32 protein-coding genes and 2 pseudogenes (2 of these 34 cut by a window edge) are annotated in these 57,671 nt (G+C 72.6%); 23 read left to right on the top strand and 11 right to left on the bottom strand.

From position 1 onward, the window contains the following. The 4 genes and pseudogenes from AB0H12_RS32715 to AB0H12_RS32700 form a co-directional block, all read right to left on the bottom strand. Positions 1-2,194: pseudogene (locus AB0H12_RS32715) on the bottom strand (type I polyketide synthase); its annotated part reaches 2,423 nt to the left of the window's first position; the annotation flags it as partial. Positions 2,195-2,316: 122 nt separating this feature from the next. Then, positions 2,317-10,524, bottom strand: a pseudogene (locus AB0H12_RS32710) (SDR family NAD(P)-dependent oxidoreductase); the annotation flags it as partial. 184 nt (positions 10,525-10,708) lie between these two features. Beyond that, positions 10,709-12,127: an NAD(P)/FAD-dependent oxidoreductase gene (locus tag AB0H12_RS32705; RefSeq protein ID WP_499628250.1), complete on the bottom strand. Its 1,419-nt coding sequence runs from the start codon at positions 12,125-12,127 to the stop codon at positions 10,709-10,711. A gap of 38 nt (positions 12,128-12,165) precedes the next feature. Further along, complete coding sequence (locus AB0H12_RS32700; protein WP_499628257.1) at positions 12,166-12,600, bottom strand: SRPBCC family protein; 435 nt, start codon at positions 12,598-12,600, stop codon at positions 12,166-12,168. Positions 12,601-12,849: 249 nt separating this feature from the next. Here AB0H12_RS32700 and AB0H12_RS32695 point away from each other — a divergent pair, with 249 nt between their 5' ends. Genes AB0H12_RS32695 through AB0H12_RS32685 form a run of 3 tightly spaced genes read left to right on the top strand, consistent with a single transcriptional unit; the run spans position 12,850 to position 15,369 of the window. Beyond that, positions 12,850-14,394 (top strand): acyl-CoA carboxylase subunit beta, encoded by a 1,545-nt coding sequence (locus AB0H12_RS32695; protein WP_499628255.1) that lies wholly within the window; start codon positions 12,850-12,852, stop codon positions 14,392-14,394. A 4-nt stretch (positions 14,395-14,398) separates the two neighbouring features. Further along, on the top strand, positions 14,399-14,581 hold the full coding sequence (locus tag AB0H12_RS32690; RefSeq protein WP_499628249.1) for an acyl-CoA carboxylase epsilon subunit: 183 nt from the start codon (positions 14,399-14,401) through the stop codon (positions 14,579-14,581). A 23-nt stretch (positions 14,582-14,604) separates the two neighbouring features. Next, positions 14,605-15,369 carry a thioesterase II family protein gene (locus AB0H12_RS32685; RefSeq protein WP_499628248.1) on the top strand — a complete coding sequence of 255 codons (765 nt, stop codon included), beginning with the start codon at positions 14,605-14,607 and terminating at the stop codon, positions 15,367-15,369. A gap of 130 nt (positions 15,370-15,499) precedes the next feature. Here AB0H12_RS32685 and AB0H12_RS32680 read toward each other — a convergent pair whose 3' ends face one another. After that, the gene (locus AB0H12_RS32680; RefSeq protein ID WP_499628247.1) at positions 15,500-18,280 is read right to left on the bottom strand and encodes a helix-turn-helix transcriptional regulator; all 2,781 of its coding nucleotides are present in this window, start codon (positions 18,278-18,280) and stop codon (positions 15,500-15,502) included. A gap of 380 nt (positions 18,281-18,660) precedes the next feature. On the opposite strand from AB0H12_RS32680, the gene AB0H12_RS32675 reads away from it, so the two are divergent. Next, positions 18,661-19,221 (top strand): flavin reductase family protein, encoded by a 561-nt coding sequence (locus AB0H12_RS32675; protein WP_499628246.1) that lies wholly within the window; start codon positions 18,661-18,663, stop codon positions 19,219-19,221. Positions 19,222-19,621: 400 nt separating this feature from the next. After that, entirely contained in the window at positions 19,622-19,813 is a 192-nt protein-coding gene (locus AB0H12_RS32670; protein ID WP_499628245.1) for a hypothetical protein, read from the top strand. Between the two features lie 46 nt (positions 19,814-19,859). On the opposite strand, the gene AB0H12_RS32665 is transcribed toward AB0H12_RS32670, so the two are convergent. Beyond that, the gene (locus AB0H12_RS32665; protein WP_499628244.1) at positions 19,860-22,790 is read right to left on the bottom strand and encodes an AfsR/SARP family transcriptional regulator; all 2,931 of its coding nucleotides are present in this window, start codon (positions 22,788-22,790) and stop codon (positions 19,860-19,862) included. A 118-nt stretch (positions 22,791-22,908) separates the two neighbouring features. Between AB0H12_RS32665 and AB0H12_RS32660 the strand changes: the two genes are divergently transcribed. The 12 genes from AB0H12_RS32660 to AB0H12_RS32605 all read left to right on the top strand — a co-directional run bounded on the left by AB0H12_RS32660 (position 22,909) and on the right by AB0H12_RS32605 (position 44,730). Then, positions 22,909-23,550, top strand: a complete 642-nt coding sequence (locus tag AB0H12_RS32660; protein WP_499628243.1) for a response regulator transcription factor — start codon at positions 22,909-22,911, stop codon at positions 23,548-23,550. Between the two features lie 210 nt (positions 23,551-23,760). After that, the gene (locus tag AB0H12_RS32655; protein WP_499628242.1) at positions 23,761-25,470 is read left to right on the top strand and encodes an IlvD/Edd family dehydratase; all 1,710 of its coding nucleotides are present in this window, start codon (positions 23,761-23,763) and stop codon (positions 25,468-25,470) included. 126 nt (positions 25,471-25,596) lie between these two features. Next, positions 25,597-28,341: a PKD domain-containing protein gene (locus tag AB0H12_RS32650; RefSeq protein WP_499628241.1), complete on the top strand. Its 2,745-nt coding sequence runs from the start codon at positions 25,597-25,599 to the stop codon at positions 28,339-28,341. 569 nt (positions 28,342-28,910) lie between these two features. Continuing rightward, positions 28,911-32,546, top strand: coding sequence for a tetratricopeptide repeat protein (locus AB0H12_RS32645; protein WP_499628240.1), 3,636 nt, complete (start codon positions 28,911-28,913; stop codon positions 32,544-32,546). A 78-nt stretch (positions 32,547-32,624) separates the two neighbouring features. Beyond that, on the top strand, positions 32,625-34,157 hold the full coding sequence (locus tag AB0H12_RS32640; RefSeq protein ID WP_499628239.1) for a hypothetical protein: 1,533 nt from the start codon (positions 32,625-32,627) through the stop codon (positions 34,155-34,157). Positions 34,158-34,187: 30 nt separating this feature from the next. After that, positions 34,188-34,754, top strand: a complete 567-nt coding sequence (locus AB0H12_RS32635; RefSeq protein WP_499628238.1) for a hypothetical protein — start codon at positions 34,188-34,190, stop codon at positions 34,752-34,754. A 55-nt stretch (positions 34,755-34,809) separates the two neighbouring features. After that, entirely contained in the window at positions 34,810-35,232 is a 423-nt protein-coding gene (locus AB0H12_RS32630) for a hypothetical protein (protein WP_499628237.1), read from the top strand. Continuing rightward, positions 35,229-35,831 carry a nucleotide exchange factor GrpE gene (gene grpE / locus AB0H12_RS32625; RefSeq protein ID WP_499628236.1) on the top strand — a complete coding sequence of 201 codons (603 nt, stop codon included), beginning with the start codon at positions 35,229-35,231 and terminating at the stop codon, positions 35,829-35,831. Before AB0H12_RS32630 ends, grpE begins: the two co-directional genes overlap by 4 nt. After that, positions 35,828-37,477 (top strand): Hsp70 family protein, encoded by a 1,650-nt coding sequence (locus tag AB0H12_RS32620; protein ID WP_499628235.1) that lies wholly within the window; start codon positions 35,828-35,830, stop codon positions 37,475-37,477. The genes grpE and AB0H12_RS32620 overlap by 4 nt, the downstream gene beginning before the upstream one ends. 55 nt (positions 37,478-37,532) lie before the next feature. Further along, positions 37,533-39,617 carry an Hsp70 family protein gene (locus AB0H12_RS32615; RefSeq protein WP_499628234.1) on the top strand — a complete coding sequence of 695 codons (2,085 nt, stop codon included), beginning with the start codon at positions 37,533-37,535 and terminating at the stop codon, positions 39,615-39,617. Between the two features lie 6 nt (positions 39,618-39,623). Continuing rightward, positions 39,624-42,641, top strand: a complete 3,018-nt coding sequence (locus AB0H12_RS32610) for a hypothetical protein (protein WP_499628233.1) — start codon at positions 39,624-39,626, stop codon at positions 42,639-42,641. Positions 42,642-43,080: 439 nt separating this feature from the next. Then, complete coding sequence (locus tag AB0H12_RS32605) at positions 43,081-44,730, top strand: pectate lyase family protein (protein ID WP_499628254.1); 1,650 nt, start codon at positions 43,081-43,083, stop codon at positions 44,728-44,730. Positions 44,731-44,806: 76 nt separating this feature from the next. Here AB0H12_RS32605 and AB0H12_RS32600 read toward each other — a convergent pair whose 3' ends face one another. The 4 genes from AB0H12_RS32600 to AB0H12_RS32585 all read right to left on the bottom strand — a co-directional run bounded on the left by AB0H12_RS32600 (position 44,807) and on the right by AB0H12_RS32585 (position 51,611). Beyond that, on the bottom strand, positions 44,807-46,621 hold the full coding sequence (locus AB0H12_RS32600) for a tol-pal system YbgF family protein (protein ID WP_499628232.1): 1,815 nt from the start codon (positions 46,619-46,621) through the stop codon (positions 44,807-44,809). A gap of 284 nt (positions 46,622-46,905) precedes the next feature. Then, positions 46,906-49,863, bottom strand: a complete 2,958-nt coding sequence (locus AB0H12_RS32595) for an NACHT domain-containing protein (RefSeq protein ID WP_499628231.1) — start codon at positions 49,861-49,863, stop codon at positions 46,906-46,908. Between the two features lie 46 nt (positions 49,864-49,909). Next, complete coding sequence (locus AB0H12_RS32590) at positions 49,910-50,740, bottom strand: SAM-dependent methyltransferase (protein WP_499628230.1); 831 nt, start codon at positions 50,738-50,740, stop codon at positions 49,910-49,912. Between the two features lie 46 nt (positions 50,741-50,786). Next, on the bottom strand, positions 50,787-51,611 hold the full coding sequence (locus AB0H12_RS32585) for a methyltransferase domain-containing protein (RefSeq protein ID WP_499628229.1): 825 nt from the start codon (positions 51,609-51,611) through the stop codon (positions 50,787-50,789). 235 nt (positions 51,612-51,846) lie between these two features. Between AB0H12_RS32585 and AB0H12_RS32580 the strand changes: the two genes are divergently transcribed. From AB0H12_RS32580 to AB0H12_RS32555, 6 genes are all read left to right on the top strand, one after another. Continuing rightward, the gene (locus AB0H12_RS32580; protein ID WP_499628228.1) at positions 51,847-52,704 is read left to right on the top strand and encodes an SAM-dependent methyltransferase; all 858 of its coding nucleotides are present in this window, start codon (positions 51,847-51,849) and stop codon (positions 52,702-52,704) included. Further along, a complete protein-coding gene (locus tag AB0H12_RS32575; protein ID WP_499628227.1) occupies positions 52,701-53,171 on the top strand; it encodes a PPOX class F420-dependent oxidoreductase in 471 nt (156 codons plus the stop codon). Before AB0H12_RS32580 ends, AB0H12_RS32575 begins: the two co-directional genes overlap by 4 nt. A 61-nt stretch (positions 53,172-53,232) precedes the next feature. Then, positions 53,233-53,736 (top strand): SRPBCC family protein, encoded by a 504-nt coding sequence (locus AB0H12_RS32570; protein ID WP_499628226.1) that lies wholly within the window; start codon positions 53,233-53,235, stop codon positions 53,734-53,736. 70 nt (positions 53,737-53,806) lie between these two features. Beyond that, the gene (locus tag AB0H12_RS32565) at positions 53,807-54,340 is read left to right on the top strand and encodes an EF-hand domain-containing protein (RefSeq protein WP_499628225.1); all 534 of its coding nucleotides are present in this window, start codon (positions 53,807-53,809) and stop codon (positions 54,338-54,340) included. A 154-nt stretch (positions 54,341-54,494) separates the two neighbouring features. Further along, entirely contained in the window at positions 54,495-55,961 is a 1,467-nt protein-coding gene (locus AB0H12_RS32560) for a TldD/PmbA family protein (RefSeq protein ID WP_499628224.1), read from the top strand. Further along, positions 55,955-57,322 (top strand): metallopeptidase TldD-related protein, encoded by a 1,368-nt coding sequence (locus AB0H12_RS32555; protein WP_499628223.1) that lies wholly within the window; start codon positions 55,955-55,957, stop codon positions 57,320-57,322. The genes AB0H12_RS32560 and AB0H12_RS32555 overlap by 7 nt, the downstream gene beginning before the upstream one ends. On the opposite strand, the gene AB0H12_RS32550 is transcribed toward AB0H12_RS32555, so the two are convergent. Continuing rightward, a protein-coding gene (locus AB0H12_RS32550; protein ID WP_499628222.1) for a homocysteine S-methyltransferase family protein crosses the window boundary here: on the bottom strand, positions 57,227-57,671 show its final stretch. The gene runs 530 nt beyond the window's last position; the window shows 445 of its 975 coding nt (coding positions 531-975); its start codon lies beyond the right edge, outside the window; its stop codon occupies positions 57,227-57,229. The genes AB0H12_RS32555 and AB0H12_RS32550 overlap by 96 nt on opposite strands.

Here is a 57,671-nt window from a genome sequence, read left to right as displayed (position 1 = left end):
GCCTGGTCCGGCGGCCGAGGGCGGTGAAGTGGGCGTCGACGGCGTCGACCGCCTCCTCCTCGCCGGAGACGACCACCGACGTCGGCCCGTTGACCGCGGCCACGTCCACGCGGCCGTCCAGCAGCGGGACGACCTCGTCCTCGCTCGCCTCCACCGCGAGCATCGCGCCGGTGCTCGGCAACGCCTGCATGAGCCGGCCGCGGGCGGCGACGAGCACCGCCGCGTCACGCAGCGACAGCACACCGCTCACGTGGGCGGCGGCCAACTCTCCGACCGAGTGGCCCGCGAGCAGGTCCGGCCGCACGCCCCACGACTCGACCAGCCGGAACAACGCCACCTGGAACGCGAACAGCGCCGGCTGGGCGAACTCGGTGCGGTCGAGCCGCCCCGCGTCCTCGCCCCACACCACGTCCCGCAGCACCGGGTCGAACTCGGCCAGCGCCTCGTCCAGGGCGGCGGCGAACACCGGGAACGCGGCGTGCAGCCCGCGTCCCATGCCCAGCCGCTGCGCGCCCTGACCGGTGAACAGGAACGCCGTGCGGCCACCGGGCTTGGCGTGGGCCGTGGACACCCCGGCGGGCGTCGCTGCGCCGTCGGCCAACGCGGTCAGGCCGCGCAGGAGCCCCGGCACGTCCTCGGCCACCACCGCCGCGCGGTGGTCCAGCGCGGCCCGCGTGGTCGCCAGGGAGAACGCCAGGTCGGCCACGTCCACCGCGGGGTCGCGCAGCACGTGGTCGCGCAGCGCCGCGGCCTGCGCGGGCAGCGCCGCCGCCGTGCGGGCCGACAGCAGCAGCGGCACCGCGCCCGGCGCCCGGTCGGCCCGGTCCGGGACCTGTTCCTCGGCGGGCGGCTCCTCGATGATCACGTGGGCGTTCGTGCCGCTGAGCCCGAACGCGGACACGCCCGCGCGGCGCGGGTAGCCGTTGTCCGGCCACGGCGCCTGGTCGGTGAGCAGCCGCACCGCGCCGCGCGACCAGTCCACGTTGGACGACGGCGCGTCCACGTGCAGCGTGCGCGGCAGCACGCCGCGCCGGATCGCCTCCACGACCTTGATCACGCCGCCGACGCCGGCGGCGGCCTGGGTGTGCCCGACGTTCGACTTGATCGACCCCAGCCACAGCGGCCGGTCCGCGGGCCGGCCCCGGCCGTAGGTCTCCAGCAGCGCCACGGCCTCGATCGGGTCGCCCAACGTGGTGCCGGTGCCGTGCGCCTCGACGAGGTCCACCTGGTCGGCCGGCACCTGCGCGTCGGCGAGCGCGGCGCGGATGAGGCGTTGCTGCGCCGGGCCGTTGGGCGCGGTGAGCCCGTTGCTCGCGCCATCGGAGTTGATCGCGGTGCCGCGCACGACGGCGAGCACCGGGTGCCCCTCGCGACGGGCCTGCGACAGCCGCTCCAGCAGCAGCACGCCGACGCCCTCGCCCCACGCCGTGCCGTCGGCGGCGTCGGCGAACGACTTGCACCGGCCGTCCGGCGCCAGCCCGTTGTCCTGGCTGAAGCCGACGAACGACTCCGGGCCGGGCATCACGGTCGCACCGCCCACCAGCGCCGTCGAGCACTCGCCGGAGCGCAGCGCCTGGACCGCCCAGTGCAGGGCGACCAGCGACGACGAGCACGCCGTGTCGACCGTGACCGCCGGGCCGACCAGGTCAAGGAAGTAGGCCAACCGGCCCGAGGCGACGCTGGCCAGTCCGCCGGGACCGGCGCCGATGGCGTAGTCGTGGTAGACGACGCCGGTGAACACGCCGGTCGGCGTGCCGCGCAACGCGGTGGCGTCGATGCCGGCCCGCTCGATCGCCTCCCACGCGGTCTCCAGCAGCAGCCGCTGCTGCGGGTCGGTGTCCCGCGCGTCCCGGGGGCTGATGCGGAAGAAGTCGGCGTCGAACTCCGCCGCGTCGTGCAGGAACCCGCCCCGCGTCACGTAGGTGCGGCCCGGTGTCGCGGGCTCCGGGTGGTACAGCGCGTCGGCGTCCCAACCGCGGTCGGTCGGGAACGGCGAGATCGCGTCGACCCCGCCCTCCACCAGCTCCCACAGCTGCTCCGGCGTGCTCACCCCGCCCGGGAAGCGGCAGCTCGCGGCGACGATCGCGATCGGCTCGTGCCGTCGCTCGTCCGCCTCGCGCAGCTGCCGCTTCGCCTGCCGCAGCTCGGTCGTCGCGCGCTGGAGGTAGTCGCGGAGCTTGTCGTCGTCGCCCATCGCCTCATTCACCCAATCTCACACCGGCCGCGCTCACGTCGTGCGGGCTACGCACCGAACTCACGGTCCAGGGCCGCGAACAACTCCTCGTCGGTGGCCGCCCCGTAGTCGGCGTCGTCGGTCCCGACGCCACCCTGGAGGTCCCGCCACCGGCGCAACACCGCTTCCAGCCGGGTGGTGACGAGCTCCGCGTCACCGTCGAGCGGCCCGGCCGCGGCCAGCGCCGCCTCCAACCGCTCGACCTCGCCGAGCACCGCGCCCGCCGCGCCGCCGTCCTTCGGCTGGACCTCGATCGCGAGGTAGCGGGCGAGGGCCTCGCACGTCGGGTGGTCGAACGCCAGCGTCACCGGCAGCTCCAGCCCCGTCGCCGCGCCGAGCTGACGGCGCAGCGCCACCGCCGCCATGGAGTCGAAACCCAACTCCTGCAACGGCCGGCCCGGCTCCACCGGCGCCACGGTGGCGTGCCCGAGCACGGCGGCCACGTGGGCGCGGACGAGGTCGAGCAGCACCCGGTGCCGGTCCACTTCGGACAGCGGCGCCAGCCTCGCGGCGAGGCCTTCGGTGTCCTCGCCCGCGCCCGCGAGCAACGGGTGCTCCGCCGCGAGCCGCGCCACGGCCGAGGTGTCGGCCCCGACGAGCCAGTACTCGTCACGTTGGAAGGCGTAGGTGGGCAGGTCCACGACCGCGGCGCCGGTGTGCGCGAAGAACGCCCGCCAGTCGACCGCCGTGCCGCGCGCGTGGGCCGTGGCGAGCGCGGTGACGAGCCGGTGCTCCTCGCCGTGGCCACGCCGCAGCGTCGGCACGAACACGTCCGGGCCCGTGCTGGACAGGACGGCGTCCGGCCCCAGTTCGAGCGCGGTGGTCACGCCTTCGCCGACGAAGCGCCGCACCGAGTCGTGGAACCGCACGGCGTCGCGGACGTGCCGCACCCAGTACTCCGGGTCCGTCACGTCACCGCCGGTCGCGATCGGGATGGTCGGCTCGCCGTAGGTCAGCCCCGTCGCGACCGCGCGGAAGTCGTCCAGCATCGGGTCCATCAGCACCGAGTGGAACGCGTGCGACACCGAGAGCCGCTTCACCCGCTCGAACTTCGACGCGACCAGCACCACGTCGGCCTCGACACCCGAGATCACCACCGAGTCCGGCCCGTTGACCGCGGCGATGCCCACGCCCTCGGACAGCAACGGCAGCACGTCGGCCTCGGCGGCCTGGATCGCCACCATGGCCCCGCCCTCGGGCAGCGCCTGCATCAGGCTCGCCCGCGCCGAGACCAACCGGCACGCGTCCGGCAACGACAGCACACCGGCCACGTGAGCCGCCGCGATCTCGCCGATCGAGTGCCCGGCCAGGACATCCGGCCGCACACCCCAGGACTCCAGCAAGCGGTAGAGCGCGACCTCGAACGCGAAGAGAGCGGGCTGCGTGAACTCCGTGCGGTCCAACCGCTCCGCGTCCTCGCCCCACATCACGTCCCGCAACACCGGGTCGAACCCGGCCAGCACCTCGTCCAGCGCGGCGGCGAACACCGGGTACACCCCGTACAGCTCGCGTCCCATGCCCGGCCGCTGCGAGCCCTGGCCCGTGAACACGAACGCGGTGCGCGCGTCCCGACGTGCCCGCTCCACCAGCGGCGGCACCCCGGGCCCGCCGGCCAGCACCGACACCGCGGCCTCCGCCTCGGCGCGGTCCGCCGCGACGATCACCGCCCGGTGCTCCAGCGCGGTGCGGGTGGTCGCGAGCGACAACCCGACGTCCGCCGCACCGCCGCGCGGGTTCGCCGCCAGCAACGCCCCGGCCTGCGCGGTCAGCGCCTCGGCGGTCCGGCCCGACAGCAACCACGGCACCACCCGCGGCTCGACCTCGGGTCGTTCGACGTCCGTCGCCGGCACCGCTTCGAGGATCACGTGCGCGTTGGTGCCGCTGATCCCGAACGACGACACGGCGGCACGGCGCGGGCGCGCCACCGCGGGCCACGCGACCGCCTCGGTGACCGGCCGCACCGCGCCCGACGACCAGTCCACCTGCGTCGACGGCTCGTCCGCGTGCAGGGTCGGCGGCACCACACCGCGCCGCATCGCCTCCACGGCCTTGATCACCCCGGAGACACCGGCCGCGGCCTGGGTGTGACCGAGGTTCGACTTGACCGACCCCAGCCACAGCGGGTCGCCGGTGCGGCCCTGGCCGTAGGTGGCGAGCAACGCCTGCGCCTCGATCGGGTCACCCAGCGAGGTGCCCGTGCCGTGGCCCTCGACCACGTCGACGTCCGAAGTGGACAGACCGGCGCCCGCCAGCGCCCGTCGGATCACCCGCTCCTGCGACGGGCCGCTCGGCGCGGTCAACCCGTTGGACGCGCCGTCCTGGTTGACCGCCGACCCGCGCACCACCGCCAGCACCGGGTGGCCGTTGCGCCGCGCGTCCGACAACCGCTCCACCAGCAGCAGCCCGACGCCCTCGGAGAACCCGGTGCCGTCCGCGCCCGCGCCGTAGGAGCGGCACCGGCCGTCGGCGGACAGGCCGCCCTGCATGCTGAAGTCGACCAACGTCTCCGTCGTCGCCATCACGGTCGCACCGCCCGCCAGCGCCAACGAGCACTCGCCGGCCCGCAGCGCCTGCACGGCCAGGTGCAGCGCCACCAGCGACGACGAGCACGCCGTGTCGATGGTGACGGCGGGGCCCTCGAAGCCGTAGGTGTAGGCGATCCGGCCGGACGCGATCGCGCCCGACGCGCTGTTGAGCGGGTAGTCGTGGTACATGACGCCCGCGAACACGGCGGTGTCGCTGCCCCGCAACGACAACGGGTCGATGCCCGCGCGTTCGAACGCCTCCCACGAGACCTCCAGCAGCAGCCGCTCCTGCGGGTCCATGGTCAGCGCCTCCGCCGGGCTGATGCCGAAGAACCCGGCGTCGAACAGCCCCGCCTCGTGCAGGTACCCGCCGGCGCGGGCGTAGTGCTTGCCGGGCACGCCCGGTTCGGCGTCGAACCCGCCGTCGAGGTCCCACCCGCGGTTGGCGGGCAGGTCGGAGATCACGTCGACCCCGTCCGCCACCACCCGCCACAGGTCCTCCGGCGACCTCACGCCACCGGGCAGCCGGCAGGCCATCGCGACGATCGCGATCGGGTCGTCGTCCACCCGCCGCTCCACGACCTCCGCGCGGGCCGCCACCCGCGCCCCGAGCAGCTCGTCCAGGTAGGCGGCCACGGCCCGGCACGTCGGGTGGTCGAACACCAGCGTGGCGGGCAGCCGGAGCCCGGTCACCGCGTTGAGCCGGTTGCGCAGGTTCAGCGACGAGAGGGAGTCGAACCCGAGGTCGCGGAACACCCGGTCCGGGTCGACCGACCCCGCGCCGTCGTGACCGAGCACCTCGGCCGCGGCGGCACGCACCTCGCCGAGCAGCACGCGGGCACGTTCCTCGTCGCCGAGCGCGGCCAGCCGTTCGGCCGCGGAGGTTTCGCCGACGCTCTGCCGGACGGGCACCCGGGCCAGGTCGCGCAGCATCGGCGGCGCCTCGTTCCGGACGGCCCGCGCCCGCAGTGCGGCCCGGTCCACCCGCGTCAGCGCGACGTGCGCCTCGTCGGTCCGCAGCGCCGTGTCGAACAAGGCCAGTCCCGCGTCCACGTCCAGCGGCGGCAGCCCGAGCGCCGCCATCCGCCGCACGTCCGCGTCGGCGAGCGACTCGCCCATGCCCGTCCCGGTCCACAGACCCCAGGCGAACGACGAGGCGGCCAGCCCGGCGGCGTGCCGGTGCGCCGCCAGGGCGTCCAGGAACGCGTTGGCCGCGGCGTAGTTGGCCTGGCCGGGTCCGCCGAGCGTCGCGGCGAGCGAGGAGAACAGGACGAACGCCGCCAGGTCGAGACCCGAAGTCAGCTCGTGCAGGTGCCACGCGGCGTCGACCTTGGGCCGCAGCACGCGGTCCACCCGGTCCGGCGTCTGGGCCGCGAGCACGCCGTCGTCGAGCACACCGGCCGCGTGGACGACCGCGATCAGCGGGTGCGCCTCGGGCACCGACCCCACCAGCGCCGCGACGGCGTCACGGTCGGCGAAGTCGCACCGGGCAACGGAGACTTCCGCGCCCGCCTCCGTCAACTCGGCCACCAACGCGTCGACACCGGGAGTGTCGGGCCCGCGGCGGCCGGCCAGCAGCAGGTGGCGCACGCCGTGGCCGGCCACCAGCCGTCGGGCGACCTGCGCGCCGAGCCCCGTCGTGCCACCCGTGATCAGCACCGTGCCCTCGGGGGCGAACTCCGGCGCGTCCCCGCCGGCCTCGACCGCCACCAGCCGCGGCGTGGCCAGGACACCGTCCCGCACCGCGACCTCGGACTCGCCACTGGCCACCGCCGCCGCGAGCACCGCTTCCGACTCCGGGCGCCCATCGGTCTCCACGAGCACGAACGCCCCGGGGTTCTCCGCCTGCGCCGCCCGCACCGCGCCCCACACAGGGGCCACGCCCAACCCGTTCGCGTCACCGGTGACGACGACGAGGCGGGAGGACGCCAGCCGAGGCTCGCCCACCCACTCCCGCAACACCCGAACCGTGCGCTGCACGACCGCGTGCACGGCAGCAGGCACCCCAGCCACCGCGCCACCGGTCAGCGCCTCGCCGACCGGCTCGGGCACCCGCCACAGGACGACCTCGGGCACCTCATCACCCGCGAGACCACCCGCGGAGGCGGCGACACCGTCCTCCCACCAGCCGCCGACCTCCAGCCACGCACCGTCCACGCCACCGGCGACCGCGGCGAGCGGCGTCCACTCCACCCGGTAGGGCGTGTCCCGCCGGCCCGACCGCGCGTTCACCTGCTCGGCCGACACCTCCCGGATCACCAGCTCGTCCACCGACAGCACGGGCCGCCCGGTCGCGTCCGCCACCTCCACCCCGGACCCCGCCAACCGCACCCGCAGCGCCGTGGCCCCGGTCGCGTGCAACGTCACCCCGGTCCACGCGAACGGCAGCGCCGTCGGACCACCCTCGTCCGCCGTCACCAGCGCCGCGTGCAGGGCCGCGTCCAACACCGCCGGGTGCAGACCGAACCGGTCCGCGTCACCCCGCGCCTGCTCCGGCAGCACCGCCTCGGCGAACACCTCCTCGCCCCGCACCCACACGGCGCGCAACCCCTGGAACACCGGCCCGTAGGCGTACCCACGAGCCAGCAAGGCCTCGTAAGCCCCGGTCACGTCCACCTCGGTCGCACCGGCCGGCGGCCACGCGCTCAAGTCCATCGAAGGCGCGCGGGCCGCGGACTCCGCGAGCGCGCCGACCGCGTTGCACACCCAGGCGTCGTCGCCCTCCCGCCGCGAGTGCACGGCGACCGACCGCGCCCCGTACTCGTCGGCCACCCCGACGACCAGCTGCACCCGCACGTCCCCGTCGGGCGGCAGCACCAACGGCTCCTGCAACGTCAGCTCGGCCAGCAGGTCGCACCCGACGTGGTCGCCCGCCCGGATCGCCATCTCCAAGAGCGCCGTGCCCGGCAGCAGCACCGCGCCCAACGCGTCGTGATCGGCCAGCCACGGGTGCGTCCGCACCGACAACCGGCCGGTGAACACGTGCCCGCCGCCGTCCGGCAGCTCGACCGCCGCGCCGAGCAGCGGGTGGTCCACCCGGTCCTGGCCGACGGCGGGCAGGTCGGCGGCCGTCGCGACCGGCTCCAGCCAGAACCGGTCGCGGTGGAACGCGTACGTCGGCAGGTCCACCGTCCCCGCGCCGGGGAAGAAGCCGGTCCAGTCGACGGGCGCGCCGTGCACGTACGCCGTGGCCAACGACAGCGCGAACCGGTCCAAGCCCCCGTGGTCACGGCGCAGCGAACCGACCGTCGCCGCCGCCTCGCCGGAGTCCTCCACGGTCTCCTGCAGACCGACCTGGAGCACCGGGTGCGGGCTGCACTCCACGAACAGGCCGTAGCCGTCGTCCAGCAGCGCGCGGGTCGCCTGCTCGAAACGGACCGTCCGACGCAGGTTCGTGTACCAGTAGCGGGCGTCCAACACCGCGGTGTCGTCGAGCTTCCCGCCCGTCACGGTCGAGTAGAAGGCCACTGTGGACGATCGCGGCCGGACCGGTGCGAGCACGTCCAGCAACCGGTCCTCGACCGCCTCGACGTAGTGCGAGTGCGAGGCGTAGTCCACCGGGATGCGCCGGCCCTCGATCCCCGCCTCGGCCAGCCCGGCGAACATCTCGTCCAACGCGGCGGACTCGCCGCACACCACGACCGAACCCGGTCCGTTGACCGCGGCGAGCGACAACCGCCCGTCCCAGCGGTCCACCCACTCCTGCGCACGCGCGCGCGGCAGCGGCACGGACATCATGCCGCCCCTGCCCGCCAGCTCGCCGGCGATTACGGCGCTGCGCAACGCGACGACCCGCGCACCGTCCTCAAGGGACAGAGCGCCGGCCACGCACGCCGCCGCGATCTCGCCCTGCGAGTGACCGACCACCGCGGCCGGCTCCACGCCGTGCGAGCGCCACAACGCCGCGAGCGACACCATCACCGCCCACAACGCGGGCTGCACGACGTCCACGGCCTCCAGCGACGGCGCGCCGGGCTCGCCGCGCAGCACGTCGGTCAACCGCCAGTCCACGAACGGTTCGAGCGCTTCGGCGCACCGGGCCAGGCTGTCGGCGAACACCGGCGCGGTGTCCAGCAGCTCCACCGCCATGCCCGCCCACTGCGAACCCTGCCCGGGGAAGACGAAGACGACACCGGGCTCTTCATGCGCCACACCGCTCACCACAACCGGGCCACCACCCGCGGGACGACCGGCGGCCAGCGCGTCCAACCCGGCCACCAGCTCGGCCCGGTCCGCGCCCAGCACCACGGCCCGGTGCTCCAACGCGGCACGGGTGGTCACCAGCGAACGCCCCACCGCACCCGCCGGCAGGTCGCGCACGGCCGCCGACAACCGCGCCGCCTGGCCGGGCAACGCGTCCGCGGTGCGCGCGGACAGCGGCCACGGCGTCACACCGACGCCCGCGCTGTCCTCGACCGGCGGCGCGGCCTCCGGTTCCGCCTCCTCCAGGATCACGTGCGCGTTGGTGCCGCTCACCCCGAACGACGAGACGCCGGCCCGGCGCGGCCGGTCGCACGCGGGCCACTCGCGGGACTCGGTGAGCAGCCGGACGTCACCCGCGGTCCAGTCCACGTTCGGCGTCGGCTCGTCCACGTGCAGCGTCTTCGGCAGCACGCCGTGCCGCAGCGCCATGACCATCTTGATGATCCCGCCGACCGCGGCGGCCGACTGGGTGTGCCCGATGTTCGACTTGAGCGAGCCGAGCCACAACGGCCGGTCGTCGGGCCGGTCCTGCCCGTAGGTGGCCAGCAGCGCCTGCGCCTCGATCGGGTCGCCGAGCCGGGTGCCGGTGCCGTGCGCCTCGACCGCGTCCACGTCGGCGGGACCCAGTCCCGCGTCCTTGAGGGCGCGGCGGATCAACCGCTGCTGCGACGGGCCGTTCGGCGCGGTGAGGCCGCTGCTCGCACCGTCCTGGTTGGTGGCGCTGCCGCGGATCACCGCGAGCACCCGGTGGCCGTTGCGCCGCGCGTCGGACAGGCGCTCCAGCAGCACCACGCCCGCGCCCTCGCCCCACCCGGTGCCGTCGGCCGCGGCGGCGAACGACCGGCACCGGCCGTCCGGCGACAACGCGCGCTGCTTGCTGAACTCCACGAACGTGTCGGTCGTGGCCATCACGGCGACGCCGCCCGCCAGCGCGAGCGAGCTCTCGCCCGCCCGCAGCGACTGCACGGCCAGGTGCACGGCCACCAGGGACGACGAGCAGGCCGTGTCCACGGTGACGCACGGCCCCTCGAAGCCGAACGCGTACGACACCCGGCCGGAGGCGACCGAGCCGTTGCTGTGCGCCTCCGGGTAGTCGTGGTACATCATCCCGGTGAACACGCCGGTCGGGCTGCCCTTGAGGGACCTCGGGTCGATGCCCGCCCGCTCGAACGCCTCCCACGAGACCTCCAGCAGCAGCCGCTGCTGGGGGTCCATGTAGAGCGCCTCGTTGGGGCTGATCCCGAAGAACGCCGGGTCGAACCCGGCGACGTCGTGCAGGAAGCCGCCCGTGCGGGCGTAGGACTTCCCCGGTCGGCCCGGCTCGGGGTCGTAGATCCCGTCCACGTCCCAGCCCCGGTCACCGGGGAACTCCGTGATCGCGTCCGCGCCTTCGTCGACCAACCGCCACAGGTCCTCGGGCGAGGCCACCCCGCCCGGATAGCGGCACGCCATCGCCACCACGGCAATGGGCTCGGTCGAAGTCGAACCGGAATTCTCCAGTTCGGTTATGCGCCGACGCGCCTCGCGCAAGTCCTGGGTGGCCCTTCTGAGATAGCCGAGAAGCTTTTCGTCGTCGCCCACCGCAGGCACTCCCCTGGTCAGCTTTCTCCCCAACGTCAACCGACGCTACGTTTTCCCCACCCCCTGACCACAACCCTTAGTCGGCCCGCGCGGCTCTTATTCGCGCGGCGCGGTCCGCACCGGCGGATCGGGGTCGGCGCGGACCGCGAGGGCGGGTCGGGCGTGGTCAGCCCGGCGGGATGACGGATCCGATCCGGGACAGGGGCTCCCGGAACGCCGGGAACCGCTCGATCGCGTCCGCGAGCGCCATCTCGGGGTGCCGCGGCCCGCGCAGCACCGTGAACAGCAGCGGCAACGTCATCATCGAACGCCGCGGCGCCAGGAACGACGCCACCTCGAACGTGGCCCGCGCCACCGCCGGGTTCTCCGCGGACACCCGGTTCCAGCGGGCGATGAACCGCTGCTGCCCCTTGCCGCCGCGCACCTTCATGGTCGACTCGGCGCCGGGGAACAGGCTGTCGTTGAACGTCGCGGCCTGCCACGACCCGACCACCGACTTCGCCACCGCGGTCTGCACCCGGCGGGTGAACCCGTTGGCGAGACCACGCTTGAGCAGCTCGGCACGCAGCGCGAGCGCCTGGAACGCGGCCATCGACATGCCGGTGGCGTAGTTCGGGTTGAGGATCGTGGCCGCGTCGCCGACCACCAGGAACCCGTCCGGCACGGGCAGCTTCTCGAAGTGCCGCTGCCGGTTGACCAGGCCGCGGTAGGCGCGGATCTCGGTGAGCGGGCGCGCCGCCGCCATGAGCTCGGCCACCAGCGGGTCCTGCAGGCTCCGCGCGAACGCGAGGTAGCCCTCCTCGTCGGTGGGCGGCTGCGCGCCCTTCGTGCCGATCATCGAGACGATCCACTTGCCGTCCTCGTTCGGCAGCAGGCCCGCGCCGCGACCGGGGCGGCCGGTGCCCGAGTCGGCCTGCACGAGGATCGCCGGGAAGCCGTCGGCCAGCGCCGCCGGCGCCTCGTAGGTCCGCCCGGCGTAGGCGAACCCGGCGTCCTGGAGGTCCTCGGCGACCTTGGGCAGGCCCAAGGCCTCCAGCCACACCGGCGCGCGCGACCCGCGGCCGGTCGCGTCCACGACGACGTCCGCGGCCAGCGTGCGCTCGGCCCGGTCGGCGTCCTGGTCCGCGCGGCTCTCCAGCCTCACGCCGGTGACCCGCGCCGCGTCACCGACCAGGCCGATCGCCTTGGTCCCCTCGACCACGTCGATCGCCGGGTGGCTCAGCACGCGCCCGCGCACCACGTGGTCGAGCAGGTGGCGGCTGGCCGCGAGCACGTAGGCGCGCCCGTCGTACGGCCGCGACCAGCCGTGCATCGAGACGCCGAGGAACTCGTCGCCCATGCGCCTGCGGTGCGCGCCCGCCGCGTAGAGCAGGTCGCTGGTGCCGGGCAGCAGCTCGTCGAGCGCGTCGACCCCGCCGCCCATGAACATGTGGAAGTGGTGCCCCTGCGGCAACCCCTTGCGGGGTAGCGGCCCGTCGGGGAACCGGTCGCTCTCCACGACCGTCACCCGGTCCACGTGCTCGGCGAGCGCGGCGGCGGCGAGCATGCCGGCCATGCCGCCACCGAGCACGACTGCGTGCGTCATCACGGTCCTCCCGCGTCTGCCCGGCAGTTGGGCGCGGCTCAGGCCTGGGCGGCGGCGCGGCGCTGCGCTTCCGCCTCCAGCGCGGCGAACGTCTCGTGCATGTCGGCGCGCATGCCCTTGAGGAACAGCTTCTTGAACACCGGGACGAACGCGCCGCTGAGCTCCACCTCGCGGGTGACCTTGACCTTGCCCTCGCCCACCGGCTCGAAGATCGTGTTGATCAGCATCTTCCCCATCGGCATGGGCGACTCGGTCGAGTAGCTGCGGCCGTCCTCGATCGAGGTGATGGTGAAGTTGCCGCGGGGGCCGCCGCGGGGCTTGGTCCAGCCGGAGGCGCCGACCTCGAACCGGCCCTCGAAGCCCAGCTTCTCCACGTGCGGGTCCCAGTCCTGCCACGCCTTCAGGTCCGAGGCGACCTGCCAGAGGTACTCCGGCTCGGCCTCGATCGTCGCGGACTCGCTGAATGACAGCATCACACACCTCACCTTTGCGCGGTCGATTTCCGCATCAGTCAAACCGCGCCCGCGGGCACTGCACCAGAGGACACACCCCCTAACAGTCGTCGGGCCCCTTAACGACTAGGGGGCACCACCGACACTTAGGGGACCGCCGGCATGGCCCAATTCGACGCCGGACACTTCAATGAAATCGTCCCGGCCCGAGCCGACCCCCGTGGAGTGCGACCCATGACGACAGCGCCAGAGCGCCCGCGACTCGTCGACATGCGGGCGCGGGCGGAGGAGTTGGCGGCCGTGCGGGAAACCGCCGGGAGGGGCCCCTCGCCGCGCGCCTCGGAACAACAGCACGCGCGCGGGAAGCTCACCGTCCGGGAAAGGCTCGACCTGCTCCTCGACCCCGGCACGTTCCGCGAGGTCGAGCAGTTCCGCCGGCACCGCGCGACCGGTTTCGGCCTGGAGGACCGCCGTCCGCACACCGACGGCGTGGTCACCGGCTGGGGCGAGGTCGACGGGCGCACGGTGTTCGTCTACGCCCACGACTTCCGCATCTTCGGCGGCTCGCTGGGCGAGGCGCACGCGGAGAAGATCCACAAGGTGATGGACCTCGCCGAGGCCGCCGGCGCGCCGCTGGTGTGCCTGAGCGACGGGGCGGGCGCCCGCATCCAGGAAGGCGTCACCGCGCTGGCGGGCTACGGCGGCATCTTCAGCCGCAACGTGCGGGCGTCCGGGGTGATCCCCCAGATCAGCGTCATGCTCGGGCCGTGCGCGGGCGGTGCGACGTACTCGCCCGCCTTGACCGACTTCGTCTTCATGGTGCGCGGGATCTCGCAGATGTACATCACCGGGCCGGACGTGGTGGAGGCCGTCACCGGCGAGCGCATCACCCACGACGACCTGGGCGGCGCGGACGTGCACGGCACCACGTCCGGCGCCGCCGCGTTCACCTACGACGACGAGGCCGAGTGCCTGGCCGACGTCCGCCACCTGCTGTCGCTGCTGCCCTCCAACAACCGGGAGCTGCCGCCCGCGGCGCACACCGACGACCCGTCGGACCGGCGCAACGACGTGCTGCTCGACCTGGTGCCCGCGAGCCCCAACCTCGGCTACGACATGCGCGCGGTGATCGAGGAGATCGTCGACGACGGCGACTTCTTCGAGGTGCACGAGCGCTGGGCCCGCAACATCCTGTGCGGCCTGGCCCGGATGGGCGGCCAGGTCGTCGGCATCGTCGCCAACCAGCCCTCGGTGCTCGCCGGCGCGCTCGACATCAACGCCTCGGAGAAGGCGGCGCGGTTCGTGCAGACCTGCGACGCGTTCAGCATCCCGCTGGTGACGCTGGTCGACGTGCCGGGCTTCCTGCCGGGCCGCGAGCAGGAGCACGGCGGCATCATCCGGCACGGCGCCAAGCTGCTCTACGCCTACTGCAACGCCACCGTGCCGCGGGTGCAGGTGATCCTGCGCAAGGCCTACGGCGGCGCGTACATCGTGATGGACTCCCGGTCGATCGGTTGCGACCTGTCGTTCGCCTGGCCCACGAACGAGATCGCCGTGATGGGCGCGGAAGGCGCGGCGAACGTCGTGTTCCGCCGCGAGATCGCCGCCGCGCCGGACCCGGCGGCGGCGCGGGCCCAGCGGATCAAGCAGTACCAGGCCGAGCTGGTGCACCCCTACTACGCCGCCGAACGCGGACTGGTGGACGACGTGATCGACCCCGCGGCGACCCGGTCGACCATCATCGACGCGCTCACCGTGCTGCGGGCCAAACAGGCCAAGCTGCCGTCGCGCAAGCACGGCAACCAGCCGGTGTGAGCGGATGAGCGCACCCCTGCTGCGTGTCCTCAAGGGACAGCCGAGCGACGACGAGCTGGTCGCGGTCGTGCTGGCGCTGGTCGCCGCCACCTCCGACGACGCCGGACCGTCCCGTCCCCCGACCACGAGCCCCGGCTGGACCAGCGCGCCGGGCCACCGCGTGCCGGGCGCGTGGACGTCGCGCTGACCGCCGAACCCCCGACCGACGAAATGGACCGACCGTTGAGCGCACCGCCCGTTGCCGGCGCCTGGATCAGGCGTTTCCACCCCGCGCCGGACGCGCCCGTCCGCCTCGTGTGCTTCCCGCACGCCGGCGGCTCGGCGTCGTACTACTTCTCCACGTCACGCGCCCTCTCGCCCGACGTGGAAGTGCTCGCCGTGCAGTACCCCGGACGCCAGGACCGGCGGACCGAGGCGTGCGTCGACGACGTGCACCGCCTCGCCGACCTGGTCACCGAGGAGCTGGGCGCGTGGACCGACCGGCCGCTGCTGCTGTTCGGCCACAGCCTCGGCGCGTCCCTGGCCTTCGAGGTCGGCCGCCGGCTCGAGGAGTCCGGTGTGCGGCTGCTCGGCCTGTTCGCGTCGGGCAGGCGTGCGCCCAGCCGGTGGCGCGACGAGCACGTGCACCTGTTGGACGACGACCAGCTCGCGGTCAACCTGGCCCGGATGAGCGGCACCGACTCGACGGTGCTCGGCGACCCCGAGATGCTGCGCGCCGTGCTCCCCGCCGTGCGGGCGGACTACCGCGCCGCCGAGACCTACCGCGGCCGGCCGGGTGATCGGCTGGCCTGCCCGGTGCGCGCCCTGACCGGCGACGAGGACCCCGAGGTGACCCTCGACGAGGCCCGCGCGTGGGCCGAGCACACCATCGGGGGCTTCGACCTGGAGGTGTTCGCGGGCGGCCACTTCTACCTCAACGACCACGCGCCCGCCGTGCTGGCCTCGATCCGCCGGCACCTCGCGCGGCAGACCTGACGGGGTGCCCGCGACCACGCCGGGGCAGGCCGACACCACCGCGGCCCGCCCCGGCCCGACCACCGACACCACACCCGACCGGACAACCCACCGGCCCGGTACCTCGCACCGACCCGGACCCGGGGCGGCCCTACCCCGGCGGGATGTCGTGCCGCATCAGCACCGCGGGCAGCTCGCTCCGGCTGGTCACACCGAGCTTCCGGTAGACGCGGGTCAGGTGCTGCTCGACCGTGCTCACCGTGATGTAGAGCCGTCTCCCGATCTCGCGGTTGGTGTGCCCGAGCCCGGCCAGCTGCGCCACCCTGATCTCGGCGTCGCTGAGCACCGCGGCGGAGGACGCCGTCGCACCCCTGCCCGCGCGGCCACCGGCCTCGCCCTGCGGCCCGCTCGACTCGCCGCCGACGAGCGCCTGCGACTCCGCCGGCGCGGGCAGACCCGCCCGGCACTCCTTGGCCTCGTGCGCGGCACGGCGGGCGAACACCCGCGCCCGGTCCACGTCACCCAGCTCGTGGTGCGCCCGGCTCAGGTCCTGCAACGCGCGGGACAGCTCGAACCGGTCCCCCGCCTGCTCCAACGCGTCCACGGCCTGCGCGAGCAGCGCGGGCCGCTTCGCCACCTCACCGCACCCGGCGAGCACGCGCAGCGACAGCCCCGTCGTGCGGCGATCGGTGCTGCTCACCCGTTCGAGCTGGTGCCGGACCAGGTCGCGCGCGGTCAGCGGGTCGCCGAGCCGCAGGTGCGCCTCGGCCAGGTCCGTGCGCCACGGCAGCAGGGCCGGCACGTCGGCGCCCCGTTCCCGCGCCATCGCACCGCACTCCTGGAGGTCGCCGACGGCCGCCAGCACCCGGTCGTTGGCGAGGTGGTGCAGCCCTCGGGCGCGCAGGAACCACAGCCCGTGCGAGGTGCCCGCCATCGCGTCGGGCGTCGGCCGGCGCAACGTCGCCTCGGCCTCGTCGAGCCGCCCGGACGCCACCTGCGCGAGCGCGAGCGTCCCCAACGGCGAACCGACGCACACGCCCCAGTCGGCGGGCGGCATCAGCTCCAGCGCCGACTCCGCCGACGCCACCGCGTCCGCGAGGTCGCCCATCAGCAACGCGAGACGCGCCCGGACGTCGCTGAGGTACGCCTGCCACGCCGTGGCGCCGCGCCGCGCGGCCTCCTCCACGAGCCGATCGCACCACGCCGCGGCCTTCTCCGCCCGGTTGCCGTGCCCGAGCGCGATCAGCGCCGTGCCCATCGTCTCCAACGTCGCGTCGCCGAGCCGACTGCTGTGCAGGATGTGCTCGGCGGTCACCGTCAACGTCTCGGAGACGCCCTGCGTCCACACGTTGCCGAGCAGGCTCGCCGCCCTCGTCCACGGGTTGTCCGCGGCGCGCTGGTGCGCGGGCCCCAGGTCGCGCACCCGCTCCCGGTGCGCGCCGTGCACCCACAGGTAGACCAGCCGCGCCTCCACGACCAGCTGCGTGTCGACCTCGCGGTCCGCGCCCACCAACGAGTCCATTATCCCCAGCGCGAGCGTCGTGTCGCCGTGCCACAACGCCTCGCGGAGCGTGGCCAGGCCGTCCCGGTCGGTCAGCTCGCCCTCGGCCGCGGCGGTGCGCACCAGTTGGCGCGCCACCCCCGCTCGCGACGGGCGGACCCGCCACGACGCCCGCACCACGGCGACGGCCAGCGACACGCGCTGCCCCGGGTCCGTGCAGGTGTCGAGCGCCAGTTCGAGGTAGCGCACCGCGGTCTCCACGCGGTCGCCCGCCAACGCCACGTCCGCCGCCTCGCGCAGCACGTCCACCACCCAGTCCGCGTGCGGACCGGCCGCCTCCAGCAGGTGGTCGGCCACCTCGACCGCGGGCGCGCCGACCTGGCGCAGCAGTTCCGCGGCGTCGGCGTGCAACCGGGTGCGCCGCGCCCGGGGCAGGCTGTCGAGCAACGCCTTGGCCACCGAGGGGTGCCGCAGCGCGCAGCCCTCCACCAGACCGGCGGACACCAGCAGCTCCAACGCCCGCCGCACCTCCGGCAGCGGCAGCCCGACCAGCCGCGCGACGTCGTTGGCGCCGGCCTTGGCGCAGAGCACGGCGAGCCCGCAGGCCGTCTCCAGCAGCGGGGTGCCCCAGCGGTGCAGGGCCGCGACGACCTCCGGGCCGAGCAGGTCGGCCGCGTCGTCGCGCGACGCGGCGAGGTGCTCCTGGACCAGCACGGCGACCAGCAACGGGTTGCCCGCGCTCGACCGGTGCAGGTCCGGCGCGACGCGCTTGGCCTCGTCCTCCGGCAGGAACTGCGACGCGTGCCGCACGACGCCGCGCACGTCCAGCGGGCCGAGCCGCAGCCGGCGGTGGGGCTGCCGGAACAGCTCCGCGTGGAACCTCGGCAACGTCGACTCCGGCGACGCCCACTCGCTGACGACCAGCATGACGCGCGCCGAGCTCAGCCGGCGCCACAGGTACAGCAGGAGTTGCAGGGAGGTGCTGTCGACGAACTGCACGTCGTCGATGCCGATGACGACGGGTCGGTCGCGGGACAGCTCCAGCAGCGCGCCGCAGACCTCGCGCGCGGCCCGGACCAGGCCGGGCTCGGCGTACCGGCCGGCGCCGATGTCGTGGTCGCCGTCGTCCACCGTGGCCGCGACCGCGGTGAGCGGCCCGAGCAGGCGTTCGGCGACGTCACCCGGCAGTTCCGCCACGCGGAAGAGCTGTTCCATGACGGCGAGCTGGAGCTTGCTCTCCGCGGCCGAACCGACCGCCATCAGCGACACCGCGCCCGACTCCGACGCCTGGCGGGTGAACTCGTGCAGCAGGGACGTCTTGCCCGTGGCCAGACCTCCGCTGATCAGCGCGAGCTGCCCCCCGCCGACCGCGGTATTGGCGAGCAATGCGTTCAAGGTGCCCAGTGCGTCGTTGTGGTCGACGAATACCACCCAAGCGTTCCTTCCCCCAGTGGTGAAACCCCTAGCACCGTCGTCAGTGGACTCTCAGACCGCGATGCCGTGCCCGGCTACCCCTAGTGGCCAGGACTGGGGTTCAAGCGCCCGATCGGCCGATCGCACCAGGAAGGGATGTGCGACCGATCGCGCGGCCGACCCGCCACCACCGGCGACACAACCGGCCCGTACATGGTCAATCACCGTCCGTAGACGTCGACAGACCCAAGTGGACAGTAAGTGGACACATTATTGCGGAATCCGCCGCGGTGAACGGGGAGACGCACGAACCACCCCCTAATCCCCGCTGTGGCACTGACTCGGCCACCGTCGGCCAAATAGGATCGAGAATTGTCCCCAGGCGAATGGAGGGCGCGGTGGCGGACAGTCTCGCGGATGCGACGCCGGCCGACGCGGCGCGGTTCCGACACGCGCTGGCGGCGTTCCCCAGCGGGGTGACGATCGTGACGACCGGTGATCGTGACGGCCGGTGGTGGGGCTTCACGGCGACCTCTTTCTGCTCGTTGTCGATCGACCCGCCGCTCGTGCTCGTGTGCCTGGCCAAGACCGCGTCGTGCCACGAGGCGTTCCTGACCGCCCGGTCGTGGGTGGTCCACGTCGTCCCGGCGCACCGCAGCGACCTGGCCCGCCGGTTCGGCACCAGCGGCGTCGACAAGTTCGAGGGCGGCGACTTCGAACCCGACCCGCGCGGCAACCCCGTGTTCTCCGACGCGGCGGCGATCCTGCACTGCGACACGTTCGCCCGGCACGACGGCGGCGACCACACCATCCTCGTGGGCCGCGTCACGGGGACCCGGGCGAACGGCCACGCGCCGACCGTCTACTTCCACCGCGCGTTCCACGCCCTCGACCGGGAGGCTCCCACCGCGGCGGGCGGGGCCCGCGAGGAGCCGGTGGCCGCGAACGGACGGGGATGACCGAGGACGACGCCGCCGCCCGGGCCTGCACCCACTTCGAACACAGCCGGCCCCCGGCACACTCGTTGAGATCACTTCATGTGCGTTGCGCTACTCCGGCGAACGTTCACATGGCGCGATGCGACCGATCGTCATGTTAAGGGCCCACCGGGCCTCGGACTGTCGGGCGAACGACCGACAGTCCGCCTGTGGAGGTGCCGCGCGTGATCCCAGGCCGCGGGGTGGACGACCCGCCGTTCGGCGTGCGCGTCCCGCACGCCCGCGCAAGCGTCGCACGCCGTGGTGACGGCAGGTGTCAGGTGTTCGCCTGACAGCGGATCGGGCCCGGCGTTCGTAGTCTGCGAGCCGAGGTCGAGGGTCTCGTCTTCACCGGCGGGCGCGGACTGGGAGGAGTGTTCGGATGAGGGTGCGGAACCGATCAGTGGTGGTGGCCGTCATGGCCGCCGCGATGGCGTTCGGGGCGGTGACGCCGGCGCTCGCGCTGGGCCAGGTGTCGGGTGGTCACGGCGTGGTGTCGGAGGCCGGCGCCGACCTGGCGGAGAGCGACGACATGACGACCCAGGGCCGGAAGTGGGGCTTCCCGTGGTGGTGACGGCCACGACGGCCTGAGCCCTTGGGCGGCGTCCGGCGGTGGCGCCTCACTCGGTCGCCCGGGCGCTGCGCGCGTGGGCGTTCTCGCGCAGGCGGTCGAGGATGTCCGCCTCCGCGGACCGGTTGCCGATCTGCCGCACGAGGTCCAAGGCTTCGCCGTAGTACCGGTCGGCCTGCTCGTGCCGCCCCGCCCGCGCGTGCAGGGTGCCGATCTCCCGCAGCGTCTCGCTCTGCCAGCGCCGGTCGCCGTTCCGCTGGAAGAACGCCAGCGCCTGGTCGAGGTACCGCGCGGCTCGTCGCTCGTCGCCGAGCCGCGTGTGGACGCTGCCGAGGTTGGCCAGCGCCGCCGCCTCGCCCTCGCGGTTGCCGATCTCCCGGTACAGCTCCAACGCGTGTTCGAGGTACGTCCTCGCCGTGTCGGGGAAGCCGGTGCCGGCGTACATGTCACCGATGTTCAGCCGGGCGCGGGCCTCGATGTTCCGGTTGCCGACGGCGTGGGCCAGCCGCAGCGCCTGGTGGAGGTACCGGCTCGACGCCTCGTCGTCCCCCCGCAGTGATTCGCCGTTGCCGAGGGTCATGAGCACTTGCATCTCGCCGGTGGGGTCGTGGGCGCCCGCGCAGATGGCCAGCGCGCGTTCGCAGTGGTCGATCGCCTCGTCGTGCCGTCCCAGCTGGAACACGGTGGTCGCCAGGTCGTTGAGCACGGTCACGGTGAGCAGCGGGTTCGCGGAGTGGTCGAACAGCTCGAGAGCGCGTTCGAAGAGCCGCGCCGCGCGCGCGAGGTCGCCCAGGTACCACTGGGTGCGGCCGAGGTTGCGGGTGGCGCCTGCCTCGGCGAGGGGGTCGGCCGCGGCACGTGCGGAGGCGACGGCGTGGGTGTGCAGTGCCTCGGCTTCCCGGTGCCGTGCTTGTTGTTCGAGGTGGCGCCAGAGGATCGAGGACAGGTCGCAGGTGTGGGAATGACGGCCGTCCTGGGCGGCGGCGGACAGCAGGTTCGGGGTCTCCCGGTCGAGCCAGGCGCGGGCCGCCGCGACGTCGTGCCCGAACGGCAGGGGACCGCCGGGGTCCTCGGTGCGCGGTCTGCGATCCCGGTCGTGCGGGTCGAGCAGGTTCACCGCCTCCGCGGCGGCGTGGCGGTAGTGGTCGAAGAGCCGGGTGAGCGCCTCGTGCCGCGCCGTCGCGGGTTCCTCGTCCTCGGCGCACGCGCGGGCGTGTGCCCGGAGCAGGTCGTGGAACGTGTAGCGACCGGGGCCGGACTGCTGGAGCAGGTACTCGTCGGCGAGCTGGTCGAGCACGGCCTCGGCGACCTCGACGTCGAGACCCGCCAGCGCGGCGGTCGCGTGCGGGTCGATGTCGACACCCGGGTACAGCCCGAGCAGCCGGAACACGCGTCGCTGGTCCGGGGCCAGCGCCCGGTACGACAGCGCGAACGCGGTCGTCACCCCGTGGTCGGCGGCTGCCGCGAGCGCGGTGAGCCTGCGCTTCTCGCCGGCCATCCGCTCGGTGAGGGACCGGACCGTCCACCGCGGGCGACGCTGGAGGTGGGCCGAGACGATGCGGATCGCGAGCGGCAGGTGCCCGCACAGCCCGACCAGCTCCGCGACGGCCTCCGGTTCGTCGTCGACCCGCGCCGCGCCCAGGATGGCGACGACCAGGGCCAGCGCCTCCCGCTCCGGCAGCACGCCCAGCTCGACGGGCACGCTCCCGTCGAGGTTGGTCAACCTGCGGCGGCTGGTGACGAGCACCAGGCAACCGGGGCTGCCGGGGATCAGCGGTGCGACCTGCTTGGCGTCGGCGGCGTTGTCGAGGACCAGGAGCAGCCGCCGGTCCGCGACCTCCGTGCGCCACATCGCGACGCGCTCGTCGGCCGAGGGCGGTATCCGGTCACGGGGCACGCCCAGCGTGCTGAGCAGCACCGCCAGGGCGTCCTCGGGGCTGGTCGGGACCCGGTCGGGGGTGAAGCCGTTCAGGTCGACGAAGAGCTGACCGTCGGGGAACCGGTCCGCGAGCACGTGCGCGGCGTGCACGGCCAGCGCGGTCTTCCCCACGCCGGCCATGCCCTCGACCGTCGAGATCACCACCGTCCGAGCTCCCGCGCCCAGGGCGACCAGCCGTTCGAGCTCGGCGGGCCTGCCGGTGAAGTCCGGCACGTCGTACGGCAGCGTCCTGGGCACGGCGCGGCCACGCGTGGGCGGCGCCCCGGAGCCCTGGAGGCCCGGCGCCGGGCGCGGTGGGGCCAGCTCCGGGTCGTCCCGCAGGATGGCGGCCTCCAGGTCCCGCAGCTCGGCGGGCGGGTCGAGGCCGAGTTCGTCGGCGAGGTGCCGCTTGGCCCGGTGGTAGCCGGTCAACGCGTCGGCGGAGCGGCCGGCTCCGTGCAGGGCGCGCATCAACTGGCCGACGACCCGCATCCGCCCGGGGTGTTCGCCGACGACCTCGGTGAGCTCGCCGACGACCTCGCCGTGCCGGCCCAGGGCCAGGTCGAGCTCCAGCCGCTCCTCCAGCGCGAGGAGCCGTCGCTCGTCCAGTCCGGTCGCCATGTCGCGCACCAGCCGGCCGCGCAGGCCGGCCAGCACGGGCCCGCGCCACAGGTCCAGCGCCGCGCGCAGCACCGCGCTCGCCTGGTCGAGGTCACCCCGTTCGGCCCAGGTCCGGGCCTCGCGCACGCCGTCCTCGAACCGGCCCGCGTCCACGACGTGCCCGTCGGTGTCGAGCCGGTAGCCGGCGTCCTCGGTGACCACGACCCGGCCCGCCGCGTCGCCGAGCGCCTTGCGCAGCGCCCACACGCTGTTGCGGACCTGGTCCCGGGCCGACGACGGCGGATCGGTGTCCCACACCGCGTCCACCAGCCGTTCCAGCGGGACCACCCGGCCGCGGTGCAGCAGCAGGACACCCAGCAGCGTGCGCTGCCGCAGACCGCCCACTCGCACGGTCGTCCCGCCGTCGACGACCTCGAGCGGTCCGAGTAGGCGAAACTCCATCGCGTCCCCCCCAAGCCGCCGACCACAGGATAGTGGGCCGTTCATGATCATCCGATATCGATCGGAGAGGTCGACCGGACAAGCTCACCGCGAGTGCGTGTGACGGTGAGGGGGAGCGGTGACGACTGCGGTAATCGTCGACGACCACGCGGCGATCGTCGCGGGTGTCGGGCAGTGGTGCGCGCAGGCGGATCCACCGATCGAACTGCTCGACACGGGCGGCAACCTCGCCGGGGCGTGGACCGGCCCGGGCGCGGCGGCCGACGTCGTGATCCTCGACGTCGAGGCGCCCGGCAGCCAGGGGGCCACCGCGCTGCGGCGGCTCGTCGAGGTCGGCAGGCGGGTCGTCGTGTACGCGCAGCACACCGACCGGGGCGCCGCGGAGCGTTGCCTGTCCCTCGGGGTGCACGCGTACGTGCCCAAGTGCGAGGGCGCGGACCGCCTCGTGCCCGCGATCCGCGCGGCAGCGGCGGGCCGGACCTACCTGAGCCCGGCCATGCGCCGTGCGGCCCCGGCGGACTCCGCCGTTCGGCCGAAGCTCACGCCCCGTGAGCTGGAGGTGCTGCGCGCCTGGTTCGCCTCGCCGTCCAAGCAGCTCGTCGCCGCCAAGCTCTACCTCAGCGTGAAGACCGTGGACACCTACATCCAGCGGGTCCGGACGAAGTACGCGAACACGGGCCGCCACGCGCCCACCAAGAGCGACCTGGTGACCAGGGTGCTCGACGACGGCTTCATCTCCATCGAGGAACTCACCGCTTGAGGCGCACGCCCTCCCCCGGGACTCGATGTGTCGGGTAACGTCGAGGCGCAGGTCGGCGAGGTGTCGCACACTGTCCGAAGTGGACTGTGACGTCGCGCGGACAAGCCCCGGGACAGCCCTCGCCCGGCTCTACCGACACGTGCGGCGGGTAGGGTTCAATCGCATTCCACGGATCAGGCCATCGCGTCGGTAGTCGGAAGGCGGTCGCACGTGACGCTCCGGAGCGCCCAGTGGTACGCGGGAGATGATCGCAACGCCTACATCCACCGCGCCTGGATGCGGCGGGGCGTGCCGGACGACGCGTTCGACCGCCCGCAGATCGCCATCGCCAACACCGCCTCGGACCTGACGCCGTGCAACACGCACCTCACCGAGGTCGCCGCGTCAGTGCGCAACGGCGTCCACGAAGCCGGCGGCATCCCGCTCGAACTGCCCGTCGTGTCGCTGGGCGAGACGCAGGTCCGCCCCACCGCGATGCTGTGGCGCAACATGGCCGCGATGGCCACCGAGGAGATGCTGCGGGCCAACCCGATCGACGGCGTGGTGCTGCTCGGCGGCTGCGACAAGACCATCCCGTCGCTGCTCATGGCCGCCGCCTCGGTCGACCTGCCGGCCGTGGTCGTGCCCGGGGGCCCGATGCTGACCGGCACGTTCCGCGGCGTCCCGCTCGGGTGCGGCACCGACGTCTGGCGGCTGTCGGAGGAGGTCCGGGCGGGCTCGCTGTCGAACGAGCAGTTCATCCGGTCGGAGTCGGCGATGATCCGCAGCCGGGGCCACTGCAACACCATGGGCACCGCCTCCACCATGGCGCTGGTCGCCGAGGCCCTGGGCGCCGTCGTCCCCGGCGTGGCGGGCACCCCGGCCCCGGACAGCCGACTGCTGGAGGCCGCCCACCACACCGGCCGGCTGGCCGTGGAGCTGGTCTCCGCCGACCGGCGGCCCAGCACCTTGCTCACCAAGGCGTCCTTCCACAACGCCATCGTCGCCCTGGCCGCGATCGGCGGCTCGACCAACGCCGTGGTCCACCTGCTGGCGATCGCCGGCCGCCTCGGGGTCGACCTGGCGCTGGACGACTTCGACCGCATCGGCTCCGACGTGCCGGTGCTGGTCGACCTGCTGCCCGCGGGCCGGTTCCTCATGGACGACTTCCACCGCGCCGGCGGCCTGCTCGCCGTGCTGCGCGAGGTCCGCGACCTGCTCGACCCCGACGGGCTCACCGTCACCGGCCGGCCCCTGGTGGACTACCTCGACGACGCGCCGATCTGGGACCCCGAGGTCATCCGCACCCGGGCGACACCGCTGGTCGAGCACGGCGGCATCGCCGTGCTGCGCGGCAACCTCGCCCCGCGCGGCGCGCTGATCAAGCCCGCCGCCGCCTCACCCCACCTGCTCCGGCACCGGGGCCGGGCCGTCGTGTTCGACTCCGTCGAGGACTTCCACGCCCGCGTCGACGACCCCGACCTGGACGTCGACGCCGACTCCGTCCTCGTGCTGCGCGGCTGCGGCCCCAAGGGCTACCCCGGCATGCCGGAGGTCTCCAACATGCCGCTGCCCAAGAAGCTGCTGGAGCAGGGCGTGCGCGACATGGTCCGCGTCTGCGACGGCCGCATGTCCGGCACGGCCTACGGCACCGTCGTCCTCCACGTCGCCCCCGAGGCCGCCGCCGGCGGACCCCTCGCCCTCGTGCGCACCGGCGACGTGATCAGCCTGGACGTCGAAGCCCGCCGCGTCGACGTCGAGGTGCCCGACGAGGAACTCGCCGCCCGCACGCCGAACGCGGCGACCGTCGCCGGGTTCGCCAACCCCCGCCGCGGCTGGGAACGGCTCTACGTCGACCACGTCCTGCAAGCCGACACCGGCGCGGACCTCGACTTCCTCCTCGGCTCCAGCGGCTCGGAGGTCAGCCGCGAGTCGCACTGAGCGCGACGTGCCCTGGCTCGGTCGGTCTCGTGCTTCGCGGAGACGATCGAGTCGACTTGTCATGATCGGCGGCGGTTTCGCGATAGAACCACCGAACCGCCCGTCGTGCGTTCCCGAGGAGACATCGTGCGCTTGCCGAACATCGCCGCAGCAGCGGCATTCGTGGTCCTCGCCGGGGTGGTGACGACACCGGCGGCGCAGGCCGCGGCAACCACGCTCTACGTGAACGACGTCGCGACGTGCAGCGACACCGGCGACGGCAGCGCGGCCACGCCGTTCTGCACGGTGCAGGCGGCGGCCGACGTGGTCGAACCCGGCCAGGTCGTCAAGATCACCGGCACGCAGGACGAGAGCGTGACGATCACCCGGTCCGGGACCGCCGACGCGCCGATCGTGTTCGAGGGCGGGGCCGTGCGGCGCCCGGCGGGCGGCGCCGCGCCGACGGTCACCGTGCGCGGCGCGCACGACGTGACGCTGCGCGGCATGACGATCCACGGCGCCACGGTCGTCAACGCCGTCCTGATCGACGGCGCCAGCCGGGTCACTCTCGACCGCGACTCGCTGCGCCCGGACGCGGACCCCTACGGCGGCGCGCACGCGGTGCGGGTCACCGGCGGGTCCACGGCGGTCACGGTCAGCCGCACGGACTTCGGCACGCGCGGCCGGGCCGTGCACGCCGACGGCGGCGCCGGCGTCACCGTCACCGGGAACACGATCACCGAGCTCGGCAACTTCGGGGTGATCGCCGAGAACGTCGACGCCGTCGCCGTCACCGGCAACACCTTCCGCGACTCGTGCCACCGCGCGATCGTGATCACCGGCGCGACCACGGGCTCCTCGATCCAGAACAACATCATCTCCGAGGTGCTGTCCGCCACGGTCAGCAGCTACTGCCCGCGGCTGCCGGTGAACACGATCGAGGTCGACAGCGCGGCGGCGCCGGGGGTCACGCTCGACTACAACATCGCGTACCTGTGGGTCAACGTGTACCGGTGGGCGGGCGTCGTCTACCAGGACCCCGCCGAGCTGCACGCCGCCACCGGGCAGGGCGCCCACGACCTGAAGACGGACCCGGACGAGGGCGCCCCGGACGTCGACTCCGGCAACGCGGACGCGCCGGGCGCGCTCGACCAGGCCCTCAACGGCTCCAGGGTGGACAACCCGCAGGTGCCCGACACGGGGGCGGGTGCGGTCACCTACTTCGACCGCGGCGCGCACGAGCGCCAGGACCGGTTCGCCGGCGGGCACACCGCGGTGTCCGCGTCGCAGGCGCCGGTCGGCGGCACGGTCACCGTCAGCAGCACGCTCCGCTCCGACTGGGGATCGCCCATCACCTGCGCCGTCGACTTCGGGGACGGCACGACGACGTCCGTGTCGCCGTGCTCCGCGTCCCACTCCTACAGCGCGACCGGCAACTACACCGTCAAGGTGACCGCGACCAGCGAGTCGCGGTTGACCACCAGCGGTTCCTGGTCGCTCAAGGTCGTGCCGGCCGGCGGGACGCTCAACCCCAGGCTGACCACGACCGCGCGGGGTGGCATGACGACGTCGTTCAGCGTCGACTCCGGCGGCGATTCGTGGAACATCGCCCGCACCACGTTCGACTTCGGCGACGGCGACACCGAAACCGTCTCCGGCGGCGTCGCCGGGCACAGCTACGACCGCCCTGGCACCTACCAGGTCCGGGCCACCGTCACCAACGCCGTCGGCGCCACCGCGACGACGTCGACCAGCGTCACCACGCTCGGCTCGGGTTACGTCAAGCACGGACCGACCCGGTTCCTGGACACCAGGGCCGGTGTCGGCGCCCCCACTCAGAAGGTGGCGCCGTACAGCTCCGTGCGGCTCGCGATCGCCGGCCGCCACGGGATCCCGGCGGACGTGACGGCGGTGGCCGTGAACCTCACCGTCACCAACGCCGCGGCCGACGGGCACCTCACGGTCCACCCCTCCGGACAGGCGAGGCCCACGACGTCCGTCGTGGACTTCCGGGCGGGCGTGACCGTGCCCGGACTGACGACCGTCGCGGTCGGCGGCGGCCACGTCGACCTGTACAACGGCAGCCCGGGCGCCGTCGACCTGATCGCCGACGTCTCCGGCTACTTCACCAAGGCCACGACGGCCGAGGGCTTCACCCCCGTCCGCCCGAGCCGCCTGCTCGACACGCGCACCGGCATCGGGATGCCGTCACCCCGGCCGATCGCCGCCGGCGAGGCGTTCAGCCACCAGATCGCCCGCCTGTACGGCGATGTGCCCGACTACGCGACCGCGGCACTGCTCAACATCACGGTGGTCGACCCGCGCGCGTCGGGTCACCTGACGGCCTTCCCCACCGGCACGACCAACCCGCAGACCTCCAACCTCAACTACGCGGCAGGGCAGACCGCCACGAACTCCGTGGTCATCCCCATCGGCGCCGACGGCCACGTCACCTTCTACCCGAACGCGACCACGGACCTCGTCGTCGACGTCGTCGGCTACTTCTCCTCGGGGGGCAGGAGCTTCCTCCTGCCCGTGCCACCGCGCCGCGCGGTCGACACCCGCACCGGCATCAGCGGTCGCGCCGGCGCGCTGCCGGGAAGGTCGACCACCGAGTACACCTTCGACCACGCCGCTCCGTCGTTCACCTTCCTCCCCAGCGCGGTGATGTTCAACGCGAAGGTCGTCAACCCCCGGCGCGGTGGCTACCTCACCGCCTACTTCCCGGGCGCGATCCCCACGCCACCGGCCGCCGCCACCCTGAACTTCACCTCTGGCGTCGTGACCAACAACCTCACCGTCACCGAGCACACGAGGGCGGCGTTCCACAACGGGAGCGACGGCGACCTCGACCTCGTGGTCGACGTGACCGGCTACTTCTACCAGCACTGACGCCCGGCACGAACCAGGCCCACCGGCCGTGACGACCACCGTGCCGCCCCTCGATCCCACCGGGGCGGCACGGTGGTCGTCGCTCGTCGTGGCACCGGGACTCGGCGCCGGCGCAGGCGGGATCAAGGTCGTCGACGAAATGCCGAAAGACCCGCTCCCCTGCCGGGCAATCGATTCCCGGACGACCGTGATCGACCCCGAGTTTTGCGGACGAGCCGATGGCCGCCGCACTCGGGAACGATTCGGCCTCGAACCCCCATTTTTGCGGGTAACAAACGCGAGGTAGTGGCCGACTAGGGGATGGATGATCCCGGAGCTGTCGTCGCCGGAGGTGGCGGCGTCGTTCGCGACGGGATTGAGAACCGAGTGTTCATCGCACTGGTCGGCGCACGACGTCAGGTACCCGATCGGGATGGAGTGGTGTCGGCAAGGGGGTACGGTCATCGTGATGCGGAGACGAGCAGTGGTCCACGCGCGTTCGGGGACCGGGTGTCGCGGTTCGGTGGGTGAGTGGTCGTGCGGATTGACTTCCGGTCATCTCCAGGGCACGAGGAGGAAGTGATTCATCGGTGACGAATCCTTTCGCCCGGGGTGAGCGCTCGATCGCGTCGCAGCGGATCCAAAGCAGCATCGTCTCGTCCGGTGACAATGCGCAGAACTACCACATCACGCTCCCGGACAACGTCCCGTCGCCCCGCGATGTCGAGCCGAACGGGTTGTGGAACGTGCCGCGCCGCCCGTCGGACGTGTTCGTCGGACGTGGCCAGTCGTTCGGTGAGCTGGGCCTGGCGATGGCCTCGGGCAACGGGGTCATCGGGCAGAGCGTCGCCGGGATGGGCGGCGTCGGCAAGAGCGAGCTGGCGCTGCAGTACGCGTTCCACAAGCGGAACCTGTACTCGTGCGTCTGGTGGATCACCGCCGACACGCCGGGGAACATCACGTCGGCGCTCGCCGCGATGGCGTCGAGACTGGCCCCCGTGCTCGGCAGCACGCCCTTGGAGTTCAGGGCCGACTGGGCGTTGAACTGGTTGCAGGCGCACGACGACTGGCTGCTGATCCTCGACAACGTCGAGAACCCCGACGACATCAACAAACTCCTCGTCACCGCGGACCGCAGTCACGTCCTCGTCACCACACGCCGAGATCTGGACTGGACGAAACGCGGGCTCCGCCCGGTGCGCCTGGGAGTGCTCGGCCGCACTTCCGCGATAAAGCTGCTGTGCGAGCGGTCCCAGCAGTCCGACGAACGTGCGGCGGCCTCGGTCGCCGAGGCGCTCGGGTTCCTGCCACTGGCGTTGGAGCAGGCCGGCGCTTACATCCGGTACCACCACGTCACCATCGCCGACTACGCTTCCCTGCTCGCCGCGCAGCCCTATGAGGTCCTGGCCGAGACCAGCCCGGAAATCAGCCAGGAACAAGCCGTCACCCGGACCTGGGACATCACGCTCCGCGCCCTGCGCGACGGGCCGGTCCCGAAAGCCCTCGACGTGCTGAACGTGCTCGCCTGGCTCGGGCCGGACGACATTCCGCGAAGCCTGGTCACGAACCTCCTGGCCGGCGACGAACTCGCGGCGAACCGGGTCCTCGGGCACCTCGCCTCGTACAGCATGATCACCCTGACCGCCCACTCCGTCAGCATCCACCGACTCGTCCAGACGATCTTGCGCGTGGGACAGCAGGACGTCCCGCTCACGGATTCGGGGCTCGCGCCCGCGGCGACCGAGGCGATCGACCTGCTCGAGCGCCAGATACCGGAGGACCCGAGCACGAACGTGGACGGCTGGCCGCTCTGGTGGCGCCTCCTGCCCCACGTGAACGCGCTGGCCGACGAGATCGGCGGTGACAACCGGGACGCGCCCCTGCGGACGTTGTTCAACCAGGCGGGGCTGTTCGCCGCGGCGCAGGGGATGTACACGGCGACCGAGCGCTTCGCGACGCTGGCCATGCGCATCGGTGAGGCCGGCTTGGCCCCCGACGACCCCGAGATGGCGACGTTGCTCGGCAACCTCGGCGCGGCCTACAGCTCCCTGGGTCGGGCCGAGGAGAGCGTCGGGCTGGAGGAACGAGCGCTCGCCATCACGACCGAGCGCCTCGGACCGAACCACGTCGACGTCGTGACCAGGCTGAACAACCTCGCCACCAGCTACAGCCACCTCGGCCGCATCCCGGAGGCGGTGCCGCTGGCCGAACGCGCGCTGCGGATCGCGCAGGCCGGGCTCGACCCGACCGACCCGTTCCTCGCCGGGTGCAAGGCGAGCCTCGCGGGCTTCTACCGGGAACTCGGCCAGACTCGCGAGGCCGTGCCGCTGCTCGAAGAGGCGTTGGCCATCGAGGAGAGCGCGTACGGCCCCGACCACATCGTCGTGGCGTACCGGATGTGCGGCCTGTCGTCGGGCTACCGGGAACTGGGCCGGATCAACGAGGCGCTGGCGCTGGCCCAGCGGGCCCACGAGATCAGCGAGGAGCGGCTGCGGCCGAAGCACCCGGATCTCGCGTTCTTCCTCTCCGAGCTCGGTTCGGTGTACGGGGAGATGGGCGAGTACGAGAAGGAGCTCGAACTCGAGGAACAGGCGTTGGAGATCACCCGGGAGGCGGTCGGGGAAGACCACCCCGACATGGCCTTCCGGCTCGGCGAGATCGCCAACACCTACCGCCTGCTCGACCGCGCCGACGAAGCCGCCCGGCTGGACCGGCAGGCGCTGGACCTGCTGGAGGCCCGACGCGGACCGGACCACCCGGACGTCGCGGCGCTGCTGTCCAACCTGGCGCAGAGCTACCTGCAGCTCGGCCTCGCGGCCGAGGCGGTGCCGCTGCTCCAGCGGGCGCTCGTCATCACCCAGACCCACTTCGGTCGCGACCACCGGGACGTCGCGCACCGGTTGCGCGGCCTGGCTTCCGGCTACCAGAAGCTCGGCCGGGCGGACGAGGCGGTGCCCCTGCTCAACCGGGCGGTGTCGATCATGCGGCACACCTACGGGGAACGCCACCTCGGGCTGGCCCGGGTCCTGTCCGAACTGGCCGACGCGCACGCGGACCTGGCCAGGCTGGACGACGCGGTCAGCACGCGCTGGCAGGCGTTGGAGATCACGCAGAACGTGTTGCACGCCTACCACCCCGACGTGGCCCTGCAGCTGCGCGAGATCGCCACGACCTACGGCAGGCTCGGCCGCCCGCACGACGCGCTCCCGCTGCTGCGGCGTGCGCTGGAGATCGTCGAGTTCGAACACGGTCGGGACGATCCGGTGACCCTGCTGTGGCTGGAGGCGGTCGCCGACGCCTATCAGGACGTCGGGCGGTTCGACCTGGCCGCGAAGTTCTACCGGCGCGCGGTGGACGTCAACATCGCCGAGCACGGCGAGGACAGAGCTGCCGCCTACTACCTCACCGGCCTGGGCCACGCCTGCTACCAGCTCGGCCGCTACGAGGACGCCGCGGCGGCGGAGACCCGCTCGCTGGAGATCACCAGGCGCCTGCTCACCGACCACCCGACAACCGAGCTCGACCAGCGGATCCTGCTGCTCCGGCTGGACAACCTCGTGGCGACCCACCGGGCGCTCAGCCGGTACGACGAGGCGCTGCCCTTGGCACTGCACGCCTTGGCGGTGGCCGAGGCGATGCACGGCAGCCGCAGCCCCGAACTGGTCTCGCGCCTGGAGGAACTCGCGACCACCCAGCGCAACGTGGCCGAGTACGCCGCGGCCGAGGCGACGGGACGGCGGGCGCTGGAGATCGCGGAGGCCGAGTTCGGCGAGGACCACGTCGACCTCTTGAGCCCGCTGCGCGAGCTCGCCTTCACCTACCGGGAGCTCGGGGACTACCGGAGGAGCATCCCGTTGGCCAGGCGGGTCCTGCGCATCACCGAGGCGGAGTTCGGGCCGGTGTCGCTCGAAGTCGCCAACGAGCTCAACGTGCTCGGCCACCTGCACTTCCTGGACGACGACCCAGGAGCGTCCATCCCGCTCGAGACCCGTGCGCTGGAGATCAGCGAGAGGCTGCTCGGCTCCGACCACGTGGACCTGCTCCTGCCGCTGTTCAACCTCGCCGCCAGTTGTCGTGCGCGCGGGCGTGAGCCGGACGCGACCGCGCTGGCCGAACGTGCGCTGACGATCGCGCAGAAGAACCTGGACCCGGACCACGAGACGATCCGCGAACTGCGCGACTTCCTCGGTCCGCCCGACTCGGCGCCATCCGGGTGGGGCCCATGACCCGCGACGCGGACTCCCGTCGCGCGGCCCCGCCCGTGACGACCACCGACTTGCCGACTCTGCCCGGGAGGAACCCGCATGACGGGTGAGCCAGTTGAGGAGCCCTCGGCCACCGAGCGGTTCTCGGCCGTAGCGGGCCTCGGACCGCACGGCGAAACCGCCGCGGCGCGATTAGGGGAGGTCTACGAGGAGTTGCTGGGCCTCGGCGCCACGGACGACGCCGAACGGCTCGTCACCGTGAACCGGGCCGCGGCGCGGCGGGACTTCCCTATGCTGGAGCGGCTGGTCGCGCGCGAGCACCAGCTGGACCAGCTCGAGGACATCCAGCACCACCAGGTCCGCCGGATCACCAGCCTGCGCAACGCCACGGCGCTGCTGCCGCTGGTGATCACCTGGCTCCTCCTCGGCTGGGCCAGCCTCCTCTACCAGCGGCAGCTCACCGCCGACCCGGGGTTGGCGGCGCAACCGTTCCTGTCGCTGTGGCAGACCCGGTTCGGCGGCGGGCTCATCCTCACGTTCACCGAAACGGCGCTCACCACCGTCGTCCTGATCCTGGCGATCCTGGGGCTGACGGTCTGGGCGCACCGGGCCGAGACCGCGTCGAGTCGCGTGCTGGCCGACCTCGCCGGCCGGCTGGACGACGCGATGGACGCGCTCGCCAACGCCACGGCGGACACCGTCGTGCAGCCGCCGGTGACCGCCCAGGAGTGGGCCCAGACGGCGCAGGAGATCCTGGCGAAGACGCAGGACGCCCTGAGCACGACGCAGACGACGATCAACGCCGCGGTCAAGGAGACCAAGGAGCTCGCCGAAACGAACCGGAAGCTCTCCGAGGACGCGCACGAGAAGATGGCCCAGCTCCAGGAGCAGGCGCAGCAGGACATGGCCGAGCTCCAACAGCAGGCCAAGACGCTGGTCGGCGACCTGGCCAGGGAGGTCCGCGACACCCTGAGCGCGGTCCGGGAGGACAACACCCAGTTCATCGCCAGGACCACGCAGGAGGCGCTGCTGGTCCTGCAGCAGGCGGTCGCGGACAACCGGCAGCTCGTCGAGCAGCAGATGACGCCGTTGTTCGACGGGTTCCGCGAGTCGTTGCGGGACTACCGGGCCGATCACCAGGTCTACCGGGCCGCCGCGACCGAGATGGCCACCGAGGTGACCGGGCTGTCCGAGTCGGCCGCGGTGATCGCCGCCGCGTCGAGCTCGCACGCCGAGGCCGCGAAGTCGATCGACCGGCAGCTGGAGCACATCGGGCGATCGCAGACCAACCTGGTCGCCACCGTGGCGGAGCACTCCACCACCATCACGAGCGCGGCCACCACGCTGAGCGAGGTGGCCACGCTCCTGACCGGCCGGATGCGCGGCGACCTGGAGACGCTGACCAGCGACGTCGTCCTCGCGAGCAAGCGCATCGCCGATGTCGACGCCGGGCTTTCCATCACCACGGGCGAGTTGGCGAAGACCATGAGCGCGCTGGCGTCGACCACGGGCACGCTCGCGACGACCGCGGGGGCTTTGCAAGGCGCGGCCACCCAGCTGGCGAAGGCGGCGGCGGCGAGCCCCGCCCGGCGGAGGTGGCCGTGGCCGTTCCGGCGAGGCGGTGGCGCATGACCGACCCGGGGAACGAGGCGGTGAGCCGGCGTGCGGAACTCGACCGGTAGGCGTCGCGCGGAACGCGATCCGGGCAACGCCGTCTTCGGCTCGATCGGCTGGCTCTTCGCCGACCTCATGCTGGCGCTCGCGCTGGCGTTCATCGTGGCCGTGACCGCCGCGCCGCCGCAGCCCCCGGGCGCCCAGGCCGAACCGACCACGACCACCACGACGCCACCCACCACGACCACGACCACGCCGAGCCGGCCCACCGGGCCCGCGCTCGAACTCGAGCCGGTCAAGCTCGAGATGCCGATCGACGCGGCGGCCCTCCTGGGTGGCGACGCGGGGACGGCGCAGGCGTTGCGCGACCGCGTCCGAGCGGACCCGCGGCTCGCGGGACGCCGGGCCGGCCTGGTGATGACCTTCGGTGGCACCGGCGGGTCGAGCCAGGGCGCCAACGTCACGCGTGGCCTGGCGATCGCCGACCGGGTCAACGGTGTGCTCGGCGAGCTGGGCGCACAGGGCTTCGTCTTCGACTCGACCGTGTACCGGTCGTTCATCAGCCTGGGCTCACCGGACGCGTTGAGCATGGACGTCTACCTGTTCAAGGTCTGACGGTCAGCACGTCCACGGGAAAACACAACACAATCCGTCGTTGGAGGTAGTCGACATGAGTGCGGAGATCGCCGAGCTGGCGAACGCCGTGGTGCCCTACGTGACCGCCGCGGCCGGCGCCTACGGCAGCGCGGTGCTGACGAAGTTGCAGGAGCAGTCCGCCGACGCGACCGTCCGGACGGGCGGTTCCCTGCTGCGCCGGCTGCTGGGGAAGGAGCAGTCCGCGCCCGCCCTGGAAGCGGCCGTCCTCGACCTGGCCGAGGACACGGAGGACCCGGACCGGCAGGGGGCGCTGCGGCTCCAGATCCGCAAGCTCCTCGCCGAGGACGAGGAGCTCCGCGCCGAGATCTCGGACGTCCTCAAGGGCGCGGGCGCCACCGTCACCGCGTCCGGGACCCGGGCGGTGGCGGCCGAGGCGATCACCGACAGCGTCGTCTCCACCGGCGACGACGCCCAGATCACCCAGATCACCCGATGAACTCGCCGGAGGCGCAGGACGCGACGGACGTGGTGCTGGCGGAGATCCGGCGACTGCAGACCGCGTTCGACGCGAAGATCCGCTACGACGAGGCCAGGGAGCGGGTCTTCGACGCGATGAGCGAGGAGCTGACCGCCCACCGCCAGGGCCTGGTCCAGGCCCAGCTGCGGACGGTCCTGCTCGACCTCGTGACGATGTACGACGACCTCACCAAGCTGACCGGTGCGCCGGGACGCGACCCGGCGACCGTCGAGGCGCTGCTGTTCGTCCGGGAGACCGTCGAGCAGACGCTGGCGCGCAACGGGGTCGAGGCGTTCACCGTCGAGGGGCCCGAGGTGGACCGGGCCCGGCAGAAGGTCATCAGCGTCGTGGAGACCGCGGACCCCGGTCTCGACCGGCACGTCGCCGAGCGGTCCCGCACCGGCTTCTCCTGGCAGGACAAGGTGCTGCGGCCGGAATGGGTGAAGGTCTACGCCGCGGTCCAGGGCGCCGCGGCCGAGCCCGTGAACCCCGGGTCGGCCGACCCGGCCGCGGAGACGACGCCGGCAGCCCCACTGGAAGACACCCGGACGAGCGCTGAAGAAGGAGCGTCGAGTTGACCGAGACACCGGTGTACGGAATCGACCTCGGGACGACGTACACGTGCATCGCGCACGTCGACCCGCTCTCCGGCCGTCCCATGATCACCCCGAACGCCGAGGGCGACCTCACCACGCCCTCGGTGGTCCTGTTCGAGGACGCGGACACGCGGGTGGTCGGCCGGGAGGCGAAGAGCACCGCGATGCTCGACGCGGGCCGCGTGGTGGAGATGATCAAGCGGCAGATCGGCCACGGCGAGTGGCGGCGGGAGTTCTTCGGCCGGGAGTACTCCCCGGAGGAGATCTCCTCCTACATCCTGCGCAAGGTCGTCGACGACGCGGAACGGCACGACACCGTTCGGCCGCACAAGGTGGTCATCACCTGCCCGGCGTACTTCGGCGTGGTCCAGCGGGACGCGACCGCGAACGCCGGGAGGATCGCCGGGCTCGACGTCCTGGAGATCATCAACGAGCCGACCGCCGCCGCGATCAGCTACGGCATGCAGGACCGGACCGACCAGGTCGTCCTCGTCTACGACCTCGGCGGCGGCACCTTCGACGTGACCGTGATCAAGATCGAGGTCGGCGCCATCACGGTGGTGGCGACCGACGGGGCGCACGAGCTCGGCGGCCGGAACTGGGACGAGCGGGTCGTCCAGTACCTCGCCGAGCAGTGGCAGGCCGAGCACGGCAGCACCAGTGACCCGCTGGACTCGCCGGAGACCTTGCAGGACCTGTGGCAGCAGGCGGAGATGGGCAAGCGGGCGCTGAGCGCCAAGAGCGAGACCCGGATGCGGGTCGTCCACGACAACCAGCAGCTCGCGGTCAGCCTGAACCGGGAGAAGTTCGACGAGCTCACCCGCGACCTGCTGGACACGACGGTGATGCTCACGAAGAGGGTGATGGACACCGCGCGCGAGCTCGGCCACCCGAAGGTCGACCGCATCCTGCTGGTCGGCGGCTCGACCAGGATGGTGCAGGTCACCGAGCGGCTGAAGGAGGAGTTCGACATCGAGGTGACCATGGTCGACCCCGACCAGGCGGTCGCCAAGGGCGCGGCGATCTACGGGCAGAAGCTGGCCGTCGGCGACCGCCTCCGCGAGGTGACCGCCGAACTCGACCAGGACCCGGCGCGCCACGGGACCTCGACGCGCGAGGCCGCCGAGGAGCTGGTCGCGTCCGAGCTCGGCCTGCGCCTGGACACCGTGCGCCACCTCGACGGCATGGTGGTCAAGAACGTGCTGAGCCACAGCTTCGGCGTCCGTTCCCTGACCAAGGACGACAAGCCGGTCATCTTCAACCTCGTCCGCGCCCAGGAGACGTTGCCCGTCGAGGCCACGAAGGTCTTCGGCACCCGGAAGGCCGGCATGGGCGAGGTGGAGCTGCGCATCTTCGAGAACACGGTCCGGGACAGGATCGTCGAGGACTTCGACACCGCCGAGGAGGTCGGCCGCGCCGAGTTGAAGCTCGTCGCGGACCTGCCCGAGAACTCGCCGGTCGAGGTGCGCTTCAGCATCAACGGGCAGGGCCGGCTGCAGATCACCGGTCGTGACATGGCGACGGGAGGCGCGGAGGTGAACGCCGTCATCGAGACCAACCGCGCCCTGTCCGCCGACGAGCTGAACGACGCGGTCGAGCACGCCAAGAGCATCCGGATCATCAGCTGATGCCCGGGTCGACGACCGCGACGGTTCGGGCGCCGGGCCGAGGGAGGCGGACAGGATGACACCGGCTGTCGGTATCGACCTCGGCACCACGTACTCCGCGGTGGCGTGGGTGAACCGGGACGGCGACCCCGAGATCATCCCCGACGCGGCGGGAGAACCGCTCACCGCGTCGGTGGTGAGCTTCGCCGACGGCGCCCCGGTCGTGGGCGTCTCGGCCAAGGCCGACCTGGCCGCCGACGCGCCCGAGGTCGCGCACCTGTTCAAGCGGTCGATGGGCAACGCCTCGTTCCGGTTGTCCCTCGGCGGTCGTCAGTGGAGCGCGACCGAGCTGTCCGCCCTGGTGCTCGGCCACTTGAAGGCGCAGGCCGAGGCCGCACTGGGCGTGCCGGTGACCCGCGCCGTGGTGACGGTCCCCGACTACTTCACCCATCCCCAGCGCTCGGCCACCATCGAGGCGGGCAGGCTCGCCGGGCTGGAGGTCCCGCGCATCATCAGCGAGCCGACCGCGGCGGCGCTGGCCTACGGGCTGCGACCGGGACCGCACTCGCGGCGCGTGCTGGTGTACGACCTGGGCGGCGGCACGTTCGACATCTCGTTGGTCGACATCGACGCCGAGGGGATCACGGTGCGGTCCACCGAGGGGGACCACGAACTCGGCGGACGCGACTGGGACGAGCGGCTGGCCACCATCATCCTCGACAAGTACCCCGACGAGGCGGCGACGATCGAGGCGCACCCCGGGCCGCTCCTCGTCGCCGTGGAGGACCTCAAGCGGATGCTGTCCGCGCGCCGTGCCGCCGAGGTCCGGCTGGTCATCGGCGATCGGACCCTGCGCTGCGTGGTGACCCGCGAGGAGTTCGAGGCGGCCTGCCGCGACCTGTTGCAGTCGACCGCGCAGCTCACCGAGAAGGTGCTGGAGGAAACCGGGCTGGCCTGGGCCGACATCGACGGCGTGCTGCCGGTCGGCGGCTCGACCCGGATGCCGATGGTGCGCGACTGGATCGAGGCGATGTCCGGGAGACCGCCGATGGGCGGTGTCCACCCCGACCAGGCCGTCGCCCTCGGCGCCGCCGCCCAGGCCGCGATCCTGCTCGAGCAAGAGGCCGGGTTGAAGCTCGACGGACCGGGTGACGTCGAGCCCATCCTCCGGCTGTCCGCGCCGCGGCGGATCGTCGGCACCGTCGCGCACAGCCTCGGCATGATCGCCGAGAACGCGACGGGCGACCGCTACGTCAACAGCGTGCTGCTGCCGAGGAACCGGACGATCCCGTGCGTCGAGACGCGGCCGTACCAGTTCCACGTGAAGGGCGACGGCAGCGACCTCCTCGAGGTCTTCCTGACCCAGGGCGAGACGGACGACCCGGCGCCCTGCGCCTACCTCGGCCGGTACCTGGTCACCGGGTTCCCCAAGGGGAGCCGGGGCCGGACGGTGGTCGACATCGCCTACGCCTACGACGACAACGCCATGGTCGGGGTGACCGCGACCGACCGGTCCAGCGGCGCCGCGTTGCACGTCGAGGTCGCCGACCTGCCGGAGGACGTTCCGCAGCGCTTCCTGCAACCACCCGTGCGGGTCACCGTCCGCGAACCCCTGACGATCTACCTCGCGTTCGACCTCTCCGGCAGCATGGCCGGCGCGCCGCTGGCCGCCGCGCAGGGAGCCGCGCGGGCGTTCTTGACGCAACTCGACCTGACGACCACGGACGTCGGCATCGTCTCGTTCTCCGACCGGGTGGCCGTCAGCCTGCCCGCCACCCACAACGCCGCCGACGTCGAGCGCGCCATCGGGCGGCTCACCGTCGGCAGCACCGGGGTCGGCAACGCGACCGACCCGTTCCGGGAGCTGCGCCAGTTGCTCGCCGGCGTGGAGGGTCGCAGGTTCGGCGTCGTCCTCGCGGACGGCGTCTGGTACAACCAGAGCGGAGCCGTCCAACGAGCGCACGAGTGCCACCGCGACGGTATCGAGATCATCGCGGTCGGCTTCGGCTCGGCCGACCAGAAGTTCCTCAGGAAGATCGCGTCCTCGACCGAGCAGGCCATGTTCACCAACCTGGGGCAGCTCTCCACGGTGTTCGGCACGATCGCCCGCGAGATCACCGAGAGCGGCTCGTCGGGCTACCGGCTCTCCGGCGCCGGGTGACCTCCGGTGGCCAAGGACCGCCCGAACTTCTTCGCCCTGCTCGGGCTGGACCCCAACGCGCCCTGGGACCAGGCGCTGTACGTGCGCGTGCTGGCCAAGCACCGCAACGAGTGGTCGACGGCCGCGCAGAACGGTTTCCCCCGGAAGAAGGCGCAGGACGCGAAGTACCACCTGACGCTGTTCTCCGAGATCGACGAGGTCATGTCGAGCGCCGAACGGCGCAAGGCAGAACGCGAGCTGGCCATCCGGCACGAGCTCGCCGCACTCGAGGACCGCCGCCGCGAGGTGGGCAGACGGCTGTCGCTCATGCTGGCCAAGGGCTACCTGCTCGCCGAGGAGGCGGCCGGCCTGCGGGCGGAGTTCGCCGACGTCCTGGCGGCCGACCAGGCGCTGGCCGGCCAGGTCGAGCGAGCCGAGAAGCGCAGCGCGAGCACCGGGACGACGAGCGCGCGGCTCCCGCCGGAGGACGAGAGCCGCTTGAGCAGCCAACTCGCGGAGGTCGGCGAGATCAGCCTCTACGAGTTGCTCCGAGGGGTCGACGAGTCCATCACCAACACGTCGCCGTTGTCGCAACTGCGCGACGCCGCACAGGAGCTCTGGGCGCGGACGCACCGCATCAAGGACAAGTCCGACCCGACGCTCCCGACGCGGGAACGCCTCGCTGTCTTCGCCAAGTCCGTGTTCGCGTCCGAGGAAAAGCGCGAACAGCACGACTTCTCGATGAAGGTGGTGACGCTGCAAGCGATCATCAAGCGGTTCGAGACCACCTTGAAGGTCGCCGAGTCGGTGAGCGCCCGGCAGTTCGAGCTGTACCTCGAAGAGGCGCGGCTCGGCGGCGTCGACGACCTCGTGCTGGCGAAGCGCCAGTTCGTGGCCCACTTCGGCAAGCTCGGCTGGGCCGTCGAGCTGCCCGCCGCGGAGTCCGAGCGGCAACTGCGCAGCCGCGTCCAGTGCCCCAGGTGCGCGGACCTGAACGACGAGACCGGGGCCGCGTGCAAGACGTGCGGCCTGCTGCTGCGCGAGCCGTGCCCGAGCTGCGGCGCCGTCGATCCGGCCTACGGCCTCGGTTGCCGCCGTTGCGGTTTCCCGATCGGCCAGCGGTACCTGGTGGAGGAACTCATCACGGAGGCGAAGAGCGCGCTGAGGGAGCGCGACCTGGAACAGGCGAGGCTCCGCATCGACCGGGCCGCGAGGATCTGGGCGGTGCCGGCCGACCGGACCGACCCGCTGGCCCGGGAGATCCGCGAGTTCAAGGGCGCGGTGGACACCACCTTGCTGTCGATCAGCGAAGCGGTGGCGCGCATCCAGAAGCTGGTCGACGGGCGCCGCTACGTCGCCGCCGTCCGCGAGCTCCGGGCCGCGCCGGAGGGGTTTCCCCGCCGTGACGCGCTCCTCGAACGGGCGAAGACCGAGATCGACAAGGCCACCGAGCTGTACCTGCGGGCCAGGCGGCCGGAGACGCCGAACTCGCGCCGGGCCGAGCTGTACGCCGCCGCGCTCGACCTCTGCGCCGACCTGTCGGCCGCGCGCAACGAGCTCGACCGGATCCCGCCGGACCCACCGGGACGACCGAGGGCCGCCGTCAGCGACCCGGCCGCCGGCGTCCGGCTGACCTGGCCCGCGTCGCCCGACCTGGACATCGCCTACGTCGTCGTCCGCATCACCGGCGACCGGGTGCCGGAACGCCCCGACGAAGCCCCCGGCCCCGCCCGCCTCGGCCGGACGACCACGACGGGATTCCGGGACGCCGCCGCGGCCGGCCTCCCCGGCGTGCCGTTGCGCTACGCGGTGTTCACCGAGCGGTCCGGCACGTACTCCGCGCCGGTCGTGACGGCGCCGGTCGTCATCACCTCCGAGGCGACCGTCGAGGCCGACACCGACGACGGCGAGGTCACGTTGACCTGGCACGTGCCGGACACCGCCGTCCGGGTCGAGGTGTCCCGGGCCGAGGTCGGGGCCGAGCACGACGCGCCGGTCGTCCTGGCGATCACCGCGCCCGGCAGGCTGACCGACACGGACGTCCGCAACGGCGGTCGGTACCGGTACACGGTTCGCGTCGCGTACCCGGGTCCCGCGGGCGGGCTCGTCTGGTCGTCAGGCCACTCGCGGGAGGTCACCCCGGCGGGCCGGCCCGCGCCGGCCGGCCCGCTGACCGTCGTGCGGATCAGCACCGAGCTGAGCCTGGCCGAGCACACCACCCAGCTCCGCTGGCCACCGCCCGGCCAGGGCGTCGTCAAGGTCGTCCGGGTGCGCGGCACGGGCACGCTTCGCGAGGGCGACCGGGTCCCCGAGGCCGACCTCTACCACGCGGGCCGGGTGCTCCACGGACCCTCACCGGTCAACGACGCCTGGATCGACAAGGGTCTCGTGCTCTGCTCGTACCTGCCGGTCGTGATCGTGAACGGCACGGGTCACGTCGGCAGGCCGCGTCACTACGCGAGGGTCGCGGAACCGACCGGCCTCCACGTCGAGCACGTCGGCCCGGCGGTGCGGGTCGGCTGGACGTGGCCGGAGGACGGCACCAGGGTCCTCGTCGGCTACGAGCTCTCCGACCAGCCGCCGGTCGATCCCACGGTCGCCGCACGGCAGGTGTTGGTCGGCAGGCACCCAGGGGACAGCTTCGGCGGCTGCGAGATCCCGGCGGGGTCGAGCGCGCACGTGTCCGTCGTGCTCGCGTCCGCGGTCGACCACGAAGGCTTGCCGTTCATCGGTTCCGGCGTCCCGGCCCAGGCGGTCCGCCCGACCGCGCACATCGGCTACGAGGTCCGCCCGGGTGGCCGCCGCCGACTGGAGCTGGTGCTGCGCGCCGACACCCCGCTCGACCTGCCCGCCCTCACCCTTCGCGCCCACCCCGACCGACTCCCGCACACCGTCGACGATGGCGAGCTGGTCACCTCCGTGCCCCCGTTCCGCCTGGTCGACAGGCACACGGTCCCCTTGCCGAAGACCACCCGACCCGACTCCCGGTACCGCCTCTTCGTCGCCACCACCACCCCGTCCACCGTCCGCCTCGACCCGATGTGAAGTCGACGGCGGTTGGTGGACCACGCCAAACCTCGACCAGGATGATCACGATGTCCAGTGAGCTTTACCGGTGCCGCGTATGCGGGTCGCCCCAAGACGAGCCTCCCTGGGGCGAAGACGGCGCGACGGCCTCGTTCGACATCTGTGCGTGCTGCGGCGTCGAATTCGGCTACGAGGATTCAACACCGGAGTCGGTCCTCAACTACCGGGCGGCCTGGCTCGCGTCAGGCGGCAGCAGTACGTGCACTGGAGCCGCAGAGCCGGACCCGAAGCGTTGGTAGAAATCACGCGACCCGCGCCCCGCACGTCTTTTGTTCACGTGCATGAATCGGTGGACCGCCGCCGAGAAGTGTGCATCGTAAGGCACTGCCCTCCTCCCCGGATCGGCCCCGGAAGTTCACCGACGTGAATTTTGTTGCCTGCTCCACAAAGTTGCGCAATGCTCGCTGGGAGCGTTCCCAGACGCCGCTCCCCCGCGCCGAAACCGCTGGTCGGCGCGCCGGTTGGTGTCTGCGGGAACTGCGGTCCGGGAGTGCTGTTCGCAAGGAGGCGACGCATGAATCTGCGCATTGGCAAACGAACGAGAAGTCGAGCCGCCGGCATTGCCGCGGCCCTGTCGGTCGCAGCCTTGACCGGAGGTTTGGTGGTGGCGGCCGGCACCAATGCCAATGCGGCGGCCGGATGTCGCGTCGACTACAGCGTGACCAACCAGTGGGACGGCGGTTTCGGCGCCAACGTCACGGTGACCAACCTGGGTGACCCGGTGTCGAATTGGACGCTGGCGTGGTCGTTCGCGGCCGGTCAGAAGGTCACGCAGCTGTGGGGCGGTGAGTTCTCCCAGTCGGGCAGCGCGGTGACGGTGCGCAACGCCTCCTGGAACGGCTCGCTGGCGACGGGCGCGTCGGTCACGCCGGGCTTCACCGGGTCGTGGAGCGGCTCCAACCCCACGCCCACCTCCTTCACGCTCAACGGCGTGGCGTGCACCGGACAACCCACAGACACCTCGACGTCCACGTCTACGTCAACCTCCACGTCCACCTCGACGTCCACCTCCACCACGACCACCACCACGACGTCGAACCCGCCCACGGGCACCGCGACCGGCTTCGCGTCCCAGAACGGCGGGACCACCGGCGGCCAGGGCGGTGCGACGGTCCGGGCCACCACCGGCACCCAGATCCACCAGGCCCTGTGCAGCCGGGCCGGCAGCAGCACGCCGATCGTCATCGAGGTCTCGGGCACGATCAACCACGGCAACACCGCCAAGGTCTCGGGCAACAGCTGCGAGACCGCCGCCGGCGTGATCGAGCTCAAGCGGATCAGCAACGTCACGATCATCGGTGTGGGCAGTGGAGCCGTCTTCGACCAACTGGGCATCCACATCCGCGAATCCCGCAACATCATCATCCGCAACGTGACGATCCGGAACGTCAAGAAGTCCGGCTCGCCCACGTCGAACGGCGGCGACGCCATCGGCATGGAGAGCAACGTCCGCAACGTCTGGGTCGACCACGTCAACCTGCTGGCGTCCGGTGGCGAGTCGGAAGGCTACGACGGCCTGTTCGACATGAAGGACAACACCCAGTACGTGACCCTGTCCTACAGCACCCTGCGCAACTCCGGCCGCGGCGGGCTGATCGGGTCCAGCGAGAGCGACGTCTCGAACGGGTTCGTGACCTACCACCACAACCTGTACGAGAACATCGACTCCCGCGCGCCCTTGCTGCGGGGCGGCGTCGCCCACATGTACAACAACCACTACGTGAGCCTCAACGAGTCCGGCATCAACTCGCGCGTCGGAGCCAAGGCCAAGGTGGACAACAACTACTTCAAGAACTCCCGTGACGTCCTCGGCACCTTCTACACCACCGAGGCCGGCTACTGGCAGGTCAGCGGCAACATCTTCGACAACGTGACCTGGTCGGCCCCCAGCAGCGACCACAAGCCCGCGGGCCCCGACGTCAAGTCCACCACCACCGTCAGCATCCCCTACAGCTACACGCTCGACCAGGCCACCTGCGTGCCGAACATCGTCAGCCGCACGGCGGGCGCCAACACCGGCCTGAACGAGTCGAACGGCAGCTGCTAGCGGCCCACCACCCGCACCGACGTGCCGACGCAGAAGGCGGCTACCGAGCGACACCCGCCCGGTAGCCGCCTTCTCGTCAGTTGTTGCGCTCCACGTACAGGCAGTACAGGTCGAACCCGCCGGCCTGGACGTCGAACTGCTTGGCCAGGTCCCCGCTGTCGTCGAAGGTCGCGAGCACGTGGTGGGTCCCCGCCCCCAGTCCGACGGCGAACAAGGGCCGCCCGACGGGCGAGTCGCAGGCGGCCGCCCCGGTGCCGGGCGCGTGGTACTCCGGGCAGGTCGCGCACGGCGGCAAGGTGAACTCGTGCGCCGTGGAGCCCGCCAACTTGATGTCGATCGAGGCGTTCACGGTGTTGTAGAAGGTGATCGTGATCGGGCCGCCCGCGCCGAGGGGTGCGGGCACCGGCACCCGCGCGCCGGTGCCGATGGCCACCTTGGCGGCGATGCGCGCCGACTTGGCCTGCGGCAGGTCACCGTGCTCGGGGAAGGTCCTGATGAACCGGTCCAGCGTGCCGACCGCGGTTTCCGCCTGGCCGTCGCGCAGCTCGCTCAGCCCGCAGTCGAGCATGGCGCGCGGGTACTGGTTCTTCGCCTCGCCCGCCACCTTCGCCGCGACCTTGTTGTTCAGGCCCGCGAAGAAGGCGAGGACGTCCACCACCTTGCACGGCTGGCCGGCGGCGAGCGGCGCGGTGGCCGCCGCGTAGAGCGCGTCGAACGCCGCGGGCACCTCCTTGGCGGACGGCGTGTCGGCGAAGTCGTCGGCGATCGCCTCCAGGGCGGTGGCCGCCCCGCTGGCGCCGACGGGCTGTTCGGCCATGAACTGCTTCGCCAGCCGCAGGTAGGCGTCGGCGACCTCCGGGGCGAACGACTCGTCCTCGGAGAGCAGGTCGCGGTAGACCTTGATCGAGTCGGACAGCCGGCCCTCGTCGCGCAGGCCGCGGGCCCAGGTCGTGTAGGTCTCGACGAGCTCGTCGTGGACGAACGGGGTCAGCGGGCTGTCCGGGTGGTCGCGGCGGAACTGGCCGTAGCGCTGCACGGCGGTGGCTTCGTCCCCGGCGTCGGCCGCACGGGTGAAGTCGGCGCACTCGGCCAGGCCGCGGTTCGCCGCGGCGATGTCCGAGCTGAGCGTCAGCTCGTAGGGCCCGGTCACCGCCTTGAACTGGCCGGTCGCCGCCGCGCAGTCGCCGCGCCCCTGGGCGGCGAGCCCGTCGTCGTAGGCGCCGCGGCCCAGCACGCCGTACCCGATGTACGCGCCCACCACGGCGACCACCGCGATCGCCCCGATCACCACCGGACGCCGGTTCGCGATCGGCGGGTGCTTCACCGCGATCCGCCGCGCGTCGAGGACGAGGATCACGAGCCAGACCGCCGCCAGGGTCCGCCACAACCACGGGTCGGCCGCCGCGTTGGTGGCGAACGCGACGACGACGAGCCCGACCGCGAGCACGACCGCTGTCCACGCCTGCCAACGTCGGCGCAGGTAGAAGTACCCGGCGCCGACCCCGGTCAGGTTCAACAGCACGGCGGCGGCGGTGGACTTCGGCTCGGGCGGCGTCGGCGGGATCCGCAGGATCGGGTCGGTCGGCGTCGGATCGACCCACGCGACCTGGTCCTCCGGCCCGTTCGGCCGCGCCCACGGATTCGCCGCCACGGCGGAATGGGCCGCCGAGGGTTCGGAAGAGACGGCGGCCACCAACCCGACGTCCGCCGGCCCAGCCGAATCCGGTGCGCCGGCGGGCGGGTCGGCCACTGCCGGCTCGGTCGCCTGCGGTGCTCCCGAGCCGACCGGCGCCGATTCCGCCAACGGCTCGTCGGCGGCCGTACCGGTCGTCGGTCCGGCCGGCTCCTCCGCCGCCTCCCGCTCCACCACCACTTCTTGCTCCGCCGTCACTTCCCGCTCCACCGGTGCCGACTCCGTCGGCGATTCCGCGACCGCGGCGTCACCCGGCGCCGGTTCGGCAACAGGCTGTGGCACTGGCGCCCCGTCCGGCGGATCGGCCGCCGGCGGCTGCGCCTTCGATCTGTCTTCGCTCATCCCGAACCCCCCACAACGGTGTCCCCCGACCCGACCAATAGGGGACCACACCGCAGCCGTCGTGTGCATCGATTTGTGGGTGACGAAGCGGTTGCGGCGAACCTGTCATCCAAGCGTGATCGACATCAACGGCCGACCGGTCACGTCGTGTGCCACACGTTCCCCCTGACCCCGCGCCAGTACACGCTGAAGTTCGACGAGCGGTCCGTGTCGAACGGGGGCAACACACCCGGATTGGCTTTCACGCTGAGCTCGGCAGTGGTGAACAGCGACATGCTGCGGCTGTAGCTGGTCGCCCGCTCCAGGATCCGGTGGTTCACGACGGGCGACCACGTCTCCAGCCAGCCCACGAACGCGCCGACGAACTCCGGCGTCCACTCGCGGAACTTGCGGGCCAGCACCTGGTAGGCCTGTTCGGCGACGGCCTCGAGCGTGTCCGGCGGGACCAGGTCCGGACGGGGCACGTCGATGAACGGCGGTGCCATGTCACCGGGAAGGGCCTCCGCGGCGATGAGCCAACTCGCGATGTAGCGACTCCACTCCCGCGCGAGGCCTTCTCCGGTTCCGTCGTCGATCAGGTAGCTCAGCCCGTCGTGCACCGCGAAGCCGGTCCTGAGCCTGTCCTCCGTCTCGAAGTCGACGCGCAGCCGGGCTCGGAGGATCTCCGGCTCCAGCGCCACGAAGACCCCTTCACGCACGACACCGTCCACGCACACCAGGTTCTCCAGCGTGGTGTGGTAGCCCGTCGAGTCGAGCCCGGCCTGCCACAGGTCGACCGTGCTGCGCCACTGCGTCAACGGTTCGTGGGGCCACAGCTTCGCCAGCGGCACCTCGGGCACCGCCTTGACGAGCAGGAGCATCAGGTTGGCCGAATAGGCGGCGAGCTGCCGCACGACATCGCGCCGCAGTGGCCGGTAGTCGTCGAACCTCCTCGGCGGCCTGCGGTGGCGGTAGCCGGTCAGGAGGACTTCCAGGGTGCGCGCCACGCGTTCGCGTTCACCGGCGTCCAGAGCGTCGAGTCGCTCGCCGACGAACGACATGACGGGTTGTTGGACGGCCAGCGTCTGGTGGGACGTCAGCGCGAGCAGCAGGTCGTCGTCCGGCTCGTGCGGACGCCGCCGACCGAATGCGCCCTCCGCGACGTCCCGGAGCACCTCCACCACGCGCACGGCGACCAGGTATTCCCCGAACGTGGCGTGCAGGAACTCGTAGCTGCGCTGCACCGAACCGGCACGTGCCTCGGGCGCGTGGACGAAGAAGAACTCGCCGAGCACCCGCTCGCCCGCCTTCACGGTCTCCTCCAGCGCGGAGAGGTCGACGGTGAGGTCGGCTTCGGAGATGTCCTGCCGGCCCCGGTTGAACATGCCGAGCGCGGCCGTGGACAGGCGGCGGATCTGCTCCTCCACGGCCTCGTCCAGTTCCGCTCCCCGTAGGACCCTGCCCGCCTTCTTGGTGACCTCCCGGCGCGAGTAGGTGTCGAACAACCGCTCGTAGAGATCGGCCTCGGACAGCTGGTCGTCCAGCGGAACCGACGGATCACCGAAGTACAGGGCCAGCATCAGCAACAGCAGCGGCTGGCGCGCGAGCGTCCCGTAGGACAGGGCGGTCTCCAGCGGCAGCGGCCGCGTCGCGGGCCCGGGGTTGTGCTCGTTCCAGACGGCCAGCCAGGCGCCGATCTGCTCTTCGGAGAACTCCTCCAGCTTCACGACGGGCGTTCCCCAGGGCACGGTGACGCGGTCGGCGACGAGCGTGCGCGAGGTGACGACGACGGCGACCGGCTTGCCGATCGTGGCCTCCAGCCGCTGGAACTCGGCGATCTCGTGCAGGTAACCGGCGCGGTCCTGGGTGGTGGCCTGCAGGAGTTCGTCCAGGCCATCGAGCAGCACGACCCTCAAGACCTCACCGCTGTCCTCGACGAGTCGGTGCCACCGCACCCGGCCGTGGGTGTCCAGGTCCAGGGCCTGTTGGATCTGGTTGGAGATGGTGGTGTTGGCGTCCACCCGGCGCAGGGCCACGCGCACCACGGTGTAGCCCTCGTCCGGCAGGCGTGCGGCCAGGACCCGGGTGAGCAACGACTTCCCGGCACCGGGGTGCCCGAGGAACAGCAGCGGCAGCCGCGCGCAGAGATCGCTGGTGAAGTGCCGCGCCAGCACCAGGTCCAGATCGCTGCCCTGCTCCACCTTCGACCACCACTCCTCGGAGGCCAACCGGGCGCCGCTGTCGGCCTCCGCGATCCGGTAGCGCGGACCGGTGAAGATCTTCTCCACCGGCGGGAACACCGCGTTGACGCCGTAACCATCGGCGTCCACGTCGACCACCGGCAGGTCCAGGACCGACCTGTTCACGCTGCGCACGATCGCCCTCAGGTCGCGGGACGGCTCGGGCTCGGCGACGGTCAGCAGGCTTTCCAGCCGCGCCATCGCCGTCCTCGTCGCCGCGTGCTCGGTCAGATCCGCCCACACGGCCACCTCGGGCACCTTCGCCGCCAACTCCAGGAACAGCGACCGGTACCGCGAAGCCACCGCCGTTCCGAACGGAAGGGCCTTGATCTGGCGGTACGACGACAGTTCCAGCCCGGCGAGGAAGTCGTCCACGTAGCGGTACAGGTTCGCGGCCCACCCGACGACACCGCCGGCGACCTCCTCGAAGCCCGACACGGCGGACGGCGTGGGGACCGGCGTGGTGTAGAGGTGTCGGACCAGCGGCTCGTCGTCGTCCGGCCGCCTGCCCGCCGCCAGCACGACCTTCTCGGGGTCCGTGATCGCCGCCGCCCGGTAGACCTCCCCCAGTTCCGCGCGCAGGGTCTCGAAGAACGCCGTCAACACGATCGTGGTGTGCGCGGCCAGCACGAGTTCGTGCCGCTCCAACCCACCGGTGCCGGCCAGCCGGTTCGACGTCGAATCCAGCATCTTGCGGAGCAGTCCCACGGCCTCGTTCTTCTGGTCCACCCAGCCCCACACCGCACTGACCGCGGGCACCAAGCCGGTGGCGAGCACGGCGCCACCCGCCAGGGCGTTCAGCCGGTCCAGCCACGGGCGGTCGTGGTGCCCGAGGATCCGCAGGGCGCCGCGGAACGAGATGGCGGGGTCTCTTCGCACGGACGACAAGCCTAGACGGCCGGCACGCGGCCCCACGACCGACAGGTCAGCCCCGTCGGGCGGTCATCAGCATGTAGTGCGGTTCGCCGGTGCGGGCGCAGTTGGTGAACACCGAGTCCAAGGCGGCGACCGTTTCGGCGCCGTACTCGGCGGTCAGGTCTTCGCGGTGGGCGCGCAGGCGTTCCAGCAGCATCGGGTAGTGCCGGTCGGTTTGCTCGCTGATGTCCAGGTACTCGATCAGGTGCAGGCCGGCGGCCCGCAGCATCGGGGGGTACTCCTCCAGCCGGTGGAACGGCGTGTTCAGCGCGGCACGGCGGTACTCCTCGATCATCCTCAGCCGCTCGCCCGTGAACGGGATCCGCTCGTAGAAGTCCGTCAACGTCAACCGTCCCCCCGGCCGCAGGACTCGGCCGACCTCCCGGAAGACCCGCGGCCGGTCGGCCATGTGCACGAGGGACTCGATGGCCCACGCCGCGTCGAACGAGCCGTCGGGGAACGGCAGGTCCTCGGCGTCGGCGACGTCGAAGCGCACCTGCCGGTCGAGGCCGGCGGCACGCGCCCGCGACGTGGCCTCCCGGACCATCGCCCCGCTCGTCGAGATCCCCACGACCTCGACCCCGGTCGCCCGGGCCAGCCGCAGGGCCGGCGCACCGAGCCCGCACCCCACGTCGAGCACCCGCTGACCGGAGCCGACCGCCAGGCGCTCGATCATCACGTCGGTCAGGTTGTCCATGGCCTGGTGCAACGTGCTGGTGTCCTCACGGGAGTGCCAGTACCCGTAGTGGACGTTGTCGCCGGCCAGGCGGGCGATCAGCGGCAGGGCGTTGTCGTAGAACGCGACGACCTCGGCGCCGCTGGGAACGTAGTCGGTAGTCATCGGGTGCCTTTCAGCCAATCAACCGGCGACCGGATCGGCGGATCGGTCATCCGGGCTTGTGCCCGGCCACCAGCAGGTAGCCGAGTCCGGTGCGGCAGACCTCGAACACCGGGGCCAGGCTGCGTTCGAACGCCCGTACCCGCTCGGCTCCGTAGGCGTCGGCCAGGGCCTCGCCCCGGTCGCGGAACAACGCGGCCACCTCGTCGTAGGTGCGGCGGACCCGCGCGCCCCAGTCCCGACGCTCGTCGATCACGAGCCCGGCGCCGGCCACGAGAGCGCACAGCGCCGGGGCGGTGGGCGGGTCGAAGATCGCGTGCGTCGCGATCACCTCGCGGTCCGCCGGCTTCAGAGTCGCCTCGGCCGTGTACTCGGTGACGGCGAACCGGCCGCCGGGGCGGAGCACCCTGGTCATCTCCCTCAGCCACTGTCCTTTGTCGACCGCGTTGGGCAAGGAGTCGAAGGCGAGCACGGCGTCGAAAGCGCCGTCCGGGAACGGCAGCGCCTCCGCGTCGGCGTGCCGCGCGGTCACGAGGTCGGCCACACCTGCGGCAGCGGCACGTCGCGCGGTCTCCTCGGCGTGCCACGCGCTGTTGGTGATCCCCGTGATCCGGACGCCGGACCGGGCCGCGATGCGGATCGCGGGCACGCCCACGCCGCAGCCCACGTCGACGAGGTGCTGCCCGGGCGCGAGCGCCAGGGTGCCCGCGACCAGGTCGGTCATCCGGTCCAGGGCCTCGGCCAGCGTGGCCGGATCGTCGTCACCGGTCCAGTAGCCGAGGTGGATGTTGCCGTGGTAGACCTCGACGAGATCGCTCATCTCGTCGTAGATCTCGCCGACCTCGTCGGTCTCCTGACTGGCTGGGCTGGACACGACCCGACCCCTTCCGGTGCGCGGACGTCCTCGCACCGGATCTAACTACAACGTCATCCATCTTCCCGGCCGGCACCGTCCCTTGTAGCCGGTTGGGTGAACCGCACACACTTGTCCCCTTAGCGGGTGAAATGCCTCCATCACCCCTCCGGGCAGGCCGCACACCAAGTCCATTCAGTTGAGAAACTGATAGCTTGAGGACGTCCGTGTGACCACCGCCACCGGGAGCCCCGGGATGACCGACACCACCGCGCTGGACGCCGAGGTCGCGCAGATGTACGAGCGGACCACCGCGCTCGTCGAGCTGATCTGGGGCCGCAACCTGCACTTCGGCTACTGGACCGGGCCGCAGGACACCAGCGACAAGCACCTGGCGCAGGAACGGCTGACCGACCTGATGATCGAACGCGTCCCGCTCACCGCGGGGCAGCGCCTGCTGGACGTGGGGTGCGGCGTCGGCCACCCGGCCCTCCGGTTCGCCCGCACGACCGGCGCCGACGTCGTCGGGGTGACGATCGCACCGGGCCAGGTGAGCGCGGCCACCGCCGCCGCTCGCGAGGAGGGGCTGCAACACCGGGTCACCTTCGAACTCGCCGACGCCGCCGCGCTCCCGTTCCCGGACAACAGCTTCGACGGCGCGTGGGCGCTGGAGAGCATGCCGCACATGCCGGACCGGGCCGCGGTGCTGCGCGAGGCGGCCCGGGTGCTGCGGCCGGGATCGCGGCTGGCGCTGACCGACGTGGCCCAGTGCGGGCCGCTCAGCGAACGTCAGCGGCGTGACCTCCGCGAGCGGATGCTGGTCACGGCCCCACCCCGACCGGACCTGCCGGCGCTGCTCGACGCGGCCGGGTTCGACGTCCTGGAGGTCGTCGACATCACCACGAGCACCTCGCGCACCACGGAGTTGACCAGGCAGGCCCTCGATGAGGACCGCGACGGGCTGTCCCGGCGGTACGGCGCCGACACGGTCGAGCACATCGCGCGCGTCCTGGACGTCTACGACGAGGCCGTGCGGACGGGGATGGAGTACCTCCTGATCACCGCTCGTCTCCGCACGACGGCCCGTGCCGACGAACCGGTGGGGAAGCCGTGAGCGGCGGCATGCGCGAGATGTCCGACGCCGAGTGGCGGGACTTCATCGGCCACGGGACGCGCACCGGCAAGCTGGCCACCGTCCGCGCCGACGGCCGGCCCCACGTCGCGCCGATCTCCTTCGTGGTGCACGGCCCGGAGGTGCTCTTCTTCACGGGTCCGGACACCGTCAAGGGCAGGGCGCTGCGCCACCGGCCGAGCTTCGCCCTCTGCGTGGACGACGAACGGCCGCCCTTCGCGTTCGTCCTCCTCGAAGGGGAAGCGCGGGTGGAGGACGAGCGCGAGGAGGTGCGGGCCTGGGCCCGGCGCATCGCGACGCGGTACCTGGGCGAGGCGCACGCCGACGCGATCGCCAGGCACAGCGAGCAATCCGGTGAGGTGCTGGTGCGCGGGCACATCACCAAGGTCGTCGCCCGCGCCGGGCTCACCACCTCCGAAGGCGCGCCACAGCCGGTGAGCACACCGTGACGGCCACCGGTCACGCCGATCCGCGAGCACCACACGACCAGCACCGGGGAAGGACGAGGTCATGAGTTCGGACCGCATCGAGCGCGAGGTCTTCATCTCCGCACCGGTGGAGCGCGTGTGGGCGGCCCTCACCGAACCGGAGCACGTCGGTCGGTGGTTCGGCTCAGGCGCGCCGGCGCGGATCGAGCTGCGCCCCGGCGGGATCATGCACCTCGACCACGGGGAGCACGGGCAGTTCCCCACGACGGTCAAGACGGTCGACCCGCCTCGTCGCTTCGCCTACCTCTGGGCCGGCGCGCACCCCGGCGAGGTGGCCACCGAGCGCAACGCCACGCTGGTCGAGTTCACCTTGGCGCCGCAGGGCGACGGGAGCCTGGTCCGGCTGGTGGAGAGCGGCTTCGACACCCTCGACATCCCGGAGGACAAGCGGGCCGGGGCCTCCCGCGAGAGCCACGCGGCCGGCTGGGGCGAGGCGCTGGAGGGACTGCGGCAGCACGTGGAGCGGCTCGGCCCGTCGTCACGCGGGCCACGGCCGGCCGGTGATCACGTGGATCACCTGGCTTGACCCGACTGTGCCGAGCACCCGCCCAGGCGCCGAACGCCACGGGCGGTGCGTCGAGTGGAGGAGACAACAGATGACCAGTGACCTCAAGCAACGCAAGTACGACAAGGTGTTCGAGCGGATCGACGCCGACCACGACGGCCGGATCGACAAGAGCGACATCACGGCGCTGGCCGACAAGTGGCGTCAGGCGCTCGGTGCGACGCCGGGCTCGCCGGAAGCGGCCAAGCTCAGCAAGCTCGCCTCCGACATGTGGGCGGGCGTCCAGCAGCACACCGACAAGGACTTCGACGCGGCGATCAGCAGGGACGAGTGGGCCGCCGCCGCCGAGGACCCGCAGTTCGTCGACAAGGTCGCCGTGCCCTTCGCCCTGGCCGCCTTCGACGCGGCGGACGGGGACAACGACGGCAGGATCAGCCGGGAGGAGATGGCCCAAGCGCAGAAGCAGGGCGGCATGTCCGAGAGCGAGTCCGCGGCCGCGTTCGACAAGCTGGACAGCGACCACGACGGCTACGTGAGCCGGAAGGAATTCGCCGCCGCGGTCAAGGAGTTCTACCTCAGTGACGACCCGAGCGCGTCCGGCACGGAACTGGCAGGCAGCCTGTAGTCCGTCGAGGACGGTGAGCAGGTGCACGACGCGGCCGCCGAGCCTCCTCGGCGGCCGCCACCATGCAGCGCGCCAGGTCCACGGGCGCCGCACTACTTCATCCTTTCGGGTCAAGGAGTTCGCCTCCGCCCGGTCTTGCCCTAGCTTCGGCGACATGGCCGGACCACTCCGCGCGGACACCGCCCGCCTGCTCGCCGAGGCCGCGTTGGACGGCGCCCGCCAGCTCGGCGCCCGGCACGCGTCGTTCCGGCTCGAGTGCGTGCGGACCGGGCAACTGGTCCTGGCCGACGGCTCCGTCCGGTCCGCGCACGACTCCGCGGTCACCGGCCTGTCGGTGCAGGTGTGGCGCGGCGGCGCCTGGGGGTTCGCCGCTTCGGGCGATCTGACGACCCGGTCCGCGCACGACACCGCCCGGCAGGCGGTCGACGCGGCGAAGTCCTGCTCGGTCCTCGGTCGGGAGGACGAACCCGTGCCCGAGCCCGTTCACGACGGCGCCTGGTCGTCGGGGTTCCGCGTGAACCCGTTCTCCGTGTCCGAGGCCGAGCGCGCCGACCTGCTGGCGGGCTGGAGCGCAAGGCTGCTCGCGGCCCCGGGGGTCGCGCACGTGCGCGCCAAGGTCGTCGCCGTGCAGGAGGACAAGTTCTACGCCGACCTCGCGGGCACGACGACCGCGCAGCGGCGCGTGCGCGTGCACCCGCAGGTGGTGGTGGCCGGCGGGTCCGCGGCGTTGCGCTCCGTCGGGCCGCCCACCGGGCGCGGGTGGGAGTACCTGCTCGGCGAGGGGTGGGACTGGGACGCCGAGCTGGCCGCCATGCCGGTTCTGCTGCGCGAGAAGCAGCACGCGCGGCCGGTGCCGCCGGGCGCGTACGACCTGGTCGTCGACCCGTCGCAGCTGTGGCTCACGATCCACGAGTCGGTCGGGCACGCCACGGAGCTGGACCGCGTGCTCGGGCACGAGGCCTCCTACGCGGGCACCAGCTTCGTGCGCCCAGGCGACGTGGGCGAGCTGCGCTACGGGACGTCGCTGATGACGGTGACCGCCGACCGGACCACGCCGCACGGGCTCGCCACCGTCGGCTACGACGACCAGGGCGTGGCCGCGCAGTCCTGGGACCTCGTGCGCGAGGGCGTGCTGGTCGGCTCGCAGTACGACCGCCGCACGGCGCGCGCGGCCGGTGCGACGCGCTCGGTGGGGTGCGCGTTCGCCGAGTCGGCGTTGCGGCCGGCGATCACGCGGATGCCGAACGTCTCGCTCGCGCCCGTTCCCGGTGGTCCGACCACCGAGGAGCTGATCTCGGCCGTCGACGAGGGCATCTACCTCGTCGGGTCCGACAGCTGGTCTATCGACGCGAGGCGGGGCAACTTCCAGTTCACCGCGCAGCGGGCGCACCGCGTCCACCGCGGCGAGCTGGCCGGCCAGCTGAGCGGCGTCGCCTACCAGTCGGACACCAGGGCGTTCTGGGGCGCGTTGTCAGCGGTCGGCGGCGAGGGGACCTACCAGGTGTTCGGCGCCGACCTCTGCGGGAAGGGCCAGCCGGTGCAGGCGGCTGCCGTGAGCCACGGCTGCCCGACCGCGGTGTTCCAGGGCGTGCGCGTGCGGAACACGGCGGACTCGTGCTGACACCCCAGGAGATCGCCGAGTCGGCGCTGACCGGGCCCGGTGACCGGATCGCGATCGTCGACGAGACCTCGACCGCGCACCTGCGGTGGGCGGACAACGCGGTGACCGGCAACGGCGTCGTGCACAGCCGGACCCTCACCGTGATCGAGTCGGCGCCAGGGGCGGGGATCGGTGTCGTCTCGCGCGAAGGCGCGTTGGACGAGGGCGCGGTGCGCGCGGCGGTGCAGGAGGCCGGGGCCATCGCGCGCCGGGCCGCGCCCGCACCGGACGAGCACCCCCTGCCACCCGCCGCGGAACGGCAGTGGTCGCAGCCCCCGACCAGGACGTCCACCGCGGCCTTGGCCGGGGTCGTGGCGCAGCTGGCGGAGGTCTTCGACCGGGCGCGGTCCCGCGGGGAGTCCTCGTCCGGCTACGCCGAGCACCAGGTGCGCACGACGTACCTCGCGTCGTCCTCCGGGCTGCGGCTGCACCACGCGCAGCCGGGCGGCGTGCTCGACCTGACCGCGCACAGCGCCGACCGCACCGCCTCGGGCTGGGTGGGTGCGGACCTGGCCGACCCGGCGGAGGCGGACCTGCTCGCGAGCTACGCCGGCCTGGCCGCCCGGCCGGCCCCCTCGCGCCACCGCGTCGACCTGTCCCCCGGGCGCTACGACGTCATCCTGGCGCCGTCCTGCGTCGCCGACCTCATGATCCACCTCCACCGCGCCGCCGACCTCGAGGAGGCGCTGACCGGCGGCACGGTCTTCAGCGGACCGGACGGCGGCACCCGCCTCGGCGAGCGGCTCACCGAGGCGCACCTGACCCTGGCCGGCGATCCCGCCGCACCCGGTCTCGGCTGCCTGCCCTTCACCGTCGTGCGCACGCCGGGGCCGGGGTCGTCCTGCTTCGACAACGGCACGCCGCTGCGGCCCACCGAGTGGATCAGCGATGGTTCGCTGGCCAACCTGGTCAGCACCCGGCACTCGGCGCGGACGGCCGGCCTGCCGTTCACCCCGCGGATCGGGAACCTGGTGCTGTCCGGCCGTCCCACCGGTCGCACGCTCGACGACCTGGTGTCGAGCACCGACCACGGGCTGCTGGTGACCTCGCTGTGGTACCTGAGGGAGGTCGATCCGTCCCGGCTGCTGCTCACCGGCGTGACGCGGGACGGCGTCCACGTGGTGAAGGGCGGCGAGGTGGTGGGCACGGCGCCCGACTTCAGGTTCGACGAGAGCCCGGTCGACCTGCTGGCCCGCGTCGCCGAGGTCGGCCGCACGGAGCCCGCGCTACCCAGGGAGTGGGGCGACCGGGAGTTCCGGACCGCCATGCCCGCCTTGCGGGTCGAGGACTTCGCGCTGTCGTCCGCGGCCGGCGCGCGGTGAGGACGGGCACTCCTCGATCGCCGTGCGCAGCGCCTCGATGTGGGCCGGCGTGCTGCCGCAGCAACCACCCAGAACGTCCACGCGGTAGTCGGCCCGCCACCGGACCATCGCGGTCGCGAACTCCGAGGGGTCCACAGCCGTGGGCAGCAGGCCGTCGGCCTGCGCGCCGGTGCGCTGCTCCAGGTTCGGGTAGACGCCGATCGCACCGGCGCAGTTGTCCCGCAGCACTTCCAGGCAGCGCTCGGTCCCGGTGAACGGCGTGCAGTTGACCAGCACGGCTTCCGCGCCTTCCTCGTCGACCACGCGCGCCGCTCGACCCAGGTCCTCCCCCGAGAGCAGCGTGGCGCCG

It is taken from the genome of Actinosynnema sp. NPDC023794, from assembly GCF_040639675.1.
Classification (GTDB): domain Bacteria; phylum Actinomycetota; class Actinomycetes; order Mycobacteriales; family Pseudonocardiaceae; genus Actinosynnema; species Actinosynnema luteola.
The sequence above is the reverse complement of the archived record's forward strand: the minus strand, read 5'-3'. Positions and strand labels throughout refer to the sequence as shown.

Excerpts from the sequence above, each read along its gene's own strand:
- AB0H12_RS32705 (WP_499628250.1), bottom strand. The coding sequence starts at position 12,127 with ATGACGCACGCAGTCGTGCTCGGTGGCGGCATGGCCGGCATGCTCGCC.
- AB0H12_RS32700 (WP_499628257.1), bottom strand. The coding sequence starts at position 12,600 with ATGCTGTCATTCAGCGAGTCCGCGACGATCGAGGCCGAGCCGGAGTAC.
- AB0H12_RS32695 (WP_499628255.1), top strand. The coding sequence starts at position 12,850 with ATGCGGGCGCGGGCGGAGGAGTTGGCGGCCGTGCGGGAAACCGCCGGG.
- AB0H12_RS32690 (WP_499628249.1), top strand. The coding sequence starts at position 14,399 with ATGAGCGCACCCCTGCTGCGTGTCCTCAAGGGACAGCCGAGCGACGAC.
- AB0H12_RS32685 (WP_499628248.1), top strand. The coding sequence starts at position 14,605 with ATGGACCGACCGTTGAGCGCACCGCCCGTTGCCGGCGCCTGGATCAGG.
- AB0H12_RS32670 (WP_499628245.1), top strand. The coding sequence starts at position 19,622 with ATGAGGGTGCGGAACCGATCAGTGGTGGTGGCCGTCATGGCCGCCGCG.
- AB0H12_RS32665 (WP_499628244.1), bottom strand. The coding sequence starts at position 22,790 with ATGGAGTTTCGCCTACTCGGACCGCTCGAGGTCGTCGACGGCGGGACG.
- AB0H12_RS32640 (WP_499628239.1), top strand. The coding sequence starts at position 32,625 with ATGACGGGTGAGCCAGTTGAGGAGCCCTCGGCCACCGAGCGGTTCTCG.
- AB0H12_RS32630 (WP_499628237.1), top strand. The coding sequence starts at position 34,810 with ATGAGTGCGGAGATCGCCGAGCTGGCGAACGCCGTGGTGCCCTACGTG.
- grpE (WP_499628236.1), top strand. The coding sequence starts at position 35,229 with ATGAACTCGCCGGAGGCGCAGGACGCGACGGACGTGGTGCTGGCGGAG.
- AB0H12_RS32615 (WP_499628234.1), top strand. The coding sequence starts at position 37,533 with ATGACACCGGCTGTCGGTATCGACCTCGGCACCACGTACTCCGCGGTG.
- AB0H12_RS32605 (WP_499628254.1), top strand. The coding sequence starts at position 43,081 with ATGCTCGCTGGGAGCGTTCCCAGACGCCGCTCCCCCGCGCCGAAACCG.
- AB0H12_RS32590 (WP_499628230.1), bottom strand. The coding sequence starts at position 50,740 with ATGACTACCGACTACGTTCCCAGCGGCGCCGAGGTCGTCGCGTTCTAC.
- AB0H12_RS32580 (WP_499628228.1), top strand. The coding sequence starts at position 51,847 with ATGACCGACACCACCGCGCTGGACGCCGAGGTCGCGCAGATGTACGAG.
- AB0H12_RS32570 (WP_499628226.1), top strand. The coding sequence starts at position 53,233 with ATGAGTTCGGACCGCATCGAGCGCGAGGTCTTCATCTCCGCACCGGTG.
- AB0H12_RS32565 (WP_499628225.1), top strand. The coding sequence starts at position 53,807 with ATGACCAGTGACCTCAAGCAACGCAAGTACGACAAGGTGTTCGAGCGG.
- AB0H12_RS32560 (WP_499628224.1), top strand. The coding sequence starts at position 54,495 with ATGGCCGGACCACTCCGCGCGGACACCGCCCGCCTGCTCGCCGAGGCC.